We start from the raw sequence: 57,211 nt of genomic DNA, 5'->3' as shown, positions 1-57,211 counted from the left end.
AGATTTTGCGGAAGCCGGCAGCGGAGCAGGCGAGAAACACCGATCTTTCCATCGAGCCGCGCGCGCCGGTGTCGGGCGGCCAATGGCCCTTGTAGGGCTCGACCCCCGCCGGATTATCCTCGCCCATCGACTGTCGGTCGCCGAAGGCGACGCAATAGGGTTGAAGCAGGCTGGCATTTCGGTCCCGGTCGCGGTCGGAGGCCGAGAGATCCGCGTCGCTCACGGGGCCGCTACGGCTGCCGACTCTGCGGCTGGCGTCCAAAATCCGGTCGAGTGTTCCGTGATCGAAGGCTTTGGGATGCGCATCAACCACCGGCCGGCTGCGGCGGTCGATCGGCAGATCGCCCCCCGAAATCCAGTCGAGCCAGCTGCCGAGCGCCCGATCGTCGCGCGGGGGAAGTTCGACCGCGAGGCAGGTGCTATGCGGCAGCGAGGGCAGGCCGCGGAAGACGATCGACTGCACTTCGTGCGTCTCGATCAGGTTCTCGACGCGCGGCATCGAGCCGAAGCAGCGCAGCCATTCGCGGGCTTCGCTGTCGTTCTGCGCCCGTGCGATGCCGTGGTGGATCAGCGCGTTGTTGCGGATCTGGTCGGTCGTGAGGCCGGGAAAGCGGCTGTACCAGAAGGGCACGGGCTGTTGCTGCGTCCGTACCCAGCGCTTGAAGCGGTCGCCGTCCTCCGCCCCACCGAAGATCAGGTCGCGCGTTCGCGGAAAGCCCTGCCAGTTGCTCCAGACCGCGGTCTGCCCCCAGCGCGCGCGCGTGATGAAATCCTCCAGATAGCTGTCCCAGCTGCCGTCGTAGTTGGAATAGAAGATCGACCGCCGCGTGCCCGGCAGCCGCCACCAGCGCGCATAGTGGATCGTGCCCATGTTGATCACGAAACCGGGGCGATAGTAGAAGACGATGATCATCCTGATCGCCCACAGCGCGAAGGCGTGGATCAGCGTCCGGAACAGCCCTGGCTTCAGCGTTCCGACCGCCATGATATGATTTTGGGCATGGCCGGGCTCGTCTTCGGTTCGCATGATCGCGGCGAGCTTGTCGATGGGGGCCTGATCGCCGTCGATCCGGTCCGACGTCTCCTTGCGGCGAAGCAGCAGGATGGCGCCGGAGATCAGCACCGCTATGACAAGGGCGGCCGCGACGGTCGCGCCGCCGAATATCGTCAACAGTTCCCAGCCCGCGCGCGGCAAGGCGGCCCAGTCGACGGCGCAATGAAGCGCGCGCCACGACGCCCAGGGCCATCGCGGCGGGACATGGCATGCGAGAACCGCCGGCGGCGCCACGACGCGCCACAGGCCGACCGCGAGCGCCGCCCAGAGCGCCAGCACCGGCAGCGTCAGCACCAGCCCCGAGCGTGAGGTCAGGAAGGCCCGGGCGGCCGACTTATAGGAGGGCGTGCGATAATCGGCGAGCTTCAGCCGCGCGCGGCTGGGCTTGAGGATCAGCGTATCGAATCGCCGTTTCAGCGCCTCGCGGATCAGCGTATTACGCCGGCTCCGAGTCATCAGCAGATGATAGCGATCGCCCTTCAGGATGCGGCGGACATAGGTCAGCGCGCGCATCGCATGGTTGCCGCCGCCAATCTCGCGGCCCAGATATTCGGCCAATATTGTCTCGACATGCGCCGCAAGGTCCCGCTGGCGCGCGATCATCGCGACCGGGAATTCGCTCGTGCCGTTATAGTCGAGCCCCGTCGCGCCCCACGGCCGGCTGTGCAGGCGGACGATATGGCGGCGCAGGAACCCGGCGAGGTCATCCTTGGCGCCGAGCCCGGCAAGCGCGAAGACCGGGCGCAGGAATGCGCCGGCTTGGCCGGCGATCGCCTCGATCGCGGCCTCGGCCGGGCCGTCGACGCTGAGTTCAAGGACGATGTGGAACCCCGCCTCCGAATCGACCGTCGCGAGCGATGCGAAATGGACGATCCCGCTCGCGTCGAACGCCTTGCGGACCGCGGGTTTCGCGGGGTTGTGCAGCCGCGCGATCTTCGTGTCGATCTCCTCTTTGGGAAACCCCGATTGCGCGGGAACGGGCACGACCACCAGAAACATCGACTGGGTCGCGCCCGGATGATCGTAGAGCATGTCGAGGCGCGTCGGGAAAACGCCGGTATATTCCATCCGGCCTTCCTTGCCGGGCGCCGGCGTCAGGCCGGGGCGTGCCAGCAAGGTCATGAACATGGTGGTGATCTGCTCGATCGCCATGTGCGAGCCCATGCAGGCATGCGGACCCCAGCCGAACATCAGGTCGCCTTCGACGTCGCGGTCGGTACGGAACCGGTTGGGCTGGCGGAACCGGCGGGGGTCGCGAAGCGCGGTCATGGTCGAGACCATGATGATCGTGCCTTTTTTGACCCGGCGCGCGTGCGGGCTTCCCGCCGCGATCACGGCATCGCTTCGCGCGACGCGCCATTGACCGGGCGCGAGGGCCGAATCGAGCCGCGCGGCTTCCTTCAATATCTTGCGCATGTCGTCGCGGCGGCCCGTGCGCGCGCAATCCTTCGCCTCGGCCATGACGTCCGGCCGGCGCAGAAGTTCGGCCAGCATCTTGGCGGCCGCCAGCGTGTTGGTCGGGATGAAGCCGGTGACCATGCCCATCAGAATCGCATTGATCTCGACATCGCTGATCGGGTCGGGCCCTCCCGCGCGTTGGCGCTGGAGCAGGACCAGGCGATCGAGGATCGTCTTGAGGCGCCCTTTGCTCGGTTTGGGGTGGCTGGCCCAGTTTCGCTGGGCGCGGCTGATCGAGTTCGCGAGCGACAGGCGGAGCCGGGCGCCGGCGTTGAGCGCGATGTCGCGCGTCTTGCGGTCGCCCGTGGGGTCGCCGAACAGCATGCAGGACGCCGCGAGCGACCATTCGGCAAAGGCGTCGGAATCGGCGATGTCGAGGCCGAAATAGCCTTGCGCCGTTTCGGTCGCGATGCGGGTGATATAGTCGCGGATCACGTCGAGCCGCCCCGCGCCATTCTCCAGCAGCGCGTCCGCGCAGGCCTGGGTTCGGGCCAGGATCTCGGCCAGATCCTCGGCAAAGGCCGCGGGGCTCCCGGCGTGCATCGCCGCGGCCATGATCTCGCGCTGCCGCTTGTGGGCCGCGCCGTCGAGTCCCAGGCCGAAGGTCGTTCCGGCCCCCAGATCGCACATCTCCGGCCCATAGGGCACGCCGAACCGGTCGGCATCGTTCAGCACCGCGCGTACATCGTCGTCCCGCGTAACGATTGCCAGATTCAAGAAAGACAGCGACGGGACCGGCCAGATCGTCTGGCACAGACGCAGAACCGGCGGAATGATACGCTGAAAGGCGAAGGACCCGGCGGCTTGCGCGATGCGTTCGCGCCAACCTTTCGGCGTCAGCGCCGCGAAATCGAAGGGCGGAAGCGGGCTCGGCGGGAGCCCCTTGTCTTCCGCGCGCAACGCTTCGATCTGGCCGAACCATTTGAAGAACGCCATGTCATGCCCCCCACTTACCGCCCCCGCGGTCCCGCTAGTCTTCAGCCTATGCCCGCTCGTCGCAGCCCCGATTTCAGGCGATCATTCCAGCGCGGATCGGAAAAAGGCAGCCAGTCGACGAACCGCGGCGAAAAGTCGGGCTTGGCCTGCATCAGGTGCCGCGCCGCGAATTGCGCTTCCTCGATCTCGCCCTTTTCGATCAACGCGTTGATCTTCGTCGTATGGGCATACCAATAGGCCGTGCGGCGCAGCAGCGACTGATCGGCGTGATCGATCGCGCGATCCCATTGGCCCATCATGTAATGGGCGACCGCCAGCTCTCCCAGGACATAGAAATTATGCTCGTCATTGGGGCCCAGGCGCAGGGCGAGGCGCAGCGGAGCCTCGGCCGCGGCCGGCGCATCGCGCAGGATATGGGCGCTGCCGATCTGCGCATGCGCCAGCGAGAGGCTGGGGTTGAGCTCGACCGCCTTGTCGAACAGGGCAAGCGCCTTCTGGGTCTGGCGCATCCAGAGCTCGGCCATGCCGGCGTACATGAAGCCGCGGCCGTCTTCGCCATCGGCGACCATGGCGCGCTGTGCCAGCGCGCGCAGCTCGCGCATCCTCCCTTCTTCCTTGCGCTCGGCCCATATCGAGCGCGCGTGAAAGAAGGTGAGCTGGATCAAGGCTTCGGCCGAGTTGGGCGCGAGTGCCAGCGCTTCCCGGAAACAGGATTCGGCCAGCTCGGAATCCTCGCGCGTGAAGCGGTGCAGATGCCACCGGCCGCGCCAGATGAGATCGTCGACGTCCATCCGGTCGGGCGCCCGCGAACTCGCCCGCGTCTTTTCCGCCGCGTCGATCCGCATGTCCATCACACCGACGATTTCGCGGATCAGTTCGTCGAGCATGGCCTGCGTGAAGGCGAGGGGAATGTCGATGGTGTGCGACCACACCGACAGGCCGGTTTCGACGTCGGCCATCTGCAGCCCCAGCCGCAGGATGTCCCTCGACCGCCGCAACGATCCTTCGACGATGTAGCGCGCGCCGAGCGCCGCGCCGATCTGGCGCAGCTCGATCTCGCGGCCCCGGTAGAGGAAGCTCGCGCTGCGCGCGATCACCGGCAGCCATTTGAGCCGGGCGAGCCCTTCGCTCAGTTCCTCGCTGATGCCGTCGGCGAGATAGGCGAGCGCGTCGTCGCCGGTGAGATTGTTGAGCGGGAGGACCGCGATGGCCGGGCGGCCGGCAAAGCCCGGAACCGGCTTCGAAAGGTCGATGATCGTCTCGGGCAGCCGGACCTGGCCGATCGCGTCACGTTCGAGCCGTGCCTCGATCGCGCGCCGCTGCTCACGCAGCCAGTCTTCAAAGGCCTCCTCACCCTGAATGTCGAGCCCCTCCAGAAACTCTCCCGACGCGCGGGGCGACAGGTCCGCCACTTCGACCCGGTCCAGTTCGATCCAAACGCGATTGTGGTCGGCATCGATCAACGTGCCATGCGGTCCATTGACGATCCGCCGCAGGTTCGACAGCTCGCGCCGCAAGCTGGCCTGCGCCTGCGGCTGCTGGCGCGATCCCCACAAACGCTCCTGCAACCAGCTTCGCGTGCGGTCGCCGCCGCGCGAAACGGCCAAGGTTGCGATCAAAGCCTGTCCCCGTTTGCTCGCCACTTCGATCCGCCCGCCGTCGCCGGCGGACAAACGAAACGGCCCCATCAGGTCGAGCCTGAATTTTCCGTCGGCATCAGACATGCAGCAAATCACCCCCCTGACCAGACGCATAGCGCAGCCGCGCGGGTTATCACGCAATTTTTCACGCAATCCGGACTCCGCGCTCACGCTTACCCGACGATCGCGCCCTAGGCCCGACGACAGCAATCAGGGGGACGGCGATGAAGGGTTCGGCAAAGCATGTGATTCTGGCGTGGGCGACCGCGACATGCGTGATCGCGGTGGGGCCGGCGGAGGCCCGCCCCAAGAAATCGGGAACGCAGGCGACCGAGCTCGATCCGGGGGGGCGCGGCGCGATTTCCGGGATCGGGATCGAATCGCGCGATATCGACGCGATGGCCGACCAAGTCGTGCGCGAACTCATGTCGCGGCCCGATTTCATCGCCTCGGCGGTGCCGCCTCGCATCGTCGTCGACAGCGCGGCCTTCTATAATGACAGCAGCCAGCGGATCGACCGCAACATGATCACCGATGCGCTGCGTGCCAGTCTCAACCGCGCCGCAAACGGCCGCATCCGGTTCATCAGCCGCGAGACCATGGCCCTGATTCAGCAGGAACGCGAATTGAAGCGCACCGGCGTCGCCGACGTCGGGACGCGCGGCATGACCGCCGGCGTCGCGGGGCTCGATTTCCGGCTGGTCGGCCGAATGACGTCGCTCGACAACCGCGACGGCCGCAGCGGCCTCACCCAGCGCCGCACCCAGGTCCTGTTCGAGCTGGTCGACATGGAAACCGGCGAAATCCCGTGGACGGGCCAACCTTATGTCATCCTGCGCGCCTCGGGCGACGACGTTGTTTACCGTTAGAACAGGGGGATAAGATGTCGAAATTCAAATCCAGCCGGTGGATGGCCGCCGCGCTTCTCGCCACGATCGCAGTCCCGACCATCGGTGCGGCGCAGGACGCGGCGCCGGTCGTCGAAGACAAGGCGGCGGCCAAGGCCGCCAAGGCCGCGGCCAAGGCAGCCGAAAAGGAACGGCGCGCCCAGGAGGCGGCCGAACGGAAGCGGCTCGCCGCTCTCCGGCGGCAATATGGCGAAGGCCCCTATCCCGACGAGATCGACGCCTATCTTGCCGACAAGCCCGAGGCGCTGAAGCCGCTCTATCGCACGCTCTTTACCGGCGGCGAGCGCAACGCGGTGCTGAATTTCCAGCGCCTCGGCCTCGCGGCGATGGACCGCGGGCTGTGGAGCGACGCCGAGCGCTCGTTCGACGCGGCGCTGACGCGGATCGAGGCGGTCTACGCCAAGAACAAACAAGCCGAAGCGGCGCGCGACACCTTTCGCAAGGAAGCGAACAAGGATTTCAAGGGCGAGCCCTACGAACGGGCGATGGCCTATTATTACCGCGGCCTGCTCTACCTGCGCGCCGGCGACTACGACAACGCCCGCGCCTCGTTCCGCACCGCCGAATATCAGGACACGATCTCCGAAGCCGAAGAGTTCAAGAGCGACTTCGCGGTAATGAACTATCTGGTGGGTTGGACCTATCATTGCCAGAATCAGCCGAGCATGGCCGAGGAAGCCTTTGGCTTCGCGACCGAAGCGCAGCCCGGCCTCACCGCGCCCGGCTCCGACGACCGGCTGCTGATGGTCGCCGAATATGGCCATTCGCCGATGAAGGCGCGGGCCGGCGCCCAGTCCGAGAAGATGATCTTCGAGGCGTCTCCGCAGAGCGCCGAAACGGCCGCCCGTTTCGAACTCGGCGACACGGCGGCTTTCGATGCGGTCCCGGCCAGCAGCGTCTATTATCAGGCGACGACGCGCGGCGGCCGGGCGATCGATGCGATCCTGAACGGCAAGGCCGAATTCAAGGCGACGACCGGCGCGGTCGGCGACGCGCTGACGACATCGTCGCTGGTGTCGATGGCGAGCGGGAACCTCGACTCGGGTACGCTCGGCCTCGCGGGGGCGGGCATGCTGCTCTCGCTCTTTGCATCGGCGGCCAAGACCGAAGCCGACATCAGGATGTGGGACACGCTGCCCGACATGATCACCGTCGCGACCGCGAAAGCCGCGGATCCCGGCAAGCTGAAAGCCGCCCGGGTCGACTATCTGACCGGCACGGAAACCGTGGCGACCAAGGCACCGATCATGGCCGCCGCCAACGGGTCCTGCGCGATCCTGTGGTCGCGATCACGGGCCGAGGACGCGGTGTCGGCCGATGTTCCGGGCGAGGACAGCGCGCTCGCGGCGAAGATCGCACGGCGCAAGGACATCCAGCAGCGCGACAAGGCGTTCCGCGTCAGCCTGCTCGGCCACTGAGAGAAGGGTCCCGATATGCCGAACGTCACACGTTCCTGCGCGCTCGCGGCGCTGCTGCTGACCTCGCTGCTCGCCACCGCATCGGTCGAATCGCGCGAAAACCGGGTGCTGAAATGCAAGACCTCGGTCGCACGCGGGGCGAAGAGCACGGGCGGCCCGGCGCTGGTCGCCAATATCCCGCGCGCGATGACGCCGATCGACCTCAACGCCGTCCAGATGACCGACAAGGCGCTGACCCGCAAGGTGGTGATCGAGGGGTTGTGGGCGCAGCGAACCGAAGCCGATACGCTGCTGATCACCGCGCGACTGGTGAACTGCACCAAAAAGCCGCTGGTCGTCCAGGCGCGCTCGAACTTCATGGACGCCGCCCAGATTCCGACCGAGCCCGTTTCGGCGTGGAAGACGATCTTCCTCCCGCCGCGCGCGACGAGCGTCTATCAGGAACGCTCGATCGGCATGGGCCAGGTCGCCGCCTATCTGGTCGAACTGAGGACCGAATGATGCGCGCGGCGCGCCCTGCGCTTGCGGCCCTGCTCGCGGCGGCGGCGATGCCGGTTGTCGCCGTGGCGCAAAGCGCGCCGCCGCCGCCGCGGACTCCGGTGACCGGTGTCGCGGCGCCGGCCTCCCCGACCGCCGCTCCGCCGACCGCGCCCGAAAAGAAGGAGGCCTATGGGCTTCAGGACGCGGGGGAACATACGCTCCGCGCGACGCAGACGATCTTCAACGGCGCGGGGGCGGGGGCCAGTCCCAACCCTTCCGCGACCATCGCTCGCGACGTGAAGCGGGTGAACGGATATTTCGACAAGGTCGGGGACGGGCTGACGCTGATCGACGTGGGGGTGACCAGCTACGAAGTCGGGACCGAAATCAGTCAGGGAAATTACGGCGCCGCGGCGCGAAAGGGCGCAGCGGCGGTCATCGACCAATGCATCGGTGCGGCGATCGCGGCCGGCTGCACCGCGGCCACCGTGGGGACGACGGGACCGGGCGCGGTCTTCGCCGAACCGCTGTGCGTCGCTGCGGTGACGACGGTGGTGGAATATTGCGATCACAAGCTCGAACAGGCGACGGGCATGAGCATGAGCGAAACCGTCGTCGACTGGGGAGTGAAGGGCGGGGCCGCAGCCATTGACGCGATGGATAGCGCGTTCGGCAGCGCCGAGCGGGATTTCGGCCAGGCCCGCGCCAGCGCCGATGCCAAGCGGATGTCGATGTCGGACGCCAATCAGGCGGCCCTCGCCGAACAGGCGGCGCAGGAGCAGGCGGCGCGCGATGCAGCGGCAGAAGCCGCGAGCGTGAACGACGCGCTGCTCTTCAACAATCTGATGATGGGGCTGGGCTCATCGTTCGCGCCGCCGCCGGTGGTGCCGTTGGCGCCTGTTTCCGGTCCTTCGGGCTGTCACCCCGGTCATGACGAAGCCGCCCATCCGGGCGGATGCCATTCGCCTCGAGGAGGGACTGCAAATTGAGCCACCCGTTCGCCAAACCGCTTATGCTGCTCGCCGCGGCGGCAGCCGGGCTGTCGACGCCCGCGGCCGCCCAGATGCGCGCCGGTCAGCCCGAAACGTTGCCCCCGCCGCCGCCGCGCGCGGACCCGGCGCTCGTGGCTCTCCATCGCTTTCGCAGCGCCTATCACCAGGCGGGTTCGCCGCGCATCGTCGTCCTGTGGAATCAGGAATTCTCCGATGAAGTGGCCTCGGAATATGAGGATCGCCTGACCCGCGACGGCATGGTCAGCGAAAAGGAAAATGAGGTGGTCGAGGAAACGAGCGGCCCCGCCGGCGCGGTTTCGGTGCGCGACCGCAACCTCCTGAAGCGCGATAAGAGCGAAGAGGTCGCCGGGACCAAGCGCGTGCGCAGCAAGCGGGCGCAGCTCGTGTCCGAGCCCGTGCAGTGGCAGATGGAGGAGAATTTCCAGCAGACGCTGCGTGCGGGGGGCGCGCAGATCGTCGACCGCAACATGATCATGCGGCGCGCGGGCTTTAACGCTGGGGCGGGCGAGCGGGCCAATGTCCAGGGCCTCGAAATGGAGGCGCTGTCGCAATCGGCCGATTGGCTGGTCGAGATCCTGATGGCATCCGACAGCCGCGCGCCCGACGGGATCAGTTTCCGCGTCAATGTCCGCGACCTGCGATCCGACCGGTTGCTGGCCAACTTCATGACCAACGGACGACCGCGCCCCGCCCCGCAGCCGCTGGTTGCCGGGCCCGGTGGTTTCGTCCGCGCGAGCGCCCCCGAACCCGGCCCTTCGCAAGTGGCCTCGCAACTCGCGATCGAGCTCATGGAAAATGTGGCGGGGGCGGGGTTTCGTTAGACGGAGGTGGGCGCCCGGCTTGCTGATGCGCGACGCAGGTCTTTGACGTTTCGTATGCGGTTTCGTCTTCGGAAACGCCCTGATGATCGCATCATGCTCCTCGCGGTTGATCTCGATCATCCGGAGGATGGAAACGGCCGCTCAGATGGGGGCCTTCACCCCCTCGGCCTCCTCGATCAATTCCAGCACGTCGCCGATCAACGCGCGCATCGCGGTTCGTGCCGCATCGGGGTTGCGCGCGACGATGGCATCGCGCACCGCCGAATGGTCCGCGACGCTCGCGGTGCGGCCCTTGATGCGGTTGGTAAAACGGATCGAGGTGCGCAGCGCCGTGCTCACCACCTCGCGCAGCTGAACGTAGAATGGATTGTTTGACGCGCGCAGAATCGCGACGTGGAAGGCGATGTCCGCATCGAGCGTGTCGTCGAGGCCCTGTTCCGCGGCCTTCATCCGCTCGAGTCCGTCGGTGATCCGTTGCAGCGACGCCTCATCGCAGAATTGTGCCGCCAGCGCCGCCGCCTCGGGTTCGATCGCGACGCGCAACTGGTTGAACTGGCGCAGCAGGTTGATCGAGAATTGCCGCTCGAGCAGCCAGCGCAGCACGTCCGTGTCGAACAGGTTCCACGAGGTCGTCGGCTGCACCACCGTCCCCTGGCGCGGGCGGGCGCTGAGCAGTCCCTTTGCGGTCAGCATCTTCACCGCCTCGCGCGTCACCGACCGGCTGACGCTATGCTGCTTTGCCAGTTCGGCCTCGGTGGGGAAGGGGTCGTGGTCGAATTTTCCGGTGACTATCGCGCGACCGAGATTATCGAGAAGCCCATAGGTGAGGTTGCGGCCCAACTGGGGCCTGCCCTCGTCGTTCAGCGCCAGGTCGCTCGCCATTTCTCCACCTTCCATTGCTTTGCCCACTTGGTCCAACACCACATTATGCCGAAGCTCTTGCTAGACAAGACCAATTAATCAGATAAATGTACGTGCTACGCGCATCGGTGCATACATGGAGGGGATACGGGGTGACAAGCCTGTCGCAAATCGATTTGATCGTGGTCGTCGTCTATGCCATCGGCATTTTCGGCCTGGCCCAGTGGGTGAGCCGCGAAAAGGCGGGTCACGCCAAGGATTCGTCGGATTATTTTCTTGCGTCCAAGGCGCTGCCCTGGTGGGCGATCGGCGCCTCGCTGATCGCGGCGAACATATCGGCTGAACAGATTGTCGGCATGTCGGGATCGGGATATGCGATCGGCCTCGCCATCGCGTCGTACGAGTGGATGGCCGCGCTGACCCTGCTGATCGTCGGCAAATGGTTCCTGCCGATCTTCCTCAAGAATGAAATCTATACCATGCCCCAGTTTCTGGAGCAGCGGTTCGGGCCGACCATACGCACGGTGATGGCGGTGTTCTGGCTGGCGCTCTATATCTTCGTCAACCTGACCTCGATCCTCTGGCTGGGGTCCATCGCGGTGACCGAGGTGGCCGGGGTCAATCAGGATGTCGCGCTGATCGGGCTCGGTGCCTTCGCGCTGGTCTACCAGCTGCGCGGCGGTCTCAAGGCGGTGGCTCTGACCGACATCGTCCAGGTGGCGCTCCTCGTGTTCGGAGGGCTGGTCATCTCCTATCTGACGCTCAGCCGGATTGGCGGCGATGCGGGCGTGCTCGCCGGTTTCACGCGCCTGACGACCGAACTTCCCGAAAAATTCGACATGATCCTGTCGCCCGACAATCCTTTCTACAAGGATCTTCCGGGACTCAGCGTGCTGATCGGCGGCATGTGGATCGCGAACCTCAGCTATTGGGGGTTCAACCAATATATCATCCAGCGCGCGCTGGCGGCGAAGAGCCTGCCCGAGGCGCAGAAGGGGGTCGTGTTCGCGGCCTTCCTGAAGCTGTTGATGCCTGTGATCATCGTGCTGCCCGGCATCGCCGCCGTGCTGCTCGCGCCCGATCTCGGCAAGCCCGATCAGGCTTATCCGACGATGATGGGGCTGCTGCCGGCCGGCTTGCTGGGGCTCGTCTTCGCGGCGCTGGTCGCCGCGATCATCGCGTCGATGGCGTCGAAGATCAACTCGATCGCGACGATCTTCACGCTCGATCTCTACGCCAAGTGGAAGGGCGTCCAGAGCCGCGCCGAGGACGATGCCGGCAAGGCGGCGAACGAGCGCAAGCTGGTGCTGGTCGGCCGCATCACCGCGGTGGTCGCGACCATCCTCGCGATTCTGACTGCTCGCCCGTTGCTCGGCAGCCTGGATCAGGCGTTCCAGTATATTCAGGAATTCTCCGGTTTCGTTACCCCGGGCATCACCGTCATATTCCTGCTGGGCCTGTTCTGGTCGCGCGCGACCGAGGCCGGAGCTTTGATCGGCGCCGTGGCTTCGGTGCTGTTGAGTTTCGTCTTTTGGTTCCCTGCCGACTGGGGCGGGAGCGCGGCACTCAACGCGGTGCCGTTCATGAACCGGATGATGATCGTGTTCTTCGCCAGCCTCGTGCTTGCGATCATCGTTTCTCTCGCGCGTCCAGCGCGCGCCGACAGCAACCGCATCACGATGCAGGGCGTTTCGTTCGGCACCACGATCGGGTTCAACATTGCCGGAATGATCGTCATCGCGATCCTGACGGCGCTTTATGCGACCTGGTGGTGAGGATGGGTGAGGCATTTCTGGCGGTCGACTGGGGAACCACCAATCGTCGCACCTATCTGATCGAGAACGGCGTGGTCGTGCGCACCGAGCGCGACGACCTGGGCGTCACGTCGGTGCGCGACTTCGAAGATGCGGTGGCGGGAATCCGTGGCCGGTTCGGCGACCTGCCGATGCTGCTCGCGGGGATGGTCGGATCGAATATCGGCTGGCGGGTCGCGCCCTATGTCGCAGCGCCGGCGGGCATCGACGAGCTGGCCGCCAATCTGCTCGAGGTCGATGCGCGCACGGCGATCGTGCCGGGGGTGTCGACCCGGGCGGGCGGGCGCGCCGATGTGATGCGGGGCGAGGAGGTCCAACTGCTCGGCGCGGTGGCGGCTGGACTCGTGCCTGCCGACGCGCTGCTCGCCCAACCCGGTACCCACTGCAAATGGGCACTCATGGCCGACGGGCGGATCGCCGACTTCACCACCGCGATGACGGGGGAGCTTTTCGCCTTGCTGCGCACGCACGGACTGCTCGCCGCCCAGCTGCACGGCGAGGTCGGTGCCAACGCTGCATTTCGCGAAGGCGTCGAGGAGGGGCGACGCCGTGATCTGGCCGCGTCGCTGTTCGGTATCCGTGCCGCGAAGATGCTGGGGGTTCGTGACGACGCCGACGCCGCGGCGTTCGCGAGCGGCCTGCTGATCGGCAGCGACGTCGCTGCGCGGTTGGCCGGTGCGGATCATGACGAGGTGTTCATCCTCGCCAACCCGGAACTGGGCGCGCTCTATGCGACGGCGATCGAAGCCAATGGCCGCACCGCACATCATGTAGACAGTCACGCGGCGTTCGTCGCCGGAATCCTCGCACTTGGAGCCGCTCGCCAATGACCCACCTTTCCCGTTTCGATGCCGCTTTCGCCATCTGCCCTCTGATCGCCATCTTGCGCGGCGTGACTCCCGACGAGGTCGTGCCGGTCGGCGAGGCGCTGATCGCTGCGGGCTTCACCTTGATCGAGGTGCCTCTCAATTCGCCCGACGCCATCGAAAGCATCGCCCGCCTCGTCGCCGCGGCGGGCGATCGCGCGGTCGTGGGGGCGGGCACGGTGCTGACGGAAGCTGACGTCGGCGCGGTCGCCGGGGCAGGGGGTGCGCTCGTGATCTCGCCCAACGCCAATTTCGAAGTGATCGCGGCAACCGCGGCGCGAGGCCTTGTGTCGCTGCCGGGCATCGCCACGCCGACGGAGGCATTCGCCGCGCTCGGTGCGGGTGCAACCGCGCTCAAGCTATTTCCCGCCGAAGCGGCCTCGCCCGCGGTGCTCAAGGCGATGCGCGCGGTGCTGCCCGCATCGGTTCCTATTCTACCGGTGGGAGGAATCGCGCCTGATAATCTTCGGCCTTGGCGCGAGGCCGGCGCTGCCGGGTTTGGCCTTGGCTCGTCGCTGTACAAACCCGGTTTCGATCCTGCCGAGGTCGGCAATCGCGCCGCCGCATTCCGCAAGGCGTTTGCGGCTCTTTGAAGCAGGCTGTCGTCGCAGGACGACGCCACGATTTGTCGAGGCAGTCCGCGGTCGCCGGTCCTTTTGGACTGGCGTCCTGAATTCTCGGCCCGCGCCTCGGCTCGCCAGAGTTTGATCTTTTCGGCGCGTTTTTCGAGTTCGCCAGGAGCCAGACTGCGTGGTGCCGACCATCGTATCACAGTCGGGTCGTCCCAAGGAACCGGACGGGCCGATCATTCGCCGAGAGCGAGGGCGCCCGTAAGATCGCCCGGCGGCGGCCCGCCGGCGGCGATCATCGCCTGCTCGCGCTCGACCAATCCCGGCAGTTTTTTCAACCCGAAGCGCCGCGTGAGGAAGCGCGCGATCGAGCCGGTGTCATAGATGGTGTGATCGACTTCGCCGCGGCGCGCATGGGGAGAGACGATGATCGCCGGAATACGCGTCCCGGGGCCCCAGCGATCCCCTTTGGGCGGCGCGACATGGTCCCACCATCCGCCATTTTCGTCGAAGGTGACGATGACGAGCATTTTTTCCCATTGCGGGCCGTTGCGCAGTGCTTGGATCACCCCCGCGATATGGCGGTCGCCGGCATCGACATCCGAATAGCCGGCATGCATGTTGAGGTTGCCCTGCGGCTTGTAAAAGCTGACCGCGGGCAGGCGCCCGGCCTCGACGTCCGCGAGGAAGATATTGGTTCGCGCCGTTTCGCCGAGGCCGCCGTCGCGCAGGTGCCGGTCGCGCCTTGCCGTGCCGGGGGCGAACTGCGCGAAATAGTTGAGCGGCTGGTGGTGCGGCTGAAAATTGGGCCGCGAGGGGAATTGCGCATCGGTTCCGTGCCCCGCCAGCGCGGCGCTCCAGCCGCCGGCGTACCAGGCCCAGTCGACCCCGCGGGCCGAGAGCATGTCGCCGACCGTGGCGTGGCGTTGGGGCAGCAGCGTCTTGGCGCTGGACCAGTCCGTATAGCCCGGCCGCCCGGCATCGAGTTCATAGCTCGGGGCATAGGGCGGCAGCATCGTGTTGACCGCGTAGAAATCCGGGGTCAGCGAATTGGGCACGAAGCGCACCGGCCCATCCATCGCGCTGGCGGGGGATTGAGCGGTCTGCCGGGGGCGGACGTCGCGCGGGTCGCTTCGGTCCAGCACGGTGATGCGATCCCTCGCCGGACCCTTGTCGGCGTTCGGATAATAGGGCGGGCGCGCCGCGACCAGATATTGATGGTTGAGGAACGAGCCGCCGAACGCGCCCATGAAGAAATTGTCGCACAAGGTGAACTCGCGCGCGATCTGCCACAGCCGAAGGTTGGCGGCATTGTCCGCATAATAGCCCATGACGAGCGCGCCGCTGTTCCCCCACGCGACGAAGCCGTCATTGCGGCCGCCGTTGATCTGCAGCTGATTGTTGTAAAAGGCGTGGATCAGGTCGCGGGTGACCAGACCATGCGGCAGCGGATCGCCTTCGGGCGTCGTGAGCGCGAACGGCGCGTTGGCGAGCGCCGCATGGACGGTCTCGTCGCTCAGATATTCGCGGTGCTCGACGACCTGCCGGTGCGGCACCAACCCTTCCCATATCGGCGGCAATTGTTGCAGCACCCCGCCGTCGCGGTCGCGCTGGAGATAGCGTTCGGGCGGCACCGCGGAAAGCGGCTGCTCGACCCCGGGAAAGTCGCCGAACAGATTGTTGAAGCTGCGGTTTTCCGCATAGATGATCACCACCGTGTCGATGGCGTCGCGCAGCGCGGCATCGGCGGCCGGCCTGGCGGCAGGTGCCGCCGGTGCGGAAACGGCTCCCGCATCGCCCATCGCCGCGGCGCCCACCGCCGCGGCGAAGCCCCCAAGCAACAGGCGGCGCTCCGGAGAAACAGGTTCGTCCGAACCGGGCGGATTCTCGTTCATCTCATTATCCTCATGCTGCGCCGCAGCGTCCTGTCCGGCGCTTATCGGATGCGCTTGCGCTCGCCGCGCTCCTGCAACGGAACCTGTTGGCCCGCGCCCGGAATGAAGGGAAAGGGCATCGTCGCCGCGTTATGTCTGGCGAGCGCCAACGTCTCCTCCGTCGTCGGCAGGACCGGTGGTCTCGCCGCTGGTTGATGGAAACGGAAGACCGAGGTGAGATCGCCGAAGGTTCGGCGGCGCCAGTCGCTGATATTGGGCTCGCGGACGCCGGTGATCCGCTCCAGAAATTGCAGGGTCGACGTATGGTCGAACGGCTGGCTCGATACCCAGCCGCCGGCCGTCCACGGCGATATGATGATGCACGGCACGCGAAAGCCGGCGCCGATCGGCACGTCGCCGACGAATTCATGCGGCGTTCCGGCCGGGGGCACGGGCGGCGCGACATGATCGAACAGGCCGTCATTCTCGTCATAGTTGAGGATGAAAACCGTCTTGGCCCAGACATCCGGGTTGGCGGCGAGTTCGTTGAGCCGGCGAGCGATGAAATCGGCGCCGGCGGCGGGCATGTAATCGGGATGCTCGCATCCCACGGCGGAGGGCATCAGCCACGAGACGGTCGGCAGGCGGTCGTGGAGCACGTCATGCGCGAACCGGCCCTCGTCGGCGTCCGGCAACCCGCGCAGTGCCAGTTGCGAGCCCGCTGCGGCGTTCCGGAACTGTGCGACATATTTGAATATGTTGTTGGGGCGTTTCCCCATCTCGCCATATTGATAGATGCGCCAGTCGATCCCGGCGTCCTGCAATCGTTCGGGGTAGGTTTTCCAGCGAAATCCGCCGGGCGGCATGATATTCTCGATCACCGGCCCGCCGGCCGTCGCCTCCGGATCGATCGTGCCGGTCATATGGTAGAAGCGGTTCGGCCAGGTCGGCCCGATCACCGACGAATGATAGGCGTCGCAAATCGTGAACGCCTCCGCCAGCGCATAGTGGAACGGGATATCCTCGCGCTTGAAATAGCCCATCGTATAGGGGCCGTTTACCCCGTCGGCGGCGCGGTGCGCGGGGAGCCACTGGTCCATCCTGCCGCCGTTCCACGCCTGATGCTGCACCGCCCAGGCATGGCTGGTGGAGGGCAGTTTCTGCGCATTGGTCGAAAAACTGTCGAGGTGGAACGGCAGCAGATAGCCGTCCGGGCTCGCGGCATCGGGCTGGTGAAAGACGCTCCTGCCGGTGGAAAGCGTCAGGGCATCGGGGTCGCCGAAACCGCGTACGCCCGAAAGCATGCCGAAATAATGATCGAACGACCGGTTCTCCTGCATCAGCAGCACGACATGCTTGATGTCCTTCAGCGTGCCCGGGCGCCGGGGCGGCTGCGCCATCAGCTTTTGCACATTGGGCGGCATCAGCATCGACGCCGCGGCCACCGACGCGAGTTGCGCCGCGTTGGTGAGCAGGCGGCGGCGGGTCAATGGGGGCGTCGTCGACATCCGGCGCTTTGTTCCTTCGCTTATCCGTTTCGGTGCCGAAGATGGGATTTTGAACGATCGCGACGCCGGGGCGCCTCGTCCGCGGGTGGATGGCGTTTCGGCAACCTCGTCCAGCGTGATCGCTGCCGTTCAACCAGGCCCTATTTCGCCGGGCCGCGCGTCAGCGTCGGCCATTGGACGCCGAGCTGTTCCAGGTACGATCCATAATGCTGCGGATCATAATAATGCTTCGCGAGTTCGGGCTTGTACCGCGCCATCGTCTCGGCATTCAGCCACGTCGGCGGTGTATCGTCGGTCGCCAGCATCGAAACATAATGCTGGTCCTTGGTCTGTACCTCGCTGAAATAGCGCTTTGCGTCCGCCAGCAGCTTCGGCTTGGTCAGCAGGTCGACGACCGTCATCGCCATCACCTTGGCGCCTGCCTGAACGCCCTTGTGCGCGATCGGGGTCGCCATCGCGATGGCGTTCGCCCAATTATGCCCCGGCAACCCCGGTATATTGGCCGGATAGCGGATGGTGATCGTGGGCACTGTCCAGCTGACGTCGCCGATATCGTCCGATCCGGCCGATTTCGGCTCCTCGGGCGGCGGGCCGAACGCCATCAGCTTTGTCGGCAGTCCGGTCGTCACCGTCGCGCCGACATTCGCCTGCACGGCGCGCGCGAAGGCCTGATCGTCGGCGTCCCATTTGGGCAGGCCGACCGCGACAATATTGGCCTGCGCCGCTTCCGCCATCGGCCGGTTGAAATGCTGGGTGGCCGCCACCCCCAGGATTTTCCGGCTGACCGTCGTGCTCGTCATCTTGGCGGCGCCGTCGGCGATGGCGTCGGCGGTCGCGAGCATCTTTTCGACGGCGTCGAAATTCATCTCGCGCAAATAGAACCAGATTTTGGCTTCGGAGGGCACCACATTGGGCTGGTCGCCGCCTTCGCTGATGACATAGTGCGATCGTTGCTCGGGGCGCAGATGCTCGCGCCGCATCTCCCAACCGTCCGCCATCGCGATCACGCCGTCGAGCGCCGAGCGTCCCCGCCACGGGGCGGCGGCGGCATGCGCGCTCTCGCCCTCGAACCTATATTCGACGCTGACCATGCCGGTGCCGTTGGGCTGGCCCCACGCGGTCGCGAGCTGGCTGCTGACATGGCTGAAGATCGCCGCATCGACGGTCTTGAACACGCCGGCGCGAACGAAGCGGGCCTTGCCGCCCAGCAATTCCTCGGCGACGCCCGGCCAGATCACCAGCGTGCCCGCGGTGTGGGTGCGGACCATCCAGTCCTTCACCGCCAGCGCCGCGACGATGTTCATCGCCTGGCCGCTATTATGCCCCTCGCCGTGCCCCGGCGCGCCGTCGACCATCGGTTGGCGCCAAGGGATGCCGGGCGTCTGGCTCGCCTTCGGGATGCCATCGATGTCGCTGCCCAGCGCGATCACCGGCCCCCCGGTGCCGTTTGTCCACCGCGCGACCCAGCCGGTCGGCAGCCCCGCGATGTTGCGCTCGACCGCGAACCCGTGCTTTTCCAGCAGGGCGGTCAGATAGCGTTCGGTCTCATGCTCCTGGAAACCGATCTCGGCATAGCTGAACAGTTGATCGTTGATGACTTGCGACAGCTTGGCTCGCGCCTCCACCCCGCGCACGACCTCTGCCTTGGCGCCCCGCGGTGCGGTCTGCGAGGCGGCGGGGAAAGCGAGCGCCAGTACCCCCGCAACAGCGATAGCGGATCGGATCATGCCTCGGCTCTCCTCGTTCCAAATGACAAGCGAGGGTCGCCCCTCGCTTGCGATTCCAGTCTTCCGATCAGAAATTCATCTTGACGGTGGTGAAGAAATACCGGCCGACGACGCCGTATATTCTGTCGTCCCGATAAATCGTCGGCATATGGGTCGGCATGATGTTGAAGATATTGTTCACGCCGAAACCGAACTGATATTTCCCTCCGATATCATATTGCACGGTCAAGTCGTTATAGACCTTCGCCGGGATATGTTGCCGCGGATAGGCTTCATCCGAATCGGTGTTCAGTTCAAAGGTCGCGGCGCTGATGAAGCGCGTGTTGAGCGCGATGTTGAGGTCGTCGATCTTGTATGCCATCAGCAGGTTGCCGCGGAACCGCGGATTCTCCCACGCGCCATCGGAAACGACGTCTCCTTCCGGGATTCCCGGTGTGGTTTCGGTCACCTTGTCGAGCAGGTAGGTCCCCTTGAACGACAGGCTGAGCGTGCCCTCGCCCACGGGCCGGCGATAGCCCACCCCGATATCGACACCGCGCGCATAGAGTCGCGCGGCATTGAGCTGGTTCGATTCGACCCGCGTCGCATAGCCGGTAACCGGATCGCGGGTCACGCGCGCGCAATAGGCGTTGTCGATCGTCGGCGCGTCGACGCAGAGCCGGATAAGGGTGGCGTAAGAAAATTGGGTGATGACATTCTTGATGTCGATATCCCAATAATCGATGGTGATATCGAGGCCCGGCAGAAACCGCGGTTGCAGAATCGCGCCCAGCGTCAGGCTGTTCGAGGTTTCAGGCTTGAGGTCGGGGTTGCCGCCGGTGACGACGACCGGCCCGATCCTGGGGGTCTCGAAGGGAGTGTCGATCCCCAGGGCCTTGCAGTTCGCCGCCCGCGTCTCGGAGGCGTAATAGAGCGCCAGCGAGCAGGCGTCGGTATAGGCGCCGGTGAGCGTCTCGACCTTCGCTTCGTAAAGCTCGCCGAAATTCGGCGTGCGGACGCTTCGTGACAGGACGCCGCGGAAGCTGAGGCCGTCCATCGGCGACCACATCGCCCCGGCTTTCCAGGCATGCGTGCTGCCGACGGTGCTATAGTCCGAATAGCGATAGGCGCCCTCGACCTCGAGCCGCCGCGCGAACGGCAGGTCGCTGAGAAGCGGGATGACCACCTCCCCATAGGCCTCGCTCACATTGAACGATTTGCTGAGCTCGGGGTGTTCGGACGGACCGGCACCGTAAACCAGCTCACCCGCGAGCGCGAGCGGATCGTCCGTGGTCTTCAGCGTTTCCTTGCGATGTTCGACGCCCACGGCGACCGACACATCGCCATAGGGAAGCGCGAACAGGGGGCCGTTGATATTCGCGCCATAGATCTGCTGCGTGTTGACCCGCCGCTCGTGCCGGTCGGCCATAGCCCACTTGATCTGCGCCTCGGTCGCCGGCTCGGTGCTGAAGATGTCGAACGGCACGCAACCCTGCGCACGAGCCACCGCGTCGCGGCAGATGGGGTCGCCGGTGACCGGATCGGCGATGGCATCGCGCGCGGCGATCCAGTGCGATTTCCAGGGAACATTCGCTTCGGTGACGTTGTCGGTCACGCGGCCGTACTGCCAGAACGCCTCCCATTTGAACTTGGAACCCAGCTTGCCGCTGAGCGAGGAGCCGATGGTGTAGCTTTCCCGGTCGTGATCTTCTTCCCGCTCGGGGAAGTTGCCATAGGTCCGGTCGATATACAGCGAGGTCAGGTTGTTATCGAGCATCACCTGCCGGACGGAGTCGGGCAGATAGGGGTTGTCCAACCTCGCGCTGGCGCCGCGCCCGCCGGGCACCGGGCCGGAGAAATAGGTCGTCCGGCTGTCGTCGCGCCAATAATTATACGTCCCGTCGTACTTCTGGCGCGAATAGGAAAAATGCGTGCCGAATTCGATGGCGTCGGTGATGCTGTAATCGACCCGCCCCATCAGCGCCACGGACTTCAGCCCGCCCCGGAATTGATCGCGGTCGCTCAGATTTCTGCCGTCGCCGCCATCGCACACGGCGTACTGCCCGGGGCTATATTCGATGTCACAATTGGATTCGCGCACATTGCCGCCCTCGACCATGTAGCGCTGGCCGTTCAGCCAATAGGTCGGCACATAATCGAAATAGAGCTGCCGGGTGTTCGGCGCGAGCACCCGATCGGGAATACCGTCATCGATGCCGGTATTGTCCGGGTTCGCCCGATAGGTCGGCCAGTCCCGCCAGTCGAAGCGGTCGGTGTAGATCAGCGGGTTGGATTGCGAATAGGTGGCGCCGATCGAGAAGGAGCCCCGGCCGTCGGCAAACTTGCCGCCGGTGGCGATCGAAACCAGATGTTTCGCGGCATCGCCCTGTTCCGAAATGCCGGCCAGTCCCGAGATGTGCAACCCTTCGATGTTGCGCTTGGTGATGACGTTGACGGCACCCGTCACCGCGTCCGCGCCATAGATCGCCGCGGCGCCGCCGGTCACGACCTCGATCCGATCGATCATGCTCACCGGGATCATGCCGATATCGACCGCGGAGGAGCGCGCGGAACCGGACACGCGGCGCTGCCCGTCGATCAGCGTCAGGCTGCGGTTGGTGCCGAGGTCGCGCAGGTTGACCGCCGCGATTCCCGCGTCCCAGCCCCTGACGTCGCTGCTGAGATTCTGGTTGGTGCCCAGCGCCGGGTCGAGTTCCAGCGCCTCGATGGCGCTGATCCGGCCGAGGTCGAGCGCCTGCTCCATGTTGGTGACGCTGACCGGCATCGGGGATTCGAGTTCGGGCCGGGCGATGCGCGAACCGGTGACGACGATCGCCTCTCCTTCACTCGCCTGCGCCCCGTCTCCATCGCCGGACAGTCCGGCGTCGGGCGACGGCGCCTGCTGGGCGAATGCGGGGGCGGCGAATGCCATCAACATCGAAACCGTCGACGTCGCGAGAAACAGGCTTGTCTTAGACCTCATTACGTCCTCCACTAACATTTTGTGTTTATTGGATAATCTTCATTCTCCGTGGTGCAGCCCATGGTCCAGCGGGCGCGCACGGCCCGAAACCCCTTTCCGCACCGCGGCATCGAATCTACAATATCGTTAATGTAGAACTGCCAGATCATGCTCCAATAGTCAACGATCTTGCTATCGCACGGATTTATTACATATTTGTGCCATTCAGCTGGATGAAAATCACCCTATGGACAGATGGGGCGTGCCAATTTACGATAACGATAATGTTGCAAGAAGGAGGTCAGGACGGTTGGCTCGTGACACGCACGCTTTCCCGCTGACGCCGCCCGCCGGCACGCCGGTCGCGGTTCGACACGGTGAATGGCCCCGGGGCAGCGCGCGCCTGCCGCTCCCAGAGCGGGTGCGCCGCGCGGGCGCCGTGGCTGCCATCGAATCGAGGGGCATGAGTATTCGTGCGCCGGCTTCGGTGCGCCGATCGTCCGGACAGCGCGGGACGCACCCCAAGGCCGGGCGGACGCGCGGCACATTCCGCCCCGGCAACGGAATACCCCTGATCATGGCCGGCATCGTCGGGATCGTGCCCGCATTCATTGCCAGAATGCTCGATCTGAACGATGAGATCGCAACATGCGCCGCACCCGAGGCCGGCGCTCCGGCCCGTCACCCTCAATCGATTGGACCCGTCCGTTGACCCAAGCTTCCACCGCGACCGCCGACCCCGCACCGGCAAAGAAAATGCCGCGAAAGGCGTGGCTCATCATCGGCCTGGCGATGGCGCTGCTGGTCCTCAACTATTTCGATCGGCAGACGCTGGCCATTCTCAAGCCGGTCATGAAGACGCAGCTCGCCTTCGACGACGAAGCCTATTCGCTGCTGACCTTCGCGTTCATGCTGCCCTACATCCTCATGTATGTCGTGAGCGGGCGGCTGATCGACCGGGTCGGGACGCGGGTGTGCATGACGGTGTTCGCGATCGGCTGGTCGGTTGCGAACATCGCCTCGGGCCTGTCCCATAGCTTCGGGCATCTTGCCGCGTCGCGGGTCTTGATGGGCGCCGCGGAGCCGGGCGCATTCCCGGTCGTTCAGCGCGCCATCCTGAACTGGGTTCCCGTCGAACGCCGCGCCCTCGCGATCAGCATCGCGACGCCGGCCGGAAATATCGGCGCCATCCTCGCCCCGCCGCTGATCGCCTTGCTGGCGACGGGTCTCAACTGGCGCATGGCGTTCGTGATCCCGGGGGTGGTCGGGATCGTCGTCGCGATCATGTGGTGGTTCACGGACACCAAACACAGTTCTTCCGCACAGCCGGTGCCGAACACGCCGTCGCCCGAAGCTGCCAGCGAAGAGGCTCCATCGGTCAAAGCGCTGCTCAGGGACAAGAGATTCCTGGCGATCGTCGCGGCGCGCATGATCAGCGACCCGGTCTGGTATTTCTATCTTTTCTGGAGCGCCGGCTATCTGCAGGAGCGCGCCGGGCTGTCGCTCGCCGAACTGGGCTTCGTCGGCGGCATCCCCTACATCGTCGCGGTGGTGGTCTGCATCATGCTCGGCCGTCTGGTCGACCGCTATACCGAGCGCGGGCATGATCCCATCCGCGTTCAGCTTCGCGTCTTCGCCCTCAGCGCCGCGCTGATGCCCTTGGGCGCGCTCATCACCATGGCGTCGAGCGCGTTCGTCGCGGTGGCCATCATCACCGTCGTCGTCGCGGTCTGCCAGGCCTGGTTCGTCGGATATAACGTCCTTCTCGCGGGCCTGTTTCCGGTCAGGATCAACGCATCCGCGGTGGGGATACTCGGCGCGGTCGGCGCCAGCACCTCCCTCGTTCTCAACCTGCTGGCCGGATCGCTGCTCGCCCAGTTCGACTATATCGCGCTGTTCGCGGGGCTAGCGATCCTGCACCCGGTCTCCGCGGTGATCCTGTTCCTGGTGATCGGGCGGAGCAGAGGAAGGCGTGCGACCGTGACCGGCGCCTGATCAGCGCGTGGTCGATGCCCGGATCGCGAGTTGGGGAACGATGCGCTCGGTCACGATCTGATTGTCGGCCGTGCCCTGAATATGGTCGAGAAGGCGGCGCGTGGCCCGGTGCGCGACCTCCTCGAAGGGCAGGAGCAGCGTGGAAAGCGGCGGCTCCATGAATCGCGTGAACGGAAGGTTTCCCCATCCCATCACCATCACGTCGTCGGGGATGCGGATGTTGCGCTCGCGCAGCGCGCGGTACAGGCCGAGGGCGTAATAATCGTCGCCGACGACGAAGGCATCCGGGCGCCGGCCGCGATCCAGCAGGTCGGCGGCGACGCGATAGGCATCGTCGGCATGCCACGACTGGGAAACGCGAAACGAGCGGGCAGGGGGGATGAGCGCGAGATTGTGTCGAGGGTCGAATGTCAGCCCGTGCCGCTCAAGCGAGTGCCGGAATCCCTCGGTCCGAAGCCGGATGGTCGAAAAGGGCATGTCCTCATCGAGCAGCACGACATCCTTCGCGCCCCTCGCCAGCACGGCGTCGGTCGTGAGCTGGATGCCCGCGTCATTGTCGGTGGAATAGAAATCGACTCCCAGTTCGGGGAGCTCGCGGCTGACGAGGACCAGCGGAATGCCCGCCTTGATCACCGGCGTCCATGCGGTGGAGCGCTCCTGCACCGGCGCCGCGATGAGGCCGTCCAATCCGGATCGCAACGCCCGGTCAATGGCATCGCGCTCACGTTCCGCCGATTCGTAGGAAAGGAGCAGCAGGACGGTGTAGCCGGCATGTTGCGCCTGCAGTTCGACCTCGCTGACCAGATCCGAGAAGAAGGGGTTCGAGATATTGCTGACGATCACGCCGATCGTCTTGCGCGAGCCGAGGACGAGAGAGCGTGCATGGACATTGGGAACATAGCCGAGGCGTTCGGCCTCTGCCTTGATCAGGGCGCGGGTCGTCGCGCTGACTCCCGGCCTGTCATTCAGCGCGCGTGATATCGTATTCGCCGTCAGCCCCACGACCTTCGCGAGGTCCTGAAGAGTAGGCTGACGCCGCCCCCTGCTTGTTTCCGCCATGCACGCACCTCCTTGAATGATAAGTCTAGCGCCCATCGTGGCACGCAGGACAAACATTATCGTTATCTCATAATCCAATTTTCGGCAATTTTCGCGACGCGATCCCGATCCGCAAATTTTCAATTATTTTCGCATATATCATAGCGATAAAAGCGCCATTGACTAGGATATGGGCATATGGCAGGATTACATTATCGATATCTAAGAACTTTGCAGAGAGTGATTCAGGCCACGGCTTCAAGGCAGCCGGACGCCTCCCCCGTTCCACCATCCAAACTGGCCAGTAGAAGAAGTATGTCCGCGATATTCAAGCAAAATGCGTCGATCAGCGTGCCGGGCAGCGAGGTGCCCGTCGGGGGCAGCTATGACGTCGTCGTCTGTGGCGGCGGCCCCGCCGGGCTGATCGCTGCCGTGGCGGCGGCCCGCAACGGCGCCAGGACGCTGCTCATCGAGCGCTATGGATTCGTCGGCGGCATGTCGACGAGCGCGCTGGTGACGCCGATCAGCGAATTCCGTCATTTCGGCAAGCAGCATATCGGCGGAATTCCGTTCGAGCTCCTCCAGAAAGCCGCCGAGCTCGGCGGCGCAAACGTCACGCTCGAAAGCGGCAATTTCCCCGTCAACGACGAGATACTGAAACTCGCCGCGCAGCGCCTGCTGCTCGAAAGCGGGGTGACTTTGCTCTATCATAGCTGGTTTTCGGACTGCGTCGTCGAGGGCGACCGCGTCACCCATGTCATCGTGCAGAACAAGGCGGGCCGCGTCGCGTACGAGGCGGAAGTGTTCGTCGATTGCACCGGCGACGCCGATCTCGTGCGCGCGGCGGGCCTCCCGACCACGAAGGGCGACGTCCTGCAGCCCGCGACCTTGTGGTTCCAGTTGGGCGGCGTCGATACCGACGCGCTCGATTATCTGTTCCGCGACGCCGTCGACGGAATGCTGCCGGTGTCGGAGGTGATCCGCAACCGGCTGCTCGAACTCAACGAGGGGGGCGAGATTCCGATTTTCGGCGGCCCGTGGATCAACAAATTCTTCCACGACGGCATGGTGAGCATCAACATACTCCGCGAGGCGACCGACGCCAGCGACCCCGAATGGTTCACCAGGACCGAATGCAGCCTGCGCGAGAATCTCCAGCTCATCATCGAGATATTGCGCCGCGAGTTCCCGGAATTCCGCGACTGCTGGCTGGCGAAATCGGGCATCCAGACGGGGGTGCGCGAATCCTATCACATCGTCGGCCTCTACGAGCTGAAGCACGACGACATCCTGTTTCCCAAGGCCTTTCCCGACACGATCGCGAAGGGCGCGCACGTCATCGACATCCACGCGAGCGACAGCAACGATCAGAACGGCCTCGTCATCCCGCGGCAGGAATATAATGTTCCCTTCCGCTGTCTGGTGCCGCGCGGCAGCGTCAACCTCGTCACGGCGGGCCGCTGCCTGAGCGCGGACGGTCCCGGCTTCGGCTCGGTGCGCGTGATGGCGACCTGCATGGCGATGGGCCAGGGCGCGGGAACCGCCGCCGCGCTGAGCGTCAAGCACGGGTACAGCATGTCGGCGATGAATTTCGAGCATCTGCGCGAAACCCTCATGACACAGGGCGCGGTGATCGATTTCGACAATGTCGTCGATCCGCAGGCCCCGATCGCCTTGTCGACCTATCCGGCTGTCCGAGCTTGCGGATGACCATGAGGATTCCCTGCCATGAGGCTTGAGGGCAAGGCTGCGCTGATCACCGGCGCGGCACGCGGCATCGGTCTGGAGTTCGCGCGAGCCTATATCGCCGAGGGCGCGACGGTGGCGCTCGCGGACATCGACGGAGAGGGCGTCCGCCGATCCGCCGACGCGCTTGGCGCCGGAGCGTTCGCGATCGAGATGGACGTCACCCGGCAGACCTCGATCGACGCGGGGTTCGCCGAAGCGATCGGCACGCTCGGGAAGCTCGATATCCTCGTCAATAACGCCGCGCTCTTCACGGCGGCGCCGATCGCGAACATCACGCGGGCGGATTACGACCGGGTCTTCGCCGTGAACGCGGCCGGAACATTCTTCTGCATGCAGGCGGCGGCGCGGCACATGATCGCGCGCGGAAGCGGCGGCAAGATCATCAACATGGCGAGCCAGGCCGGCCGGCGAGGCGAACCGCTGGTCGCGGCCTATTGCGCGACCAAGGCGGCGGTGATCAGCCTGACCCAGTCGGCGGGCCTCGACCTGATCCGCCATGGCATCAACGTCAACGCGATCGCGCCCGGCGTCGTGGATGGCGAGCATTGGGACGGCGTCGATGCCGAGTTCGCGAGGCTCGAGGGCCGGCCGGTCGGCGAGAAGAAGCGCATGGTCGGCGCGTCGGTGCCGATCGGTCGCATGGCCACGGCGCCGGACCTGACCGGCATGGCCGTCTTTCTGGCGAGCGCGGAGGCGGATTATATCGTGGCCCAGACCTATGGCGTCGACGGCGGCAACTGGATGGCATGAGATGAACGTCGCCCATCCCCGATATGACCGCGCGCGGCTGACGCCGGGGATTCTCCATATCGGCCTCGGCAATTTCCACCGCGCCCATATGGCGACCTATCTCGACGATCTGTTCGCGCTGGGCGAGGATCACGACTGGGCGATCCTCGGCGCGGGGGTGCGGCGGGCCGATGCCCGGATGCGCGAGGCGCTCGCGGCGCAGGACTGGCTGTCGACGGTCATCGAGCTGGACCCTCAGGGTCGGCGCGCGCGCCGCGTCGGCGCCATGATCGGCTTCGTCGAGGTTGATCCCGCGAACGGCCCGCTGATCGCGGCGATGCGCCGGCCGGAAATCCGCATCGTTTCGCTCACCGTCACCGAAGGCGGCTATTTCATCGATCCCGCGACCGGGCGCTTCGATCCGGCGGCGCCCGAGATCGCCGCCGACGCTGCGGCGCCCGACCGCCCGGCGACTGCCTTCGGGGCGATCGTCGCGGCGCTCGCGGCCCGCCGCGCCGCCGGCGTCCCGCCCTTCACGCTGCTGTCGTGCGACAATCTGCCCGGCAACGGCGATGTCGCGCGCGCCGCGGTGGTGGGGCTGGCCCGCCTGTCCGATCCCGGCCTCGCCGACTGGATCGACACCCACGTCGCCTTTCCCAATGCCATGGTCGATCGCATCGCGCCGGCGACCGGCCCGCGCGAGCGCGCGATGGCGGCGGCGTTCGGCCTTGACGATCCGGTGCCGGTGACGTGCGAGCCGTTCCGGCAATGGGTGATCGAAGACCGCTTCCCGGCCGGCCGGCCCGCTCTCGAAAAGGTTGGTGCCATCTTCACGCCGCGCGTGCACGACTTCGAGACGATGAAGATCCGCATCCTCAATGGCGGCCATGCGGCCATCGGCTATCCGGCGGAGCTTCTGGGGATCGCGCATGTCCACGAAGCGATGGCCGATGGCAGGATCGCGGCCTTCCTCGACAAAATCGAAACCGACGAGATCGTGCCGATCGTCCCCCCGGTTCCGGGTCATGATCTGCACGACTACAAGGCGCTCATTCTGCGGCGTTTCGCGAACCCCGAGATCGCCGACACCGCGCGCCGCCTGTGCTTCGACGGATCGAACCGCCAGCCGAAGTTCATCATCCCGTCGATCCGCGACAATATCGCCAGAGGCGTGATGCCGGCGGGGCTGATCCTCGCCAGCGCCCTGTGGTGCCGCTATTGCGAGGGCAGCGACTCCCGGGGCCGCACGACCCCTCCGAACGATCCCGATTGGGACATGTTGACGGCGACCGCGCGCGCGGCGAAGCAGGACCCCGCCCGATGGATCGGAATGCGCGCGATCTACGGCGACCTTTCGGACGATCCCGCGTTCGTCGCCGCGTTCGAACAGGCGCTGCATCTCGTCTGGAACGAAGGGGTGGCCGCGGCGCTGGCGCGCTATACGGAAGGCTGACCGATGCGACCTGCGCTCGCAGACATCGACGAGAGCCGGACGCCGCCGAACACGTCCGCCGACATGAGCAGAGCGAGCCTTGCCTTATGATCGAATATCCGCCCAGCCGCCGCACCCTGCTTCGCGCCGGGGGGCATGCCATGCTGTTCGCCGCGCTGGCGCGGACGCCCGCGTTCGCCGCGCCGCAATTTTCCGACGACCCGTTTACGCTCGGCGTCGCCTCGGGCGATCCGGCGCCCGATGGCTTCGTCATCTGGACCCGCCTCGCGCCGAAACCGCTCGAACCCCATGGCGGTATGCCGGCCGAGGCCGTGCCGGTGAGCTGGGACGTCGCCGAGGACGAAGCGTTCCACCGGATCGTGCAGACCGGCACCGCGCTGGCGCGGCCCGAACTCGCGCATTCGGTTCATGTCGAGGTCGAGGGCCTCGGCAGCCATCGCCGCTACTGGTATCGCTTCGTCGCGGGCGGAATCCCCAGCGACACCGGCACCGTCCGCACCGCGCCCGCCGCCGGAGCGGCGCTCGACCGGTTGCGGATCGCGGTCGCCGGATGCCAGCATTACGAACGCGGGCTCTTCTCGGCATGGCGCCATATCAGCGCGGAACCCGACCTCGATCTCGTCTATCATTACGGCGACTATATCTATGAGGGGAAACCCGCCGGCCCGGCGGCGGCGGCCAAGGCGCCCCTCGTGCGCCACCACAACAGCGACAAGCTCTACAGCCTCGACGATTATCGGCAGCGTTACGCGCTCTACAAGGTCGATCCCGATCTTCGGGCCGCCCACGCTGCCGCGGCGTTCGTGTCGACGTTCGACGATCATGAGGTGGAGAATAATTGGGCCGGCGATCTCGACGACGGCGGCACGCCCCGCGAAATCTTCCTGCTCCGTCGCGCCGCCGCGATGCAGGCGTGGTACGAGCATATGCCCGTCCGCAGGAGCCGGTTCCCCCACGGCGGATCGCCGCGGATATTTCACCGGCTCGATTTCGGCCGGCTCCTGCGCCTTCACGTCCTCGACAAGCGCAGCTACCGCAGCATCCGTCTTTGCGAAAAGCCGGGCGACGGCAATTGCGTCGATACGCGCGACAAGCCCGACACGATGCTGGGCGATGCGCAGGAACGCTGGCTCGGTAAGGGCCTGACGCCCGATTTCGCCTGGAACCTGCTGGGACTCGGCGGCCTCGTCATGCCGTTCGACCGGTCGGCGCAGAAAATTCCCTCGAACGGCTACGACAATTGGACCGGCTATCCCCACGCGCGCGCGCGGCTGGTCAGGATGATCGAGAAACGCGGCAAAAATGTCGTGATCGCCGGGGGCGACAGCCATATGTTCTTCATCGGCAATTTGCCGTCGCGTCGCGATGATCTCGAAAGCCCGCCTGTCGCGCCCGAGTTCCACGGAACGTCGGTCAGTTCGATCAGCACCAACGGGCTTCCCATCGGCCCCGATCCGCGCGCGGCGACCAACCCGCATATCTCGATGATCCATGATCAGCGCGGCTATCTGTTGTTCGACGTCAAGCCAGAGGTCTGGCACACCGATCTGCGCGTCGTCGACCAGGTGTTCACCCCGGGCGGCCGCATCGACACGTTGGCGCGCTACGTCGTGGAGTCCAGCCGGCCCGAAGCGGTCCGGGCCTGATCGCCGCATTTTTCTTCACTACTGGCTCGGAAGCTCCCATGACATATTCTCCATCGATCGCCGGGCTCGAACTGGGCGGCACCAAATGCGTCGCCATTCTGGGCACCGGGCCCGACGACGTTCGCGCCCGCGAAACCGTGCCGACCACCGATCCCGCGACGACCTTGGCGGCGCTGGAAAGGATACTCGACGGCTGGCGCTTCGACGCGCTCGGCATCGCCGCCTTCGGTCCGCTCGATCTCGATCCGCGCAGCCCCGATTATGGCTCCGTCAGCGCCACTCCCAAACCCGGCTGGACGGGGACCGATCTCACGCGCCGGCTCGCCGCGCGTTACGGCAAGCCGCTGGCTATCCAGACCGACGTGGTCGGCGCCGCGCTTGCCGAGCAGCGCTGGGGCGCAGCGCGGGGACTGTCGAGCCATTGCTATATCACGGTCGGCACCGGCGTCGGCGTTGGGCTGATCGCGGGCGACCGGCCGGTGCAGGGCGTGGCGCATGGCGAGGCGGGGCATATGCGCGTGCGCCGCGCGCCCGGCGACGATTTTGCCGGCGCGTGCCCCTTCCACGGCGATTGCGTCGAGGGGCTGATCTCGGGACCGGCGCTCGCTAGGCGGTTCGGCCGGCCACCGCACGCGCTTCCCGACGGGGGCGATGAATGGGATTTATTTGTCCACGATCTCGTCGGGCTGCTGCATAATCTGGTCGTCACCGCGGCGCCCGAGCGGATCGCGATCGGCGGCGGCGTGCTGGCCTCGCGCGAACGGCTGTTTCCAAAGCTGCGCGCCGCGCTCGCCGCGAGCATCGCCGCCTATGGATCGCTCACCCCCTATGCCGAGCAGCTCGACAGCCGCCTCGGCCCGCCGGGGCTGGGGACGATGGCCGGCCCCCTGGGCGCGCTCGCGGTGGGCCTCGACGCTTTGGACAAAGCGAGCGGATAAAGAGCGACTCACCGCCGACCGAATCACGGCAAGCGTTGCCGGCGACCCGCTGCCCATGTGGTGCCGGCTGTCAGACTCGAACTGACGACCTACCGCTTACAAGGCGGTTGCTCTACCAACTGAGCTAAGCCGGCGCTCCCGATGGCCCTTTGCGTCAAATGATGCCGAAGGTCCAGCCTTCGGTTGCGGCGAGCGCGGCGGTCAGCGGCGCGGGCGACCAGGGCGCGGCGTCGCCCGCGATCGCGCGTAGCCAGGCGGCGGCGAGCAGCGCGTCGCTCGCATGGTCGCTGACCGGACCCGCAAGGTGCGCGGGCCGTGATCCGATCGCGATCAGCGCGGCGTCGAGCGCGTCGCCGTCGCGGATCTTGCTGCGCCCCGGCGGTAGTCCCGCCGCGCGCGCCGCGAGGCTCGTGTAGATCTCGACGAGCACGGGCCCGCGCGCCGGAACCGGATCGAGCGGCCACAGAGGGATGCGACCGTAAAGGCGGTGGAGCAGGCGCATTCCCGAAAGGCTCGCCTTGCCGACCTGCGCCGCGCCGACGAGGTTGAAATTGCTGACGCTCGCGGCCTGTTTCGTCGTGCGCTGATGCTGCTCGACGATGCGCAGCCGCCCGCCGCCGGCTTCGAACAGGTCGCCGACGACGCCCGCGCCGTGGCGGAAATGGCGATGCGCCTCGGGATGCGCGAGGAAGGCGCCAGCCTCGAAATGCGGATCGCCCGCGGCGAGCCGTTCGACCAGTGCCCACAGCGCGCGGATGTCCGGGGGGCTGTCGCGCCATTCGGGAAAATAGGCCGCACGATCGGCGAAGGCGAAGGCGGCCGAGAAATCGAAGCCGATCAGCATGTCGGCGCCCGCTGCCGCGACATCCTCCAGCCAACCGAGTATCTCGGCGCGCGACCAGACATGCCCCGGCCGGACCAGCGCGGGCGCGCCGGCCCCGCTCGCCACCGCGAGCGCGATGCCGCGCTGGCGCTCGCCGCGGGCGCCCGACCAGTCGAGAGCGGCGAAATGGGTGAAACGGCGCATCGCCGCGCCCTAGCGCATGTGTGTCACCTTGCACAAAGCGCGAATGAGTCCCACATGCAGCCCATGCTGATCGAAACCGAATCGACGCCCAATCCCGCGACGCTCAAATTCCTGCCCGGACAGGCGGTGATGGAGGCGGGAACCCGCGATTTTGCGAGCCCCGAAGAGGCCGCCGCCTCGCCGCTCGCCACCGCGCTCTTCGCGCTCGGCGACGTGACGGGCGTGTTCTTCGGCCGCGACTTCATTTCGGTGACGATCGCGCCGGGCGCCGAATGGGCCGATGTGAAGCCCGACGTCCTCGGCATCGTCATGGATCATTTCCTCGCCCGGATGCCGCTGTTCCATCCGGCGAGCGCGGGTTTCTCGGTTCCCGCGGAGGAAGGGGAGGGCGGTTTCGCCGACGATCCCGCCGACGCCGACATCATCGAGCAGATCAAGGAACTCATCGAAACGCGCGTCCGCCCCGCGGTCGCGAACGACGGCGGCGACATCATCTATCGCGGTTTCGACAAGGGCAATGTGTATCTGAAGATGCAGGGCGCCTGCTCGGGCTGCCCCTCGTCGACCGCGACGCTGAAGAACGGCATCGAATCGCTGCTCAAACATTATGTTCCCGAAGTGACGGCCGTTCACGCCGTCTGACGCCATCCCGACAGGAGAATGCCCCGATGAGCGAGCCGCTTTCCGATAGCGCTCTCGACCAGCTGTTTCGCACCGCGCGCACCTATAATGGCTATGTCGACCGGCCGGTGTCGGACGATCAGCTGCGCGCGATCTGGGACCTGATGAAATATGGCCCGACGAGCGCCAACAGCCTGCCGGCGCGGATCGTCTGGTGCGTGTCCGGCGAGGCGAAGGCGAAGCTCGCCGCACTGTCGATGCCCGCGAACGGCGAGAAGATATTGAAGGCGCCGGTCACCGCGATCATCGCGATGGACAATGAATTCTACGAGCATTTGCCCGAATTCTTTCCGCACACCGATGCGCGGAGCTGGTTCGCGGGCAACGAACCCCACGCGCAGACCACCGCCTTTCGCAACTCGAGCCTGCAGGGCGCCTATTTCATCCTCGCCGCGCGGGCGCTGGGCCTCGACACGGGGCCGATGTCGGGCTTCGACAATGCGGCGGTCGACCAGGCCTTCTTCGCCGACGAGCCCAATGTGAAGAGCAATTTCATCTCGACGCTCGGCTATGGCGATCCCGCGACGATTTTCGAACGCAGCCCGCGGCCGAACTTCGGCCGTTTCAACCGCATCGCCTGATCGTCCGGGCGCGCCGCGATGCTGCGACTGGTCATCGATTCGGCGAGCGAAGCCTGTTCGGTGGCGCTGTTCGATGATTCGGCGCTTGTCGATTTCCGCCACGAGGCGATCGGCCGCGGGCATGCCGAGCGGCTGGTCCCGCTGATCGCCGAATTGAAGCGAGGGGGACGCGCCGACGCCATCGCGGTCGGCTGCGGGCCCGGCAGTTTTGCCGGGGTGCGGATCGGCGTCGCGGCGGCACGCGCGCTCGCGCTCGGGTGGAAGGTTCCCGTGCAGGGATTCTCGACCCTCGCGCTCGTCGCGGCGGGTGCCGCGGCCGAACTGGCCGAGGCGGGTGGCGGACTCATCGTGATGGAGGGCGGGCACGGGCAGTGGTTCGTCCAGCCCTTTGCCGCGGATCTGTCGCCTGCTGCCGCGATGCGCTCGCTTCTACCCGACGAGGCGGTGGAACTCGAAGATCCAGTCGTTATCGGCAACCGCGCGGAAGCATTCGTCGCCCGTCGCGGAAGCGGCCGCGCCCTGGCCGCGCTTCCCGACGCGCGCGCCTTCGCGGCGCTGCCGACAGCCGCGCTGTTTGCCGACCCGAGCCCGATTTACGGCCGCGCGCCTGACGCCAAGCCGATGACCGCGGCATGAGCGACCCCATCCACTTCGCCACGGCCCGCGTCAGCGATATCGGCGCTGTGATGGACGTGATGGAGGCCGCCTTCGACCCCGCCTATGGCGAGGCGTGGAGCGCGGCGCAATTGCTGACCCTGTTCGCGCTGCCCTCGGCGCGCGTCTGTCTCGCGCGCGAGGGCGACCGGCCGTGCGGCTTTTCCGCGGCGCGGGTCGCCGGACCCGAAAGCGAATTGCTGCTTCTCGCGGTGAACCCGCTCTGGCGCGGTCGCGGGGTCGGGCGGCGGCTGATCGACGACTGGCAGGCATGGGCCGCGCGGGAGGGCGCCGAGGATTATTTCCTCGAGATGCGCGCCGACAATTCGGCCGCTCGTCTGTACCGGGAAGCGGGTTTTTCCGAATGCGGGCGTCGGCCCGCTTATTATCGCGGCGGCGACGGGGTGATTCGCGACGCGATTACGATGCGACGCAGCGCAAACGCTTCGTAACCAAATGATCTTTCATTGCGGCGTTGTCACCAAAATGGCATGAATAGCTGTGGACGAAGAAATATAGGACCATTCGCCGTCCATTCTTCTGGGATGAATAGATAAGGAATCGCCCCCATGTCGGACCAAACCGATACCAACGAAATGCTCGTCACCTTGACGGCCGATATCGTCGCCGCGCATGTCAGCAACAACAGCGTCGCGATTTCCGACCTCGCGATGCTGATCAACAATGTCCACGCGGCGCTGTCGGGGCTGGGCAGCCAGGCCGTGCCCGAGGAGAAGCCGGTTCCCGCCGTGTCGATCCGCGCGTCGGTGAAGCCCGACTACATCGTCTGCCTCGAGGACGGCAAGAAGCTGAAGATGCTGCGCCGCCACTTAATGACGCACTACGAGATGACGCCCGACGATTATCGCGCGAAATGGGGCCTGCCCGCGGACTATCCGATGGTTGCCCCCAATTACGCCGAAAAGCGCCGCGCGCTGGCGAAGGAAATCGGTCTCGGCACCAAGGGCCGTGGCGGCGGGCGCAAGCGCCGGAAGGCTTGAAATCTTTCGTTGACGGTTCCCCTTGCGGGGAACGGGAAGGGGCGGTGCCGCGTCGGCGCCGCCCTTGTCCTATTCCCGGCGCGACCCTATACAATGTGCATAAGAAGAAACATGACTGCGTCTTGCAGGAAAGGCCCGCATGTCCGGTACGATCGATCTTGAAGCGCTGTGCCACGAGAAGGGGCTGCGCATCACCGAGCAGCGCCGCATCATTGCGCGCGTCATTTCGGATTCGGAGGATCACCCCGACGTCGAGACGCTCTATGAACGCGCATCGAAGGTCGACAGTGGCATTTCGATCGCCACCGTCTACCGCACCGTCCGCCTGTTCGAAGAGGCGGGCATCCTCGACCGCCACGATTTCGGCGACGGCCGCTCGCGCTACGAAGCGGCGCCCGAGGCGCATCACGACCATCTGATCGATGTCGAAACGGGCAAGGTGATCGAATTCGTCGATCCCGAGCTCGAGGCGCTGCAGAAGGTGATCGCCGAACGGCTGGGATTCCGCCTCGTCGACCACCGCATGGAACTTTATGGTGTCTCCCTCGATCGCAAGCGCGACTGATCGCGCTCCGATCACCTGGCGTTCGGTGCTGCGCCTCGCCGCGATGGTGCTGGCGCTGCTGTTCCTGATCGTTCCGCATCTTTGCTATCGCGCCGTTGGCCGCCCGTCGCCGATGGTCATGGCCTTCCTCAACGCCGCCGGCTGGATCGCGGGACTGCGCGTCCGCACCACCGGCACGCGGCTGCGGCGCGACGTATTGTTCGTCTCCAACCATGTGAGCTGGCTCGATATTCTCGCGCTCGGCGGCGCGGCGCGCTCGGCCTTCGTGTCGAAGGCGGAGGTCGAGACGACCCCGCTCGTCGGCTGGCTCGCCGACCAGAACCGCACCATCTATGTCCAGCGCGAGGCGAAGCGCGAGATCCACAATCAGACGAACGAGCTCCGGAGCGCGCTTGCGCGCGGGCGCCCGGTGACGCTGTTTCCCGAAGGTACGACCGGCCCCGGCGACGGGCTTCTGCCCTTCCGCGCCTCGCTGCTCCAGGCGGTGATTCCGACGCCGCCGCGGCTGCGGGTCCAGCCGGTCTTCCTCGATTATGGCGAGGAGGCGCCGGATATCGCCTGGCTCGACCCCGAGTCCGGGCTCGACAATTTCAAGCGGCTGCTCGCGCGCAAGCGCCCGATCCCGCTGACCATCCACTATCTCGACCCGCTGCCCGACGCGGTGGAGGCCGACCGCAAGGCGCTGGCCGAAGCCGTGCGCGCGGCGATCGCGGCGCGGATGGAAGAGGTGGCGCGCTCTTCCGCGACCGCGCGCTATCGCCTATAGCCCCCCGATGAAATCCGACTCTCCAAAGACTTTTCACGTCAAATCCTTCGGTTGCCAGATGAACGTCTATGACGGTGAGCGCATGGCGGAGATGCTGGGGGCGCAAGGTTATGCGCCCGCGGCCGAGGGCGCCGACGCCGACCTCGTCGTGCTCAATACCTGCCACATCCGCGAGAAAGCGGCGGAGAAGGTCTATTCGGACATCGGCCGGCTGAAGCGCGAAGACGGCAGCACCCCGACGATCGCCGTCGCGGGCTGCGTTGCGCAGGCCGAGGGTGCCGAGATCGCGCGTCGCGCGCCGAGCGTCGATGTCGTCGTCGGCCCGCAGGCCTATCATCGCCTGCCCGAACTGATCGCGCGCGCCGAAAGGGGCGAGAAGGCGGTCGACCTCGACATGCCCGCGATCAGCAAGTTCGGCGCGCTGCCGAAGCGCAGCGGCAACCGGCGTCCGACCGCTTTCCTGACCGTGCAGGAAGGCTGCGACAAATTCTGCACCTATTGCGTCGTTCCCTATACGCGCGGCGCCGAGACGAGCCGGCCGTTCGCCGACCTGATCGCCGAGGCGCGTGCCTTGGTTGCCGGGGGCGTGCGCGAGATCACCCTGCTGGGGCAGAACGTCAACGCCTGGGACGGCGAGGATGAGCGGGGGAGGGCGATCGGCCTCGACGGTCTGATCCGCGCGCTGGCGTCGGAGGACGGCCTCGAACGCATCCGCTACACGACCAGTCACCCCAACGACATGACCGAGGGGCTGATCGCCGCGCATGGCGAGGTCGACAAGCTGATGCCCTTCCTCCACCTGCCGGTGCAGGCGGGCAGCGACCGCATCCTCGCCGCGATGAACCGCAGCCACAGCGTCGAATCCTATCTGCGCGTCATCGAGCGCGCCCGCGCCGTGCGTCCCGACATCGCGATCTCGGGCGACTTCATCGTCGGCTTTCCGGGCGAGACCGAAGCCGATTTCCAGGCGACGCTCGATATCGTCCGCGCGACACGCTACGCGATGGCGTACAGCTTCAAATATTCGCGCCGGCCCGGCACGCCCGCGGCGTCGATGGAGGATCAGGTCGACGAGGCGGTAATGAACGACCGCCTGCAGCGACTTCAGGCGCTGCTCAACGAGCAGCAGCAGGCGTTCAACGAGGCGACCGTCGGTCGGACGACGCGCCTGCTTCTCGAGCGCAAGGGCAAGCATGAGGGGCAGCTCATCGGCAAGTCGCCCTGGCTCCAGTCGGTGCACCTCACCGCGCCGGGGCTCGTGATCGGCGATATGGTCGATGTCGAAATCACTTCGGCAGGTCCGAACAGTCTGGGCGCGATTCTGCGCCAATTGCAGGAGGCTTGATGTCCAAACGCCCGCTGACCGCCGCAACTCCCGCCGAACCCGGCGACCGCGTCCGACTGACCGCGGAATTCGAGCGAACGCAGCTCTTGGGCATCCTCTTCGGCGAGTTCGACCGCAATCTTGTCGCGATCGAGAACCGCCTCGGCGTCTATATCTCGGCGCGTGGCAACCGCGTGCAGATCGAGGGCGAAGCGGAAGCCGCGGCGCGCGCGCGTGACGTGCTCACCGAACTCTACAACCGCATCGAACAGGGGCAGGAGGTCGACGCAGGGCTCGTCGACGGGGTGATCGCGATGTCGGCGCAGCCGACGCTCGCGGGCATCATCCGGCACGACGCCAGCGAAGCGCCGCCGGTGATGATCCGCACGCGCAAGAAGACGATCGTTCCGCGCGCGCCGTCGCAGGTCCCCTATATGCAGGCGCTCGCGCGCGACGAGGTGATCTTCGCGCTCGGCCCGGCGGGCACGGGCAAGACCTATCTCGCGGTCGCGCAGGCGGTCGCGCAACTCATCACCGGCAGCGTCCAGCGCCTGATCCTCTCGCGTCCGGCGGTCGAGGCGGGCGAGAAACTCGGCTTCCTGCCCGGCGACATGAAGGAAAAGGTCGATCCCTATCTGCGCCCGCTCTACGACGCACTGCACGACTGCCTTCCCGCCGAGCAGGTCGAGCGCCGCATCGCGAGCGGCGAGATCGAGATCGCGCCCCTGGCCTTCATGCGCGGGCGCACTCTCGCCGACGCCTTCATCATCCTTGACGAAGCGCAGAACACGACGATCCCGCAGATGAAGATGTTCCTCACCCGCTTTGGCATGAACAGCCGCATGGTGATCTGCGGCGACCCCAAGCAGGTCGACCTGCCGCTCCCGGCCACGTCGGGCCTCGCCGACGCGGTCGCGCGGCTCGAAGGCGTCGAAGGCATCAACGTCAGCCGCTTTACCGCCGCCGACGTCGTCCGCCACCCGATCGTCGGGCGGATCGTCGAAGCCTATGAAGGGCCGGGGGCCTAGCGCGCGGCGCGATCCCATAACCTCATTGCGAGCCCTTCGACAGCCTTGCAGGCGCTCAGGATGAACCACGCGAAGCGATCCAGGGCATAGCAGGCCGATCTGGATGGCTTCGCTGCGCTCGCATGACGGCCGTCTTCCGCTTAGCATATTTTTCGAGAACGATTCTCAATAGCATCTTGACCCCCTGGATTTGACCTGCTTAGAGCGCCGCTATTGCGACTCACTCGCAATTAAGCAGGGGAAGACAATTGACCATCCATCGTGCGCCGTTCAGCCTGCGCCTCGTCACAGGCAGCGCGCTGGGCCTTGCGCTCGCCGCGATCGCCCAGCCGGCCGCCGCGCAGGACAATGACGGCGAATATTGGGTCGGCCTCAAGAACCGCATCGTCGTCACCGCGACGCGCACGCCGGCAAAAGCCGAAGACCTGCCGGTCACCATATCGGTCAAGAGCGACGAGCAGATCGCCGACGAACTCGTCACCGACATCCGCGACCTTGTGCGTTTCGAGCCCGGTGTCAGCGTCCAACGCCAGCCCGCGCGCTTCGGCGCCGCGCTCGGCGCGACGGGGCGGGCGGGGAACGACAGCTTCAACATCCGCGGCATCGGCGGCAACCGCGTGCTGATCCAGGTCGACGGCGTCCGTGTCCCCGACGGCTTCAGCTTCGGTGCGCAGGCGGCGGGGCGCGGCGACTATGTCGACCTCGGCCTCATCAAGTCGGTCGAGATCTTGCGCGGCCCCTCGTCGGCACTCTACGGCAGCGATGGTCTTGCGGGCGCGGTCAGCTTCATCACCGCCGATCCGGTCGATTTTCTCGGGAACGGAAAGAGCGTCGGGGGGCTGCTCCGCGCCGCCTATGCGAGCGCCGACGACGAGTTCAGCGAAACCGCTATCCTCGCCGGGCGCAGCGGCGACTGGTCGATCATGGGCGCCTATACCCACCGCGACTGGCAGGAACTAGACAACAAGGGGACGGTCGGCGGCATCGGAGCCGCGCGCACCGAGCCCAACCCGCAGGACGGTCGCTCCAACGCCGCGCTCGCGCGCCTCGTTTACGATCCCGCGAACGGCCACAAGTTGCGCCTCACCGGGGAATATCTCGACACGCATCTCTACACGAACGGGCTGACCGGGCTCAGCGGCACGGTCGACCGGCTCGAAGGCTTCGACAGCGGCGAACGCAAGCGCGTCTCGCTCGACTGGAGCTGGGAAGGCGAGGGAGCGATCGATTTCGCGCGCGTCGCCCTCTACTGGCAGGATGGCGAGGATCGCCAATATACCGAGGAAGACCGCACCCCGGCCGCCGACCGCACCCGCCTCAATACCTTCGAGAACCGCGTCATCGGCGCCTCGGCCGACGCGCGGGCCGATTTCGCGACCGGTCCGCTCGCGCATCGCCTCGTCTTCGGCGGCGACATCAGCAAGACGCGCCAGAATGGGCTGCGCGACGGCACGGTACCGCCCGCGGGCGAGGTGTTTCCGACCCGCGCCTTTCCGACCACCGACTTCACGCGCGGCGGGCTGTTCGCCGGCGACGAGATCTCGATCGCGGACGGGCGGCTGATCCTCTATCCGGCGCTGCGTTTCGACTGGTACGATCTGTCGGCGCGGAACGACCCGCTGCTTCCTGCTTTCTCCGGCGCTAGCCAGGACGGATCGCGCCTCTCGCCCAAGTTCGGCGCGGTGTGGAAACTGACCGACCAGGTGCGGCTGTTCGCCAATTACGCGACCGGCTTCAAGGCACCCGAGCCGGGACAGGTCAACCAGTTCTTCGAAAATCTCGCCTTCGGTTATACGTCGGCGCCCAACCCCGACCTCGGACCCGAGCGCAGCGAAAGCTTCGAGGGCGGCATCCGCTTCTCGAGCGATCATGTCAGCCTCGACCTCACCGCCTTCACGGCGCGCTACAAGGATTTCATCAGCCAGGAGGTGGTCAGCGGCAGCTTCACGCCCGCCGACCCCGCCGTCTATCAGTTCGTCAATCTCGATCGCGCCAGGGTTCAGGGGGCCGAGGCGCGGTTCGAGGGGCGGGCGTCGTCCGGCCTATATACGACGCTCGCCCTATCCTATGCGAAGGGCAGCGAGATATTGCCCGACGGCAGCCGGGTGCCGCTGGCGACGATCGATCCGCTGAAGCTCGTCGCCGGCGTCGGCTGGCGCGAGCCGACGAGCGGGCGCTTCGGCGGCCAGATCATCATGACGCACAGCGCGCGCAAGGAAGCATCGCGAACCGATGGCCTGTGCAGCCCCGAATGCTTCCGGCCGGACGGCTTCACCATCCTCGACGCGACCGCCTTCGTGCGGCTGGTCGAGGGACTGACGCTGCGCGCCGGCGTCTTCAACATCCTCGACGAGAAATATGCCTGGTGGAGCGACGTGCGCGGCCTTGCGTCGACTTCGACGGTGACCGACGCCTACACCCAGCCTGGCCGCAACGCGAGCGTCTCGCTCAGCTTCCGCTTCTGACCAAAAAGGACTGCCCATGACCCGCTTTCGCTCGATCGCCGCCGCGCTGCTGCTCACCGCCGCGCTGCCCTTCGCAGCATCGGCGCATCCGCCGATCGCCGCCGCGCAGGCGGCCGCGCAGTTCGAACAGGACCGCGCCGACATCCTCGCGATGGCGGGCAATTATCACGTCGGCTTCAACATGCAGGAATCGACGCGCTGGGACCCCGATTACGAAGTGCTCGAGCCCAAAAGGTCGGGCGGCAACGAGGTCGTCCGCGTGATAGAGGACACGGGGCGCAAGATCGTGCTCCAGCACATGCTCGTCATCACCGGCGACGATGGCGAGAGCTTCGTCATCAAGCATTGGCGGCAGGATTGGGAATATGAACCGGCCAGGGTGCTGGTCTACTCGGATCGCAATCAGTGGACATGGGAAGACGTCCCCGAAAAGATGCGCACCGGCCGCTGGTCGCAGACGGTGTATCAGGTCGACGATAGCCCGCGCTACGGCGGCTGGGGCCAGTTCGAGACGCAGGCCGGCATCCGCCGCTGGCGCTCCAACTGGACCTGGCGCCCGCTCGCGCGCCGCGACGCCGTCCGCAATCCCGTCTACGACCGCTATTATTCGATCAACCGCCACCAGCCGACGCCCGATGGCTGGATCCACTGGCAGGACAATACCAAGATGGGGATCAAGGATGGGAAGCTCGTCCCGATCGTCCAGGAATATGTTCTCAACACCTATATCAAGCACGACCAGTATGACGTGAAGGCGGCCGACGATTATTGGGCCGCGACGAAGGATTATTGGGCCGCGGTGCGCGCCGAATGGGATCGCGTCGCCGCGACAAAGGGCGGTATCGCGATCGAGGAAAAGGCCGATACCGGCACTGTGATCAGCGGCCGTCTGCTTGAGATGGCCGACGAGGTCCAGGATGGCAAGCTGACGACCGCCAAGGCGATCGCCGAGGCGAAGAAGCTGATCGAAACCAACACGCGCAAGCTCTGACCGACTTCACCATGTGAAGCCCGCAACTGGGGGCGGCTCGAAAGAGCCGCCCCCTATTTTTCAGGCTGGCTTCGAGCGCGCGCCGTCGACGCTCCAGATTCCGGCGCCGCGCGTCGCGATGAACAGGAAGAGAAAGCAGTAAAGCACGATCGTCTCGCCGCCGTTGGCGATCGGATAGAGACCCTGGCTGCCGTGCACCATCCAGTACCCGACCGCCGCCATACCGCTGGCGACGAAGGCCGCGGGGCGGGTGAAGAGGCCGAGGACGATCAGGCCGCCCGCGACCAGTTCGATCGCCCCTGCGGCGTGCAGCATCGGGTTGAGCGGCATCGGAAAATCGGTCGGGAAATTGAAATACTTCTGCACCCCATGCGCCATGAACAGCAGGCCCGCGACGATACGCAGCAACGCGTAGGCCTGTTCGCCGAAACCATCGAGAAACTTCATGATCCTTCCCCTCCTGTCGAAAGACGGAGCGATGCTAATGCAGCTTTCGAGCCCGTCAAAGCGCATTATCCGAAACGATGCGTTTCCAGTGACTTGGCTTCGCACTGCAAGAAAATAGGGGCGGGCATTTCATTTTTCTCGCGCCGCATGTCACATCCGCTGCCGCTGTCTCGTCATGCTTGTACAACCCAAGCCAAGGAGACACGATATGACCAAGGTTACCGATCCCTTCGCCGCCTCGCCCCAGCTGATGAAGCAATGGATGGCGGTCAGCCTCGCGGCGGAGAAGAGCCTCGAAAAAAGTCTGATCGAGCTGGTGAAGATCCGCTCGTCGATCCTCAACGGCTGCGCCAACTGCATCAACATGCACACTGCCGACGCCCGCGCGCACGGCGAAACCGAGCAGCGTATCTACCTGCTCGCCGCCTGGCACGAAGCGCCGGTCTACACCCCGCGCGAGCGTGCCGCGCTCGGCTGGACCGATGCCTTGACCCGCCTGTCGCAAGGGCACACACAGGTCGAAGCGCGCGCCGCTCTCGACGAGCATTTCACCGCGGAGGAGCAGATGAACCTGACCGTGATGATCAACGTCATCAATGGCTGGAACCGCATCGCGGTGGGCTTCGACCTCTGGTACGAAGGCGGCGTGCCGGCGAAAGCCGCCTGATGGCGCCGCAGGGCGCCCCTGATCCGGCGGACGCGGCGGCGAGTTTCGACCCGCTGCGTCCGCTGCTCACCCGCGTCGCCTACCGCATGCTCGGCTCGGTCGCCGATGCCGAGGATGTGGTGCAGGACGCCTTTCTCCGCTGGCTCGCCGCCGACCGCGATGCGGTGAACGAGCCTGCCGCCTTCCTGCGACGCACCGTGACGCGGCTTTGCCTCGATCAATTGAAGTCGGCGCGGCGCACGCGCGAGACCTATATCGGCCCCTGGCTTCCCGACCCGCTGGTCGAGGAGGAGGAAGAGGATGACGTTACCCTGCCGCTGATGCTCGCGCTCGAACGGCTCTCCCCGCTCGAACGCGCCGCCTTTCTGTTGCACGACGTGTTCGGCGTGGGCTTCGACGAGGTCGCGACGACGATCGGCCGCGATGCCGCCGCGACGCGCCAGCTCGCGGCGCGCGCCCGCACCCACGTCCGCGAGGCGCGTCCGCGCTACAAGCTCGAAAAGGAACAGGGCCTCGAAATCGCCAACGCCTTCTTTGCGGCCTCGCGCAGCGGCGACATGGGCGCGCTCGGCGCGCTGCTTGCCGCCGATGTCGGCATGTGGTCCGACGGCGGCGGCAAGCGCCCCGCGGCGATGGAGCCGGTGCTCGGCTTCGATATCGTGATGAAGCTGCATCGCAGCCTTGCGGTGTTGTTCGGCAAATACGGCTCGACCCTCGTCCACACCGGAACGATCAACGGCCTCCCGGGCTTCGTCACGCGCGAAGCCGACGGGGAGCTTCAGACCACCGCGCTCGAGATCGAGGAGGGCAAGGTCACCGCCATCTATGTGATGCGCAACCCCGACAAGCTGCGGCATGTGCACTGAATGGGCCCACCGGCCTTCGGCAAGGTCAGGGTAGCGCCGTCAATTCGGCGATGCGGATCGCCTTCGAGGCGAGCATCGGTTCTAGGATGATGCCGATGCGGCGCGCGCGCGCCGAATGCACGGTTATATTGTAGAGGCTGTTCGCGACGACGTCGGCGATCTGCACCCCGTCGCTGCGACGGCTGTCGGCGAGCGAGGCGCGGCCCCAGCCGGCGAGGCCGGTCTGGATCGTGTCGCGGACGCGGGCGAGGATCGCCGGGTCATAGCGGCCGTCGTCGATCACGACGTCGGTGCATACGCCGCCCGTCTCGGGCAGCCAGCGGCCGACGGCGGTGTCGAGCAACGCGGCATAGAGCGCGAGGTCGGTCGGCGCGGTGCCGTTCGCGTTAGGGTGGAGCTTGGTGCTTTCCGCCACCGCGACCCAGGCGCGGCCGCCGGCGCGGTCGAAGAGTTCGAGCAGATAGGCGCGCTCGGTCAGACTGATCCGGCTGCCCTTGAGTTCGCCGCGAAGCCCGGTGACGGCGCGGAAGCGCGCGTGAATCGACGCCGCGGCCTCGGGGGTCAGCATCACCGCGGAAAAAGTCATCGCCCCCGCGTTGAGCCCGCCCGATTCATCGCAATAGATCGTCATACATCCATGCGTTGGCGCATTATGCCGGGCAGGGATAGCGCTTTTTCATCAGCGCATCGAAGGCAGTATAGATCGACACCGCCCGCCGCCGGCTCGCGGGATAGCTGCGCAGATGCGCGAGCCATTGTTCGGGGGTCAGCGTGCCGGTTTCGGGCGGACAACTCGTCGTCCTGCGGCCCGCGCGGCGCTCAGCGTCGATCCGCGCCTTGTAGCGCCGGGCGGTCGCGACGACCTCGCCCTTCAGCCGGCTCGCCTCGGGGGTCGCCATCGCGAGCGGTCCGAAACGCAGAATCGCGTCGGAGCGCGCGAGGAAGGCGGCGACGCTCATGTCGCCCGGCGCCATCCCGCAAAGCAGCAGTCCGGCGAGCAGGGCAGGGCCGATGCGCGCGATATCCCCCGTGATCATGCGGCGGACGGGCCGTCAGACGCCTTGCGGATTGGCGTCGCCGAAGGGCCGCGGCTTGCGCTTGATCTGGGGCAGGCCGCCGGCGTGGCCGTGGACGGGAGTGCCGTGCTTGCCCTGATCGTCTTCGCGGCCGATATCCTCGCCCTTGATCGCGCGCTTGGCTTCTTCGCCCGACAGCGTCTCATATTCGAGCAGCGCGCCCGCGAGCAGGTGGAGTTCGTCGAGATGATCGGTGAGCACCTTGCGCGCGACATTTTCGCCTTCCTCGACGAGGCGGCGGACCTCGGCGTCGATCAGCTTCGCGGTCTCCTCCGACATATTCTGCGCACGCGAGACGCTGTGGCCGAGGAACACCTCGTCCTGATTATCGCGATAGCGCAGCCAGCCGAGCTTTTCCGACATGCCATATTCCATCACCATCGCGCGCGCCATGTCGGTCGCCTGCTGGATGTCGTTCGACGCGCCGGTATTGAGCTCGTCCTTGCCGTAGATGAGCTGCTCGGCGATGCGGCCGCCGAAGCAGAGCGCGAGACGTGCCTTCATCTGCTTCATATTCTGCGAATAGCGATCGCGCTCGGGCAGGTTCCACGTCACGCCCAGCGCGCGGCCGCGCGGGATGATCGTCACCTTGTGCAGCGGATCATTATGTTCGACGTGCAGCGAGACGAGCGCGTGACCCGCTTCGTGATAGGCGGTCGCCTTCTTCTCGTCCTCGGTCATCACCATCGAGCGGCGCTCGGCGCCCATCATGACCTTGTCCTTCGCTTCCTCGAACTCGTTCGACGCGATCAGGCGCTTGCCCTTGCGCGCGGCGAGCAGCGCCGCCTCGTTGGCGAGGTTCGCGAGGTCGGCGCCCGAGAAGCCCGGGGTGCCGCGCGCGATGCGGCGCAGGTCGACATCGGGCGCGAGCGGCTTCTTGCGCGTGTGGACCTCGAGGATCTTCTGGCGGCCCTCGATATCGGGACGCGGCACGACGACCTGGCGGTCGAAGCGGCCGGGACGGAGCAGGGCGGGGTCGAGCACGTCGGGGCGGTTGGTCGCCGCGACGATGATGATGCCTTCATTGGCCTCAAAGCCGTCCATCTCGACGAGGAGCTGGTTCAGCGTCTGCTCGCGTTCGTCATTGCCGTTGCCCAGCCCGGCGCCGCGGTGGCGGCCGACCGCGTCGATTTCGTCGATGAAGACGATGCACGGCGCGTTGCGCTTCGCCTGCTCGAACATGTCGCGCACGCGCGACGCACCGACGCCGACGAACATCTCGACGAAGTCCGAGCCCGAAATGGTGAAGAAGGGGACGCCGGCTTCGCCCGCGATCGCGCGAGCGAGCAGGGTCTTGCCGGTGCCGGGTGAGCCGACGAGCAGCGCGCCCTTGGGAATCTGGCCGCCGAGCTTCGAGAATTTGGTCGGATCCTTGAGGAATTCGACGATTTCCTCCAGCTCCTCGCGTGCCTCGTCGATGCCGGCGACGTCGTCGAAGGTCACGCGGCCCTGCTTTTCGGTCAGCATCTTGGCGCGGCTCTTGCCGAAGCCCATCGCGCCCGATCCGTTGTTCTTCTGCACCTGGCGGAAGACGAAGAAGGCGATGCCAATGATCAGCAGGAAGGGCAGCGACTGAATCAGCAGATAGACCCAGATATTGCCGGTCTCGGTCGGCTTGCCGTCATATTTGACGCCATGGTCGTTGAGCAGCTTCAGAAGTTCGGAATCGCGGACGAGGTTGGCGGTGAAGCGGTCGCCGTTCGACAGTTCGCCGGTCACGCGGTCCTCGGACAGGACGACCGATTTGACGCTGCCTTCCTCGACCTTTTGCCGGAATTCGGAATAGGCGAGGGTGTTGCCCGCGGGCTGTGTCGCACCGCCGAACATCGAGGCGACGAGGAGCATGGCGAGCAATATGCCGCTCCAGATCATCACGCTCTTCATCCAGGGGTTGCCCTGCGGTTCCTTGTCGTCCTGCATGCGGAATCTTTCCAGATCGTCACGAAACGCCGCGACTCTTGGGCTCAAGATAGGAAGTTCGGGTTAAATGACAATGAGCCAATATGTCTCAGAGACGCGCTTTTCGGCGGGGCGCGGCCAAAATGCGCCAGAAATCTTTCCCGGAGCCTTTTACGGCGTCGATCAGCAGTTCACCGACCATCGCCCGGCGTCCCGCGCGCATCGCCGCGATGACGCCGCCGAGCGTATCTCCCCGCAAGCCGAGCCGTGGGTCGTTCGCGCGTAATCGCCGCTCGACGATGCGGCGGAAAATTTCGTCGGGATAGTCGCGGTCGCGGATCACCGACGGGTCGTCGGCGTCGGGCCAGGTCGCGATCGCGGCCCCGACCGCCCAGTCGAGCGCGGCGTCGGCCTCTCCCAGCCATTGTGCCGATCGGGCGGCCGCCTGCGGATCGAGAAACAGCTGCGCCTGCAACGCATGCCGCAGCCGAGCGCGGTCGAAGCGGATGTCGGCGTTCGACGGGTCCTGGGCAATGGGCAGGTCGGCGTCGAGCGCGAGACCCGCGAGTTCGTCGCGCCGCCAGTGGAGCAGCGGCCGCAACACCGCGCCGTTCGAGGCGCGAACGCCCGCCAGGCCGCCGACACCGCTGCTGCGGTTGAGGCGCATGATCATCGTTTCGAGCTGGTCGTCGGCATGATGCGCGGTCAGGATATGGTCGAGGGCCTGCGCCTCGCGCCACTGTTCGAGCAGCCGGTAACGCTCGGTCCGCGCCGCGGCCTGCAGCGATCCGGCGATCGGGGCGGCGGGGTGAAGGATCGCGTGCGGAACATGCTCGCGCGCGCAATAACCTGCGACCATGCGCGCCTCGTCCGCCGAGCCGCGGCGCAGCTTGTGATCGACCGTCGCCGCCCACACCTGGCCGGGCAGCAGCGACGCGACGAGCCAGAGCAGCGCCATGCTGTCGGGGCCGCCCGACACGGCGACGCCGTAGCGCTTGTCGTGCCAGTCGGGCCCGGCGAGCGCGGTCAGGTCGGCGGCGAACCGCTCGACGCTGCCGGGATCAGCAGCCTGCTTTTGCTTTTGCGGCGGCGGCATCGTCGCGGACATCCTGGGGCGCCTTGTCGCCATAGACTTCGTCGAGCTCGCGGAACGCCTTGCAAGCATCGCTCTTGCGGCCGAGCTTGGTCAGCGCGACGCCCATGTACATCAGGCTGTGCGGCGCGCGCGGGCCGCTGGGCTGGGCCTTGTAATTATTATAGAAGGCGACCGCGGCAAGGCTCGGCTTGCCTTCGTCGAGATAGGCGCGGCCGAGCAGGTTCTGCGCATAGCTCGCATAGCTGTTCTTGGGCCATTTGGCGACGACCTGCTTGAGCTGCGCCTCGGCTTCGGGATAGAGTTTCGCGTCCCACAGACGATAGCCATAGGTATAGCCATCGGCGGCCTCGTTGCCCGTCGCGGGAATCTCCACCTTCTTGACCAGCGCGAGCCGCGCCGCGTCGGCGCTGCTCGCCGCGGGCTTGTCCTCGGTCTTCTTCGGAGGCGTCGCCGCCGCGCCCGTCGTCGGCCGCACCGCCGGGGCGAGGCTGGCCGCGGCTGTGGTCGCCTCGGCGGGTTCGGGCGCCGCGAAGCGCTTGTCCATTTCCGCCTTATAGGCGGTGAACTGCTTTTCGAGTTCGCGAAGCTGAAAGGCGTTCTGCTCGGTCTGGCCGGTCAGCGTCTGGAGCTGCGCCTCGAGCGCATCGACGCGCGCGGTCAGGTCGATCACCGGCGCCGTGCTCTTCACCCGTTCGCCGGGGGTGTTGTCGGGCGCGATCTCGCCCTCGAAAAAGGCGGGGCTGCCGCCGGGAAACACGCTGCGCTGGACCGCGCGCATTTCCTTTTCCAGCCGTTCGACACGCTTGTCGATCGCCCCGTCCTGCGCCGCAGCGCCCGGCGCCATCATGGTCAGCGCGGCGCTGGCCGCGCCGAGGTACAGGATTTTCCGCATCATCATCTTTCGATCAGCCCCCACAGGTTAACCATTTTCCCATCCATAACGCGGCAAAGGACGGCAGCGCAAACCCATTTCGGCGCGTTGCCGCCTGCGGCGGGCCGGACGAGGCGTGTTTTAGCGCTTGGGGGCGGGGACGGCGGGTGCGCCGCCGCTGCTTCCCTCCGCGCGCGCGACAAGGTCGGAGGGCTTCAGGGAAACCCCCTTGACCAGCGTGTCGGCGGGCCCGATGGCGCCGACATCGCGGCCACCGACGGTAACCTTCAAGGCCTGCGGGATGCTTGTGCGTAGCGTGAACTGCTCGATATAGGCGGGCGGAACCTGATAGACTTCACCCGCATCGAGCGTTCGCCAATTCTCGGTCTTGCCGGTGGCGTCGTCGAAGCCGATCCACACCTCGGAAAGGCCGGTGAGCACGACCGGCGCGTTTTCGGCCACCTGCGCGGTACCCGCGGCGCCGGTCCTGGGGGCTGGCGCGTCGGTCGCGGGTGCTTCGGACGCCTCGGCGTCGGCATTTTGCGCCGCGATCAGCGCTTCATCGGGTTCGATCGACAGGAAACGCCAGACGCCATAGGCCGACGCCAGCAGCGCCGTGACGATCACCAGCGTCCAGGTCAGCCTGGCCGTGGGCAGCCGCGCGGGATCGGTGGGCTCATAGGCCTCATAAGCGGGTCGCGCCGCATATTCATCGTCTTCGAGCTCGCGGCGCACCGCGGCGCCGATCTCGGCTTCGGGCAGGTCGACCGCGCGCGCATAGGCCCGCGCGAAACCGGTGACATAGGTGCGTCCGGGAAGCTCGGAAAAATCGGATTTCTCGATCGCTTCCAGATGGCGCTGGGTGATCCGCGTGCGGGTGGCGACGTCGGCGAGCGACAGCCCCGCGGCTTCGCGCGCCAGCCGCAGCCGGTCACCGGTGCGCGTAATCGCCAGTTCGCCCTGCTCGGCGCCCTCTTCGTCTGCCATTACTGTCTCCGTGCCAGCCGTTTGCGACCCCATGTCGGCCGTGTCGGGGCACGTTCTCGCATCGACGATGCAGCAAAGTCAAATGAAGTTCGGCAAATAGCGGACCGAAAAGGTGCCAGCCCGGTCTTGCCGGCTGCGGCCGCCCTCAGAGCACATATTTGCTGAGGTCGGTGTCCCCCACGACGTCGGCGAGCTGGCGGTCGACATAAGCGGCGTCGACCGTCAGCGTCGTGCCGCCCATGTCCTCGGCGCCGAAGCTCACTTCCTCGACCAGCCGCTCCATGATCGTCTGGAGGCGGCGGGCGCCGATATTCTCCACCTTCTCATTGACCTCGGCGGCGAGCTTCGCGACGCGCGCGATCGCGTCGTCGGTGAAGGAGAGCGTCACCCCCTCGGTGCCGATCAGCGCGGCATATTGTTCGGGAAGCCCCGCCTTGGTCTCGGAAAGAATGCGGACGAAATCCGCCTCGCTGAGTGCGCCCAGTTCGACGCGGATCGGCAGACGGCCCTGCAACTCGGGGAGCAGGTCGGAGGGCTTGGCGACATGGAAGGCGCCCGAGGCGATGAAGAGGACGTGGTCGGTCTTCATCGGGCCATATTTGGTCGCGACCGTCGTGCCTTCGATCAGCGGCAGCAGGTCGCGCTGCACACCCTCGCGGCTCACCGAGCCGCCGCGCACGTCGCTGACGGCAATTTTATCGATCTCGTCGAGGAAGACGATGCCGTTCGCCTCGGCGTCGGCGAGCGCGACGCGCGCGACATCGTCCTGGTCGAGGCGCTTGTCCTGCTCCTCCTCGATCAGCCGGGTCGCGGCTTCGAGCACCGTCAGCTTGCGGCGTTTCTTGGGCGGGCCGCCCATCGCCTTGCCGAGCATGTCGGAGAGGTTGATCATGCTCATCTGGCCCGGCTGGCCGGGCAGTTCGAAGTTCATGCTCGGGGCGTCGGCGACCTCGATCTCGACCTCGCTGTCGTCGAGATGCCCTTCGCGGATGCGCTGGCGGAAACTCTGGCGCGTCGCCTCGCTCGCGCCCTTGCCGGTCAGCGCGTCGAGCAGCCGTTCCATCGCGGCTTCCTCGGCGGCCGCGCGCACCGCCTCGCGGCGGCGGTCCTTTTCGAGCCGCACCGCTTCCTCGACCAGGTCGCGCGCGATCTGCTCGACGTCGCGGCCGACATAACCGACCTCGGTGAACTTGGTCGCCTCGACCTTGATGAAGGGCGCATCGGCGAGCTTCGCAAGACGGCGCGAAATCTCGGTCTTGCCGCAGCCCGTCGGGCCGATCATCAGGATATTCTTCGGGCTTACCTCGTCGCGCAGGTCAGGCGCGAGCTGCTGGCGGCGCCAGCGGTTGCGGAGCGCGACCGCGACCGCGCGCTTCGCGGCGTCCTGGCCGATGATGTGCGTGTCCAATGCGGCGACGATCGCCTTGGGAGTCAGATCTTTGTTCATGGGGTCAGGCCTGGATTTCGATGATTTCTTGAGTGAACTGGTCGTTGGTATAGACGCAGATATCGGCCGCGACCTCCATCGCCTTTCGTGCCAGCACCGCTGGGTCTTTTTCATAATCGACGAGCGCACGCGCCGCCGAGAGCGCGAAATTGCCGCCCGATCCGATCGCGGCGATCCCGCCCTTGGGTTCGAGGACGTCGCCGTTACCGGTGATGACCAGCGTCACCTCCTTGTCGGCGACGATCATCATCGCTTCGAGGTTGCGCAGATATTTGTCGGTGCGCCAGTCCTTGGCGAGCTCGACCGCGGCGCGCAAGAGCTGGCCATTATGCCGTTCGAGCTTGCTCTCGAGCCGCTCGAACAGCGTGAAGGCGTCGGCGGTCGCGCCGGCGAAGCCGCCGATGACGCTGCCGTCGTGAAGGCGGCGGACCTTCTTCGCATTGGGCTTCATCACCGTCTGGCCCATCGACACCTGGCCGTCACCGATGATGACGACCTTTTCGGGCGTGCGGGCGGAAAGGATGGTGGTTCCGTGCCAGGGCGCGGCACGGTGCGCGGTGGGTTCGCTCATGCCGCGCGATATGGGAGATGCACGGCGGGGCCGCAAGGGGAGGGGAGATCAGGCGGGCCAGGCGAGGAGCGCGCGGCCGTCCGTATCGATCTCGATTGTTGCCGGGTCGTCGATCAGCACCGCCTCGCCGAGCGCGACGGCTTCGCCCGCTGCGCGGCACCCCGCCGACAGCGGCACGAAGGTCAGTTCGCCTCGCGCCGTCAGGGCGAGGGCCGGATCGACCGGCCCCGTGAGGTAGGCGAGATGAAAATAGGGTCCCTCTACCAGCATGCGGTTCGCGTGTGGGTCAACGACAGTGTCGCGCGGATCGTGGACCGGGCCAAGCGTCGCCACCTTTAGCGCCTCGTTAAGGTGCAACTCGCGCGGGCGGCCATAATCGTAGAGGCGGTAGGTGCAATCGATATTCTGCTGCACCTCGACGACCGTCAGCCCGCCGCCGATCGCGTGGATCGTGCCGGCGGGGTTGTAGACGAAGTCGTTCGCCTTCGCCGCGCGCCAGTCGATCTGCTCGACGATGCTCCCGTCGAGCGCTGCGGCGCGGAGCGCCTCGCGCGTCATTTCGGCGGTGAGCCCGACGCCGAGTTCGGCGCCGGGGTCGGCTGACAGGATCAGCCAGCATTCCTCTTTGCCGCGCGGATAGCCTGCGAGGCGCGCGGCTGCGTCGTCCGGGTGGACCTGGATCGACAGCCGCTGGGAGGTGAAGAGGAATTTGACGAGAATCGGCGCCGCGTCGCCCGCCGGGTTCGCGAACCAGATCTCGCCGATCCGCCGGCCCGCGAAGTCGCCGAAATCGCGCGGGATATCGGTGCGGCCCCACGGCTTTTCGACGACGATCGTTTCGAGACGCGTCAACATGGAGCCATGATCAGAGTCATGCCGTCGCGGGTCAAGCGATATAGGGTCAGGCTGCCCGGTGGAGGCGATTGCCGTGCCCGCCGCTCGGCTGGTCGAGCCACAACCCGCGCGTGTCGTAGACGATCTTGTCGGCGCGCTCCTCGAGCGGGATCGATTTGAACAGGTCGTGGTCGACGAGGACGATCAGCAATTCGCATTCGGCAAGCGCGCTGTCGAGGTCGATCAGCCGCGCGCCGGTGCCCGCGAATTCCATCGGCAGACCGCGCGCATAGGGCTCGACGATGTCGATCTGCGAGCCGAAGCGTCGCGCCAGAGCGGCGGCGACCTCGACCGCGGGGCTTTCGCGAAAATCGTCGATGTTGGGCTTGAAAGCGAGACCCAGGCACGCGACGCGCGCCTTGGGGTGCTGCGATACCAGCATTTCCGCTGCCCCGATGACATGCGCGGTCTTGGCGATATTCACCTCGCGCGCGGTGCGGATCAGCCGGCTGTGTTCGGGCGCGCCGTGGACGAGAAACCAGGGGTCGACCGCGATGCAATGGCCGCCGACGCCGGGCCCCGGCTGGAGGATATTCACGCGCGGGTGGCGGTTGGCGAGGCGGATCACCTCCCACACGTCGACCCCTAGCGCTTCGGCCATCATCGAGAGTTCGTTGGCGAAGGCGATGTTGACGTCGCGGTAGCTGTTCTCGACCAGCTTCACCATTTCGGCGGCGCGCGCCGTCGTCGTGACGCAGGCGCCCCGCACGAACTGGCGATAGAAAGTCATCGCGCGGCGCGCGCAGCGCGGGGTGATGCCGCCGATGCAGCGATCGTTGTCGACCAGTTCGACGAGGATGCGTCCCGGCAACACGCGCTCGGGGCAATAGGCGATGAAAATGTCCGCCGCGCCGCTGCAGCGGCCGGGCACGCGGAGGTCGGGGCGCAGGTCGGCGATCAGTTCGGCGACCTTCTCGGTCGTGCCCACCGGCGAGGTCGATTCGAGGATGACGAGGTTGCCCGCCTCCAGCACCGGCGCGATGGCGCGTGCGGCGTCGAGGACGAAGCTGATGTCGGGGCGATGCTCGGCGTCGTGCGGCGTCGGCACCGCGATGACGAAGCTGTCGGCGGCGACCATCGCGGTCGAGGCGACAAGCGTGCCGCGTGCGACGACGCCCTGCACCAGCCCGTCGAGGTCGACCTCCTCGATATGCACCTTGCCGTTGTTGACGGTTTCGACGACCTTCGCGCTGACGTCGATACCGGTGACCTTGCAGCCCGAGCGGGCGATCAACGCCGCGGTCGGCAGGCCGATATAGCCGAGGCCAACGACGGTAACTTTCTGTTCGATATCAACGGCCACGCGCGACAATCTCCGCAATCTGGACGCCTGCGGTCCCGTCGCCGAACGGATTATGGGCGCGGGCCATGGCGTTGTAGGCGGCACCATCATCCAAAAGGCTGAAGATTTCGGAAACGATATGGTCCCTGTCGGTGCCGACCAGCCGGGCGGTCCCGGCGGCGATGCCTTCGGGCCGCTCGGTCGTCTCGCGCATCACGAGCACGGGCTTGCCGAGCGACGGCGCTTCCTCCTGCACGCCGCCGCTGTCGGTCAGCACGAGGTCGCATTCGGCGAGCAGGCGCACGAAATGCGGATAGTCGAGCGGGTCGATCAGCGCGACGTTGGTGAGGGCGCCGAGGATCGGCTCCATCGCGCTGCGCACGTGCGGATTGGGATGGACGGGAAAGACGACCGCGACGTCGCTTCGCGCCGCGATCGCCGCGATGGCTTCGGCGATCGCCTTCATGCCGTCCCCGAAATTCTCGCGCCGGTGCGAGGTGACCGCGATGATCCGTTTGCCGGCAAAGCGCGCGATCAGCGGGTCTAGCCCCGCGGCGAGCGCGGGCTCCTCGTCGATGCGCGCCTTGGTGGCAAGCAGCGCGTCGATCACGGTGTTGCCGGTGACATGAATGCGGTCGGCGGCAACATTCTCGGCCCTCAGCGCGGCGGCGGCGGTGTCGGTAGGCGCGAAGTGCAGATCGGCGACGGCGCCGGTGACCTTGCGGTTCACTTCCTCCGGCCAGGGGTGATAGATGTTCCCGCTGCGCAATCCCGCCTCGACATGGCCGACGGGAATCTTGCGGAAATAGGCGGCGAGCGTCGCCGCCATCGTCGTCAGCGTATCGCCGTGGACGAGGATGCGGTCGGGCCTTTCGGCGTCGAAGGTTTCGCCGAGCCCGGTCACCAGCCGTGCCAGCAGCGCGTCGAGTGTCTGGTTCGCCCGCATGACGTCGAGATCGATGTCGGGAGCGATACGCGCGATGTGCAGGACCTGATCGAGCATCTCGCGATGCTGCGCGGTCACGCAGACGCGCGCATCTACGCCATCCTGACGTCGCAGCGCGTGGATGACGGGAAACATTTTGATCGCTTCCGGGCGTGTCCCGAAAACCGTCATGATTTTCATATGTATTATCCAGCACTTGTAGCTAATGACGGATTAAGCGCAAATGCTTGCGACACCCTTAAATTTTACCGGTCGACGGAAAATTGCCCCCTGTGAGCGGGGGCCTTGCAACGCTTGGACGCCTTCCGCGTATATTGCCACGGCGGATTTGGGGGGGTAGGGGGCGATATCGCTCTCGAGGCCTTTGTTTTCGGCCATTTGTCCGGATTGAAATACGTAAGATCGGTTTATTTGTTCATGTTCTGGAAGCGTAAAGGCAAGCCAGCCCAGCCGGCGCGCAGTGGCTTTTCGGTCCCCGCGGGGCAGCGCGTCTATGCGATCGGCGACATTCACGGTCGCGACGACCTCTTCGCCGAGATGCTCGACCTGATCCGCGCTGACAATGCCGCGCGCGGTCCCGCGCAGATCAGCATCGTCCTGCTCGGCGATCTCGTCGATCGTGGCCCGCAATCGGCCGAGGTCATCGAGCGCGCGATGCGGCTGCGCGAGGAATTTCCCGATACCCGGCTTCTCATCGGCAATCACGAGGAATGCTTTCTCGCCGCGCTGACCGGCGACGTTCGGCGGCTGCGCTATTTCATGCGGATCGGCGGCGACGCCACGGTCGCCAGCTATTGGAATGATGACGCGGGCCTCGCCGAAGCGAGCTTCGAGGAAGTCGCCGAACGGCTGCCGCGGCTGGTCCCGGCCGAACATGTCGCCTTCCTGGGAATGGGCGAGGATGTCATCGAGATCGGCGATTATGCCTTCGTGCATGCCGGAATCCGGCCGGGCGTGCCGCTCGAGCAGCAGGCACTGTCCGACCTGCGCTGGATCCGCGACGATTTCCTCGACAACCTCGCCGACCATGGCAAGATGATCGTCCACGGCCACAGCATCACCGCCGAGCCCGACGAGCAGGCGAACCGGATCGGCGTCGACGTCGGGGCGTTTCGCAGCGGGATCCTGGCGGCGCTCGCGCTCGAGGGCGACCAGCGCTGGTTCCTTTTCGCGCGCGAGAAGCTGGAACGCGCCGCGGCATGATGGTGGCGGGCCGGGGCGGCGGATTTCCAGGCAAATCCAATCTCACCGGCGCTTTGGTGCAGTCCGCCTTATCGCGCTTGTCACCCCTGAAGCGAGCGTCTAAGCCCCCGCCGCGCAGTCGAGCGAAGCTGGGCCCCGTGTTACTGAAGACAAGAAAAGACGATCATGAATAGACACGCGGTGGCAACTCCTATCCCGAAATTGTCTTTTGGTTCGGCCTTGTCGACCTCGGCTCCTATACTTTTCCTGATCTTCGCTTTCTTGGTGGGTGGTGGCGCGCGCGGTGATCTGAACTCGCTGCCTCTGCTGCGCGCGGTGGCAGTTCTCACGGCTTTCTGGGCAGCGATGCGATTGACCGCGGACGATTGGCGGCGCATCCGCACCCCCGTTCTGCTGCTCGTCCTGCTGACATTGTGGATGGCGATTCAGCTGGTGCCGCT

50 protein-coding genes and 1 tRNA gene (2 of these 51 cut by a window edge) are annotated in these 57,211 nt (G+C 66.1%); 29 read left to right on the top strand and 22 right to left on the bottom strand.

Annotated elements, in window-relative coordinates; all coding sequences use genetic code 11:
• Positions 1-3,448 carry the 5' portion of a cytochrome P450 gene (locus CD928_RS19940; protein WP_095388845.1) on the bottom strand. The gene continues 1,415 nt to the left of window position 1, outside the view, so the window shows 3,448 of its 4,863 coding nt (coding positions 1-3,448); the start codon lies at positions 3,446-3,448; its stop codon lies off the left edge, out of view.
• A gap of 41 nt (positions 3,449-3,489) precedes the next feature.
• A complete protein-coding gene (locus tag CD928_RS19935; protein ID WP_141237210.1) occupies positions 3,490-5,172 on the bottom strand; it encodes a hypothetical protein in 1,683 nt (560 codons plus the stop codon).
• 140 nt (positions 5,173-5,312) lie between these two features.
• On the opposite strand from CD928_RS19935, the gene CD928_RS19930 reads away from it, so the two are divergent.
• From CD928_RS19930 to CD928_RS19910, 5 genes are read left to right on the top strand one after another with little or no spacing between them, the layout of a single operon-like run.
• On the top strand, positions 5,313-5,957 hold the full coding sequence (locus CD928_RS19930) for a penicillin-binding protein activator LpoB (RefSeq protein WP_095388843.1): 645 nt from the start codon (positions 5,313-5,315) through the stop codon (positions 5,955-5,957).
• 14 nt (positions 5,958-5,971) lie between these two features.
• Positions 5,972-7,414 (top strand): hypothetical protein, encoded by a 1,443-nt coding sequence (locus CD928_RS19925; protein ID WP_095388842.1) that lies wholly within the window; start codon positions 5,972-5,974, stop codon positions 7,412-7,414.
• Positions 7,415-7,429: 15 nt separating this feature from the next.
• Positions 7,430-7,915 (top strand): hypothetical protein, encoded by a 486-nt coding sequence (locus CD928_RS19920; RefSeq protein WP_095388841.1) that lies wholly within the window; start codon positions 7,430-7,432, stop codon positions 7,913-7,915.
• Complete coding sequence (locus tag CD928_RS19915; RefSeq protein WP_141237209.1) at positions 7,915-8,883, top strand: hypothetical protein; 969 nt, start codon at positions 7,915-7,917, stop codon at positions 8,881-8,883. Before CD928_RS19920 ends, CD928_RS19915 begins: the two co-directional genes overlap by 1 nt.
• Complete coding sequence (locus CD928_RS19910; RefSeq protein WP_141237208.1) at positions 8,880-9,728, top strand: hypothetical protein; 849 nt, start codon at positions 8,880-8,882, stop codon at positions 9,726-9,728. The genes CD928_RS19915 and CD928_RS19910 overlap by 4 nt, the downstream gene beginning before the upstream one ends.
• Positions 9,729-9,869: 141 nt before the next feature.
• Here the strand turns inward: CD928_RS19910 and CD928_RS19905 are convergent, their stop codons facing one another.
• Positions 9,870-10,610, bottom strand: coding sequence for a FadR/GntR family transcriptional regulator (locus tag CD928_RS19905; RefSeq protein ID WP_095388838.1), 741 nt, complete (start codon positions 10,608-10,610; stop codon positions 9,870-9,872).
• A gap of 131 nt (positions 10,611-10,741) precedes the next feature.
• On the opposite strand from CD928_RS19905, the gene CD928_RS19900 reads away from it, so the two are divergent.
• The 3 genes from CD928_RS19900 to CD928_RS19890 are packed head-to-tail and all read left to right on the top strand — an operon-like array spanning position 10,742 to position 13,862.
• A complete protein-coding gene (locus CD928_RS19900) occupies positions 10,742-12,364 on the top strand; it encodes a sodium/sugar symporter (RefSeq protein ID WP_255247267.1) in 1,623 nt (540 codons plus the stop codon).
• Positions 12,365-12,366: 2 nt separating this feature from the next.
• Positions 12,367-13,233 carry a 2-dehydro-3-deoxygalactonokinase gene (locus CD928_RS19895; protein ID WP_095388836.1) on the top strand — a complete coding sequence of 289 codons (867 nt, stop codon included), beginning with the start codon at positions 12,367-12,369 and terminating at the stop codon, positions 13,231-13,233.
• On the top strand, positions 13,230-13,862 hold the full coding sequence (locus tag CD928_RS19890) for a 2-dehydro-3-deoxy-6-phosphogalactonate aldolase (protein WP_095388835.1): 633 nt from the start codon (positions 13,230-13,232) through the stop codon (positions 13,860-13,862). The genes CD928_RS19895 and CD928_RS19890 overlap by 4 nt, the downstream gene beginning before the upstream one ends.
• Before the next feature lie 212 nt (positions 13,863-14,074).
• On the opposite strand, the gene acpA is transcribed toward CD928_RS19890, so the two are convergent.
• From acpA to CD928_RS19870, 4 genes are all read right to left on the bottom strand, one after another.
• Entirely contained in the window at positions 14,075-15,733 is a 1,659-nt protein-coding gene (gene acpA, locus CD928_RS19885; RefSeq protein ID WP_095388834.1) for an acid phosphatase, read from the bottom strand.
• Positions 15,734-15,774: 41 nt separating this feature from the next.
• Positions 15,775-17,220, bottom strand: a complete 1,446-nt coding sequence (locus CD928_RS19880) for an alkaline phosphatase family protein (RefSeq protein ID WP_095388833.1) — start codon at positions 17,218-17,220, stop codon at positions 15,775-15,777.
• 140 nt (positions 17,221-17,360) lie between these two features.
• Positions 17,361-18,947, bottom strand: coding sequence for an amidohydrolase (locus tag CD928_RS19875; RefSeq protein ID WP_095388832.1), 1,587 nt, complete (start codon positions 18,945-18,947; stop codon positions 17,361-17,363).
• Between the two features lie 67 nt (positions 18,948-19,014).
• Entirely contained in the window at positions 19,015-21,909 is a 2,895-nt protein-coding gene (locus CD928_RS19870) for a TonB-dependent siderophore receptor (RefSeq protein WP_176473651.1), read from the bottom strand.
• A 687-nt stretch (positions 21,910-22,596) separates the two neighbouring features.
• On the opposite strand from CD928_RS19870, the gene CD928_RS19865 reads away from it, so the two are divergent.
• Positions 22,597-23,883, top strand: a complete 1,287-nt coding sequence (locus CD928_RS19865) for an MFS transporter (RefSeq protein ID WP_176473650.1) — start codon at positions 22,597-22,599, stop codon at positions 23,881-23,883.
• On the opposite strand, the gene CD928_RS19860 is transcribed toward CD928_RS19865, so the two are convergent.
• Complete coding sequence (locus CD928_RS19860; protein WP_176473649.1) at positions 23,884-24,942, bottom strand: LacI family DNA-binding transcriptional regulator; 1,059 nt, start codon at positions 24,940-24,942, stop codon at positions 23,884-23,886. It lies immediately after the preceding gene.
• Positions 24,943-25,236: 294 nt separating this feature from the next.
• Between CD928_RS19860 and CD928_RS19855 the strand changes: the two genes are divergently transcribed.
• From CD928_RS19855 to CD928_RS19835, 5 genes are all read left to right on the top strand, one after another.
• On the top strand, positions 25,237-26,631 hold the full coding sequence (locus CD928_RS19855) for an FAD-dependent oxidoreductase (protein ID WP_095388828.1): 1,395 nt from the start codon (positions 25,237-25,239) through the stop codon (positions 26,629-26,631).
• A gap of 18 nt (positions 26,632-26,649) precedes the next feature.
• Positions 26,650-27,420: an L-iditol 2-dehydrogenase gene (locus CD928_RS19850; protein WP_095388827.1), complete on the top strand. Its 771-nt coding sequence runs from the start codon at positions 26,650-26,652 to the stop codon at positions 27,418-27,420.
• Position 27,421: 1 nt separating this feature from the next.
• Positions 27,422-28,852 (top strand): mannitol dehydrogenase family protein, encoded by a 1,431-nt coding sequence (locus CD928_RS19845; RefSeq protein WP_095388826.1) that lies wholly within the window; start codon positions 27,422-27,424, stop codon positions 28,850-28,852.
• A gap of 86 nt (positions 28,853-28,938) precedes the next feature.
• Positions 28,939-30,498, top strand: a complete 1,560-nt coding sequence (locus CD928_RS19840; RefSeq protein WP_095388825.1) for an alkaline phosphatase — start codon at positions 28,939-28,941, stop codon at positions 30,496-30,498.
• A gap of 38 nt (positions 30,499-30,536) precedes the next feature.
• Positions 30,537-31,436, top strand: a complete 900-nt coding sequence (locus CD928_RS19835) for an ROK family protein (RefSeq protein WP_095388824.1) — start codon at positions 30,537-30,539, stop codon at positions 31,434-31,436.
• A 58-nt stretch (positions 31,437-31,494) separates the two neighbouring features.
• On the opposite strand, the gene CD928_RS19830 is transcribed toward CD928_RS19835, so the two are convergent.
• A tRNA-Thr gene (locus CD928_RS19830) sits at positions 31,495-31,570 on the bottom strand.
• Positions 31,571-31,590: 20 nt separating this feature from the next.
• Positions 31,591-32,463, bottom strand: a complete 873-nt coding sequence (locus tag CD928_RS19825; RefSeq protein WP_095388823.1) for a hypothetical protein — start codon at positions 32,461-32,463, stop codon at positions 31,591-31,593.
• Between the two features lie 63 nt (positions 32,464-32,526).
• Between CD928_RS19825 and CD928_RS19820 the strand changes: the two genes are divergently transcribed.
• The 11 genes from CD928_RS19820 (at position 32,527) to CD928_RS19770 (ending at position 42,519) form a co-directional block, all read left to right on the top strand.
• Positions 32,527-33,105 (top strand): NifU family protein, encoded by a 579-nt coding sequence (locus CD928_RS19820; protein ID WP_095389074.1) that lies wholly within the window; start codon positions 32,527-32,529, stop codon positions 33,103-33,105.
• A 26-nt stretch (positions 33,106-33,131) separates the two neighbouring features.
• On the top strand, positions 33,132-33,725 hold the full coding sequence (locus CD928_RS19815; RefSeq protein ID WP_095388822.1) for a malonic semialdehyde reductase: 594 nt from the start codon (positions 33,132-33,134) through the stop codon (positions 33,723-33,725).
• Positions 33,726-33,743: 18 nt separating this feature from the next.
• Positions 33,744-34,361: a tRNA (adenosine(37)-N6)-threonylcarbamoyltransferase complex dimerization subunit type 1 TsaB gene (tsaB, locus tag CD928_RS19810; protein WP_095388821.1), complete on the top strand. Its 618-nt coding sequence runs from the start codon at positions 33,744-33,746 to the stop codon at positions 34,359-34,361.
• Complete coding sequence (locus tag CD928_RS19805; protein WP_255247266.1) at positions 34,358-34,831, top strand: GNAT family N-acetyltransferase; 474 nt, start codon at positions 34,358-34,360, stop codon at positions 34,829-34,831. Before tsaB ends, CD928_RS19805 begins: the two co-directional genes overlap by 4 nt.
• A 117-nt stretch (positions 34,832-34,948) precedes the next feature.
• Positions 34,949-35,380, top strand: a complete 432-nt coding sequence (locus CD928_RS19800) for a MucR family transcriptional regulator (RefSeq protein WP_095388820.1) — start codon at positions 34,949-34,951, stop codon at positions 35,378-35,380.
• Positions 35,381-35,519: 139 nt separating this feature from the next.
• Positions 35,520-35,945, top strand: a complete 426-nt coding sequence (locus tag CD928_RS19795) for a Fur family transcriptional regulator (RefSeq protein WP_095388819.1) — start codon at positions 35,520-35,522, stop codon at positions 35,943-35,945.
• Complete coding sequence (locus tag CD928_RS19790; protein WP_095389072.1) at positions 35,917-36,711, top strand: 1-acyl-sn-glycerol-3-phosphate acyltransferase; 795 nt, start codon at positions 35,917-35,919, stop codon at positions 36,709-36,711. Before CD928_RS19795 ends, CD928_RS19790 begins: the two co-directional genes overlap by 29 nt.
• A 7-nt stretch (positions 36,712-36,718) precedes the next feature.
• Positions 36,719-38,056 carry a tRNA (N6-isopentenyl adenosine(37)-C2)-methylthiotransferase MiaB gene (gene miaB / locus CD928_RS19785; RefSeq protein WP_095388818.1) on the top strand — a complete coding sequence of 446 codons (1,338 nt, stop codon included), beginning with the start codon at positions 36,719-36,721 and terminating at the stop codon, positions 38,054-38,056.
• The gene (locus CD928_RS19780) at positions 38,056-39,063 is read left to right on the top strand and encodes a PhoH family protein (RefSeq protein WP_095388817.1); all 1,008 of its coding nucleotides are present in this window, start codon (positions 38,056-38,058) and stop codon (positions 39,061-39,063) included. Before miaB ends, CD928_RS19780 begins: the two co-directional genes overlap by 1 nt.
• A 248-nt stretch (positions 39,064-39,311) precedes the next feature.
• Positions 39,312-41,528 carry a TonB-dependent hemoglobin/transferrin/lactoferrin family receptor gene (locus tag CD928_RS19775; protein WP_255247265.1) on the top strand — a complete coding sequence of 739 codons (2,217 nt, stop codon included), beginning with the start codon at positions 39,312-39,314 and terminating at the stop codon, positions 41,526-41,528.
• 16 nt (positions 41,529-41,544) lie between these two features.
• Complete coding sequence (locus tag CD928_RS19770) at positions 41,545-42,519, top strand: DUF6607 family protein (protein WP_095388816.1); 975 nt, start codon at positions 41,545-41,547, stop codon at positions 42,517-42,519.
• 60 nt (positions 42,520-42,579) lie between these two features.
• Here CD928_RS19770 and CD928_RS19765 read toward each other — a convergent pair whose 3' ends face one another.
• A complete protein-coding gene (locus CD928_RS19765) occupies positions 42,580-42,966 on the bottom strand; it encodes a DoxX family protein (protein ID WP_095388815.1) in 387 nt (128 codons plus the stop codon).
• 208 nt (positions 42,967-43,174) lie between these two features.
• Here CD928_RS19765 and CD928_RS19760 point away from each other — a divergent pair, with 208 nt between their 5' ends.
• On the top strand, positions 43,175-43,633 hold the full coding sequence (locus CD928_RS19760) for a carboxymuconolactone decarboxylase family protein (protein ID WP_095388814.1): 459 nt from the start codon (positions 43,175-43,177) through the stop codon (positions 43,631-43,633).
• Complete coding sequence (locus CD928_RS19755; protein WP_095388813.1) at positions 43,633-44,499, top strand: sigma-70 family RNA polymerase sigma factor; 867 nt, start codon at positions 43,633-43,635, stop codon at positions 44,497-44,499. The genes CD928_RS19760 and CD928_RS19755 overlap by 1 nt, the downstream gene beginning before the upstream one ends.
• A 25-nt stretch (positions 44,500-44,524) precedes the next feature.
• Here the strand turns inward: CD928_RS19755 and CD928_RS19750 are convergent, their stop codons facing one another.
• From CD928_RS19750 to wecB, 11 genes are all read right to left on the bottom strand, one after another.
• Entirely contained in the window at positions 44,525-45,130 is a 606-nt protein-coding gene (locus CD928_RS19750; protein ID WP_095388812.1) for a DUF3800 domain-containing protein, read from the bottom strand.
• A 19-nt stretch (positions 45,131-45,149) separates the two neighbouring features.
• Positions 45,150-45,536, bottom strand: a complete 387-nt coding sequence (locus CD928_RS19745) for a hypothetical protein (protein WP_095388811.1) — start codon at positions 45,534-45,536, stop codon at positions 45,150-45,152.
• Between the two features lie 15 nt (positions 45,537-45,551).
• Positions 45,552-47,495, bottom strand: a complete 1,944-nt coding sequence (gene ftsH, locus CD928_RS19740; RefSeq protein ID WP_095388810.1) for an ATP-dependent zinc metalloprotease FtsH — start codon at positions 47,493-47,495, stop codon at positions 45,552-45,554.
• 88 nt (positions 47,496-47,583) lie between these two features.
• Complete coding sequence (tilS, locus tag CD928_RS19735; RefSeq protein ID WP_095388809.1) at positions 47,584-48,582, bottom strand: tRNA lysidine(34) synthetase TilS; 999 nt, start codon at positions 48,580-48,582, stop codon at positions 47,584-47,586.
• Positions 48,536-49,462, bottom strand: coding sequence for a tetratricopeptide repeat protein (locus tag CD928_RS19730; RefSeq protein ID WP_095389070.1), 927 nt, complete (start codon positions 49,460-49,462; stop codon positions 48,536-48,538). The genes tilS and CD928_RS19730 overlap by 47 nt, the downstream gene beginning before the upstream one ends.
• 120 nt (positions 49,463-49,582) lie before the next feature.
• A complete protein-coding gene (locus tag CD928_RS19725) occupies positions 49,583-50,428 on the bottom strand; it encodes a helix-turn-helix domain-containing protein (protein ID WP_095388808.1) in 846 nt (281 codons plus the stop codon).
• A 145-nt stretch (positions 50,429-50,573) separates the two neighbouring features.
• Entirely contained in the window at positions 50,574-51,875 is a 1,302-nt protein-coding gene (gene hslU / locus CD928_RS19720) for an ATP-dependent protease ATPase subunit HslU (RefSeq protein ID WP_095388807.1), read from the bottom strand.
• A gap of 4 nt (positions 51,876-51,879) precedes the next feature.
• A complete protein-coding gene (hslV, locus tag CD928_RS19715) occupies positions 51,880-52,446 on the bottom strand; it encodes an ATP-dependent protease subunit HslV (RefSeq protein WP_095388806.1) in 567 nt (188 codons plus the stop codon).
• A 48-nt stretch (positions 52,447-52,494) separates the two neighbouring features.
• Entirely contained in the window at positions 52,495-53,301 is an 807-nt protein-coding gene (locus tag CD928_RS19710; protein WP_095388805.1) for a class I mannose-6-phosphate isomerase, read from the bottom strand.
• Positions 53,302-53,347: 46 nt separating this feature from the next.
• Positions 53,348-54,643 carry a UDP-N-acetyl-D-mannosamine dehydrogenase gene (gene wecC / locus CD928_RS19705; RefSeq protein ID WP_095388804.1) on the bottom strand — a complete coding sequence of 432 codons (1,296 nt, stop codon included), beginning with the start codon at positions 54,641-54,643 and terminating at the stop codon, positions 53,348-53,350.
• Positions 54,633-55,748: a non-hydrolyzing UDP-N-acetylglucosamine 2-epimerase gene (wecB, locus tag CD928_RS19700; RefSeq protein WP_095388803.1), complete on the bottom strand. Its 1,116-nt coding sequence runs from the start codon at positions 55,746-55,748 to the stop codon at positions 54,633-54,635. Before wecB ends, wecC begins: the two co-directional genes overlap by 11 nt.
• A 237-nt stretch (positions 55,749-55,985) precedes the next feature.
• Between wecB and CD928_RS19695 the strand changes: the two genes are divergently transcribed.
• Both CD928_RS19695 and CD928_RS19690 read left to right on the top strand, forming a co-directional pair.
• Positions 55,986-56,771, top strand: a complete 786-nt coding sequence (locus tag CD928_RS19695) for a metallophosphoesterase family protein (protein ID WP_095388802.1) — start codon at positions 55,986-55,988, stop codon at positions 56,769-56,771.
• A gap of 345 nt (positions 56,772-57,116) precedes the next feature.
• On the top strand, positions 57,117-57,211 hold the beginning of the coding sequence (locus CD928_RS19690) for an O-antigen ligase (protein ID WP_176473646.1). Its footprint extends 1,153 nt past the window's final position; only the first 95 of its 1,248 coding nucleotides appear in the window; it begins with the start codon at positions 57,117-57,119; its stop codon lies off the right edge, out of view.

Source organism: Sphingopyxis sp. GW247-27LB (genome assembly GCF_002277025.1).
Lineage (GTDB): Bacteria > Pseudomonadota > Alphaproteobacteria > Sphingomonadales > Sphingomonadaceae > Sphingopyxis.
The sequence above is the reverse complement of the archived record's forward strand: the minus strand, read 5'-3'. Positions and strand labels throughout refer to the sequence as shown.

Bases quoted from the DNA above. Each gene is read 5' to 3' on its own strand.
- CD928_RS19935 (WP_141237210.1), bottom strand. From the start codon at position 5,172: ATGTCTGATGCCGACGGAAAATTCAGGCTCGACCTGATGGGGCCGTTT.
- CD928_RS19930 (WP_095388843.1), top strand. From the start codon at position 5,313: ATGAAGGGTTCGGCAAAGCATGTGATTCTGGCGTGGGCGACCGCGACA.
- CD928_RS19925 (WP_095388842.1), top strand. From the start codon at position 5,972: ATGTCGAAATTCAAATCCAGCCGGTGGATGGCCGCCGCGCTTCTCGCC.
- CD928_RS19920 (WP_095388841.1), top strand. From the start codon at position 7,430: ATGCCGAACGTCACACGTTCCTGCGCGCTCGCGGCGCTGCTGCTGACC.
- CD928_RS19915 (WP_141237209.1), top strand. From the start codon at position 7,915: ATGCGCGCGGCGCGCCCTGCGCTTGCGGCCCTGCTCGCGGCGGCGGCG.
- CD928_RS19905 (WP_095388838.1), bottom strand. From the start codon at position 10,610: ATGGCGAGCGACCTGGCGCTGAACGACGAGGGCAGGCCCCAGTTGGGC.
- CD928_RS19895 (WP_095388836.1), top strand. From the start codon at position 12,367: ATGGGTGAGGCATTTCTGGCGGTCGACTGGGGAACCACCAATCGTCGC.
- CD928_RS19890 (WP_095388835.1), top strand. From the start codon at position 13,230: ATGACCCACCTTTCCCGTTTCGATGCCGCTTTCGCCATCTGCCCTCTG.
- acpA (WP_095388834.1), bottom strand. From the start codon at position 15,733: ATGAACGAGAATCCGCCCGGTTCGGACGAACCTGTTTCTCCGGAGCGC.
- CD928_RS19880 (WP_095388833.1), bottom strand. From the start codon at position 17,220: ATGTCGACGACGCCCCCATTGACCCGCCGCCGCCTGCTCACCAACGCG.
- CD928_RS19875 (WP_095388832.1), bottom strand. From the start codon at position 18,947: ATGATCCGATCCGCTATCGCTGTTGCGGGGGTACTGGCGCTCGCTTTC.
- CD928_RS19870 (WP_176473651.1), bottom strand. From the start codon at position 21,909: ATGAGGTCTAAGACAAGCCTGTTTCTCGCGACGTCGACGGTTTCGATG.
- CD928_RS19860 (WP_176473649.1), bottom strand. From the start codon at position 24,942: ATGGCGGAAACAAGCAGGGGGCGGCGTCAGCCTACTCTTCAGGACCTC.
- CD928_RS19855 (WP_095388828.1), top strand. From the start codon at position 25,237: ATGTCCGCGATATTCAAGCAAAATGCGTCGATCAGCGTGCCGGGCAGC.
- CD928_RS19850 (WP_095388827.1), top strand. From the start codon at position 26,650: ATGAGGCTTGAGGGCAAGGCTGCGCTGATCACCGGCGCGGCACGCGGC.
- CD928_RS19845 (WP_095388826.1), top strand. From the start codon at position 27,422: ATGAACGTCGCCCATCCCCGATATGACCGCGCGCGGCTGACGCCGGGG.
- CD928_RS19840 (WP_095388825.1), top strand. From the start codon at position 28,939: ATGATCGAATATCCGCCCAGCCGCCGCACCCTGCTTCGCGCCGGGGGG.
- CD928_RS19835 (WP_095388824.1), top strand. From the start codon at position 30,537: ATGACATATTCTCCATCGATCGCCGGGCTCGAACTGGGCGGCACCAAA.
- CD928_RS19825 (WP_095388823.1), bottom strand. From the start codon at position 32,463: ATGCGCCGTTTCACCCATTTCGCCGCTCTCGACTGGTCGGGCGCCCGC.
- CD928_RS19820 (WP_095389074.1), top strand. From the start codon at position 32,527: ATGCTGATCGAAACCGAATCGACGCCCAATCCCGCGACGCTCAAATTC.
- CD928_RS19815 (WP_095388822.1), top strand. From the start codon at position 33,132: ATGAGCGAGCCGCTTTCCGATAGCGCTCTCGACCAGCTGTTTCGCACC.
- tsaB (WP_095388821.1), top strand. From the start codon at position 33,744: ATGCTGCGACTGGTCATCGATTCGGCGAGCGAAGCCTGTTCGGTGGCG.
- CD928_RS19805 (WP_255247266.1), top strand. From the start codon at position 34,358: ATGAGCGACCCCATCCACTTCGCCACGGCCCGCGTCAGCGATATCGGC.
- CD928_RS19800 (WP_095388820.1), top strand. From the start codon at position 34,949: ATGTCGGACCAAACCGATACCAACGAAATGCTCGTCACCTTGACGGCC.
- CD928_RS19795 (WP_095388819.1), top strand. From the start codon at position 35,520: ATGTCCGGTACGATCGATCTTGAAGCGCTGTGCCACGAGAAGGGGCTG.
- miaB (WP_095388818.1), top strand. From the start codon at position 36,719: ATGAAATCCGACTCTCCAAAGACTTTTCACGTCAAATCCTTCGGTTGC.
- CD928_RS19780 (WP_095388817.1), top strand. From the start codon at position 38,056: ATGTCCAAACGCCCGCTGACCGCCGCAACTCCCGCCGAACCCGGCGAC.
- CD928_RS19770 (WP_095388816.1), top strand. From the start codon at position 41,545: ATGACCCGCTTTCGCTCGATCGCCGCCGCGCTGCTGCTCACCGCCGCG.
- CD928_RS19765 (WP_095388815.1), bottom strand. From the start codon at position 42,966: ATGAAGTTTCTCGATGGTTTCGGCGAACAGGCCTACGCGTTGCTGCGT.
- CD928_RS19760 (WP_095388814.1), top strand. From the start codon at position 43,175: ATGACCAAGGTTACCGATCCCTTCGCCGCCTCGCCCCAGCTGATGAAG.
- CD928_RS19755 (WP_095388813.1), top strand. From the start codon at position 43,633: ATGGCGCCGCAGGGCGCCCCTGATCCGGCGGACGCGGCGGCGAGTTTC.
- CD928_RS19750 (WP_095388812.1), bottom strand. From the start codon at position 45,130: ATGACGATCTATTGCGATGAATCGGGCGGGCTCAACGCGGGGGCGATG.
- CD928_RS19745 (WP_095388811.1), bottom strand. From the start codon at position 45,536: ATGATCACGGGGGATATCGCGCGCATCGGCCCTGCCCTGCTCGCCGGA.
- ftsH (WP_095388810.1), bottom strand. From the start codon at position 47,495: ATGCAGGACGACAAGGAACCGCAGGGCAACCCCTGGATGAAGAGCGTG.
- tilS (WP_095388809.1), bottom strand. From the start codon at position 48,582: ATGTCCGCGACGATGCCGCCGCCGCAAAAGCAAAAGCAGGCTGCTGAT.
- CD928_RS19730 (WP_095389070.1), bottom strand. From the start codon at position 49,462: ATGCGGAAAATCCTGTACCTCGGCGCGGCCAGCGCCGCGCTGACCATG.
- CD928_RS19725 (WP_095388808.1), bottom strand. From the start codon at position 50,428: ATGGCAGACGAAGAGGGCGCCGAGCAGGGCGAACTGGCGATTACGCGC.
- hslU (WP_095388807.1), bottom strand. From the start codon at position 51,875: ATGAACAAAGATCTGACTCCCAAGGCGATCGTCGCCGCATTGGACACG.
- hslV (WP_095388806.1), bottom strand. From the start codon at position 52,446: ATGAGCGAACCCACCGCGCACCGTGCCGCGCCCTGGCACGGAACCACC.
- CD928_RS19710 (WP_095388805.1), bottom strand. From the start codon at position 53,301: ATGTTGACGCGTCTCGAAACGATCGTCGTCGAAAAGCCGTGGGGCCGC.
- wecB (WP_095388803.1), bottom strand. From the start codon at position 55,748: ATGAAAATCATGACGGTTTTCGGGACACGCCCGGAAGCGATCAAAATG.
- CD928_RS19695 (WP_095388802.1), top strand. From the start codon at position 55,986: ATGTTCTGGAAGCGTAAAGGCAAGCCAGCCCAGCCGGCGCGCAGTGGC.